This is a genomic window from Flavipsychrobacter sp. (genome assembly GCA_041392855.1).
Taxonomy (GTDB): Bacteria; Bacteroidota; Bacteroidia; order Chitinophagales; family Chitinophagaceae; genus UBA5543.
The window spans coordinates 823,701-881,371 of record JAWKLD010000001.1 but is presented as its reverse complement, the minus strand read 5'-3'; the positions used below and the strand labels follow the sequence as shown (position 1 = coordinate 881,371).

Here is a 57,671-nt window from a genome sequence, read left to right as displayed (position 1 = left end):
GGAATCCCATTCTTCCTTTTGCGCTTGCTGCTACAGATTCTTTAAACTTCAACCAATCTGAATTGAAATATTTCTTCTCTTTGGTCTCTGTAAAACTCAATGTAAAATCTTGCTCCCATATCACAATTTTAGTTTGTGCCCTTAGCACTCCTGGATTGAAGTTATAGTTCACCGTTGTCTTACGCTCTACAAATCGAGGTAGTATATACTGAATAGCAGCAAAACCAAGCACTACGATTATAGCGATCCAGATCAAACCTTTAAAAAAAGAAGAAAGTCGTTTCATGTTCAATACTTATTGTAAAAGTATCAATTTGTTTAACTATTAAAAGCAAGTATATGTTAAGAATCTATAGCGATCACAACATCATATTTTGTGCTGCTATATAACCACTACTCCACGCATGTTGAAAGTTAAAACCGCCCGTAATACCATCTACATTTAGTAACTCACCTGCAAAATATAGACCTTTTGTTTTTTTACTCTCCATCGTTTGCGCATCAACCTCTGATAATTTTATACCACCGCAGGTAACAAACTCCTCTTTAAAAGTGGTTTTACCCTTTATATGATATTCGTCCCTTATAAGCATATTGAGCAACTTGTTCTGACTAGCGGCAGACAGATCGCCCCATTTAGTATTATCAGCAACTCCTGCTTCAGTTGTAAAATATTCCCATAGCCTTTTAGGCAATTGAAACGGATTCTTACCCTTTACTAGCTGCTTCCCTTGCACTTGTCGCATGTCTACAAATTGAGCTTTGAGCTCCTCCTCCGTTACATTATCAAGCCAGTTGATCAAGATATTAAAATCATAATCTTTTTCGCTTAGTTCCTTTGCTGCCCAAGCCGATGTTCTTAATACAACAGGTCCGCTCATTCCCCAGTGAGTTATCAATAATGGCCCTAACTGTGCAGACTTACTACCTTTTATTTTAAGTGTTACTTCAGGTACAGCCACACCCATCAGCTTGGTTATAGGATGTTTAGGCATATTGAAAGTAAACAATGAAGGAACAGGATTTTCTATTGTATGCCCCAGCTCCTTTATCCAATTATACTGCTCTACTTTTGGGAAACCTCCGCATGCTATCAGCACCTTATCTGCTCTACTAGTACTGCCATCTGCAAAATGTAGCTTAAAGCCCACATCTAATGGTTCTATCTTTTTTATCGCCTTATGGTAGGCTATATGAACTTTGTTCTTAAACAAAGCTTTTGTCAAACAGTCTATAATAGTTTGCGAGCTATCTGTAGTAGGAAACATTCTACCATCCTCTTCCGTCTTGAGTACGACTCCCCTTTCTTCAAACCATTTGATCGTGTTTTGGGGAGGAAACTGATACAAAGACTTTTTTAAAAACTGTTTGCCTCTAGGATATTTTGTTATCAACTCAGGCACATCAAAACAAGCATGTGTTACATTGCATCTACCACCACCAGATACTTTTACTTTCTGTAAAAGCTTACCAGTTTTTTCATATAGGGTAACTGTATCTCCACTATTGACAGAAATATTAGCAGCAGCAAAACAACCTGCTGCCCCACCACCAATGATAGCTATATCCATTACTACTAGTTAGTGCTTTTTTGATTGTGCGTCGACAACGGCAAGAGCTACCATATTCACAATTTGCCTTACACTACTACCTAGTTGTAATACATGTACAGGCTTATTCAATCCTAACAGTATAGGCCCTACAGCTTCTGCTCCTCCTACTTCCATCAATAAATGATAAGCAATATTACCTGCTGCAAGATTAGGGAATATCAAAGTATTTGGAGACTCATCTACAAGGTCAGAAAAAGGATAACTCTCTTTCAATAACTCTTGATTGAAAGCAACACCTACTTGCATTTCACCATCAATTATTAGGTCAGGGTGTGATTTCTTGATACGACTGACTACATTCCTTACTGTTATCGCTTCTGGCGATGCACTACTACCAAAATTAGAATAGGACAGCATTGCGATACGTGGCTTGATATTAAAATGTCCAACCGCTCTTGCCGTTTGCAATGTTATATCTACCAGTTCATCCTCTGTCGGGTTGAAGTTCACCGTTGTATCTGCAAAGAAAAGAGGCCCTTTCTTGGTCAGCATCACATACATACCGGCCACTTTGTTAGACTTATCGTCCATACCTATTATCTCCAACGCCGGGCGTAGTGTGTTAGGATACTGTCTTGTAAGACCTGATATTAAAGCATCTGCTGCTCCCGTCTCTACCATCATACATCCATAATATGGGCGTTGACGCATCATCTTCTTTGCTTCATATAAATTATATCCTCTGCGATGTCTTTTCTCAAAAAACATCTCTCCATACTCTATTCGTTTATCCAACTCCTCATCACTTCTAGGATCAATGATCTCTACATTATCTAACTGTAAACCATTTTCATTTATCAGCTTATTGATCCTATCTTTTCTCCCTAATAGTATAGGTATCGCTATTCCATCATCCTTTACTATCTGTGCAGCTTTAAGCACTTTCAAATTCTCTGCTTCGGCAAATACTACACGCTTAGGGTTTTGCTTCGCTTTGTTTATAATAAAACGTAAGATATTATCATCAGCCCCCAAACGTTTATGTAACTCATTCTCGTAGGCATCCCAATCAGTAATAGGAGATTTTGCCACACCACTTTCTATTGCCGCTTTGGCTACTGCTGGTGCAACTGTAGTGAGCAAACGAGGATCCATTGGTTTGGGAATAATATATGTAGGATCGAAGAATAGGCTCTTCTCATTGTAAGCAACATTCACAATATCAGGAACAGGTTGTTTGGCCAACTCTGCTAGCGCTTTGACGGCTGCCAGCTTCATTTCTTCGTTAATAGTAGTAGCCCTTACATCTAATGCACCGCGAAAAATATACGGGAAGCCTAATACGTTATTTACCTGATTAGGGTAATCGCTACGTCCTGTTGCCATGATCACATCTGGTCTAGCCTCTATGGCATCGTCATAGGCTATTTCTGGGTCAGGGTTAGCTAAGGCAAAAACAATCGGGTCTTTCGCCATACCCTTTACCATATCTTTATTTACTACTCCTCCTTTAGACAGTCCTATAAACACATCAGCACCTTTCATACAATCTGCCAGACTGATATCCTTAGCATCTTGAGCAAATTGACTTTTGTACTCGTCTAAATTATCCCTATCCTTTGTTATCAAGCCTTTACTATCATACATATAGATATTCTCGACTTTAGCACCCAGAGCCAAATATATCTTACAACATGAGATAGCAGACGCACCAGCGCCACTAACAACAATTTTCACCTCACCAATATTCTTTTTCACCAACTCTAATGCGTTAAGCAGAGCGGCGCCTGATATTATCGCCGTACCATGCTGGTCATCGTGCATGATAGGTATATTCAACTCCTCCTTGAGTCGTTTCTCAATTTCAAAACACTCTGGCGCTTTTATATCCTCCAAGTTTACGCCACCAAACGTTGGTTCCATCGCTTTTACCACATTGATGAACTCATCAACCTTGGTGACATTCAATTCAATATCAAAAACATCTATATCTGCGAATATTTTGAAAAGCACCCCCTTACCTTCCATAACGGGCTTCGACGCCTCGGGACCTATATCTCCTAAGCCCAATACTGCCGTACCATTACTTATTACAGCAACAAGATTACCCTTAGCGGTATATCTGTATACGTCATCTACATTTTTGGCTATTTCATTACAAGGCTCTGCTACACCCGGAGAATAAGCTAAGGCTAGATCCCTTTGTGTTTTTGTCTCTTTGGTAGAAACAACCTCTATTTTACCTTTTCTACCTTTTTCGTGATATTCTAATGCGTCTTCTTTTCTGATCTTACCTGGCATGTCTTGTATTTTGTAGCATGTAAGTTACTAAATCCACAGACTAGACGCATTTCTATAAAGATTTTTTACAAAACTGATAACGCCACATTTGTATCAGATAGTGTTCGTTGTATTTGCATAAAATGACGTTGCTGATGAGCAATGAGAAAACGGAAGGTGTCACCTAGTTTTAATTTGATAAAAGGACTAATACTAATAGGCGTTTTTAGCTTACCTATGTTTACCTCCTTAGCTTGCTCCAACAAGAATAATAACTCTTGCTCCCCCTTGATAAAATCTTCAAGTACTTTCTCGGCATTCAGATCGGAAGAAGGGCTATAGTCTTTAGGCGCTTTCATATTCTTCTGCTTTTTCCCATATTTTTTAGGATTCATGAGCTTAGTGAAATAATCGCCCATTATACCTGGCTTGAAAGTAACTGAAAAAGGAGCACTGCCCTTCATTGATTTTTTCATTTCAGGAAGGTAGTATCTATTGTAGGCATTCAAATGCTCTAATATTTGTGCTACGCTCCATTTATCCATACCCGGAGTTTCGTTCAGTTCATATGGTGTGCATACTTTTAAGCCTTCTGCACTTTTTATAAGACCATTGACATCTTGACCGAGTTCGGTTAATAATGATATACTATCGAATGTCTGCATTATTCTATTGTTTTAGCAAAAGTAGGTGCTCCTATAATAAGAAACCTTTGTCTAGACCAAGATTATACAGCAGCAATATGCTATAACTTAACAGACCCCAACAATTTACTAAATGTAGAGGCATCAACACCAATATAACTTGCCAGATATTTATGCGGTATCAGGTTGAGCACCTGCGGACTTCTTTGTAGCAATGTTTTAAACTTCTCTTCAGCCCCCATGAGCAATAACTCCTTATACCTTACTAAGGTACCTGACAAAGCTTGTGTTGTAGTCACTTGTACCCAATGATCAAATTCAGGATATTTGACCATCATTTCCTTAAAATCATGATGATACATGCGAAGAAACTTACTTTTAGTTAAAGTCTCATAACCATAAATGGCTGGTTTCTGTAAAAGAAAACTATCTAAGACCCCACCGAAAGATGGCGCGTAAGTAAATATCAAAGTAGCATCCTTATTGTTATGTTGGGCATATATGCGTTGCACCCCTTCTATCACCAAGTAGGCATACTTCTCTGTCTCTCCTACAATGGTCAATTGTTGCTTTCTACCCACTTCATAGTATTTCCAATAAGGTTGTAGCTCCTTCCACAAAGCATCACTTAAAGGAACAAACCTATTCAACTCCTGTTTTAGTAGCTCTAAATGGTTCACAATGATTAAAATACGCTGAAAAATGCAAGATTTATGCACAGCTTGTTTACAATTTTAATTTTGGCATGATATTTAGTGATTTATTTAATATAAAGCCACGAATTATGAAATATCAAGTAAAACTAAACAGTATAGAAGATGCTGATGAATATTTCTTAGTAGCTAAAGACAGACTACTAGACGTGAATGAGTGGAACAGTATACTAACCGACAACTACAATACCTTTGCGCTAACCAATGCACAAGGACAAAAATTGCACCGCGATGCCCATTGCGGAGACATGATAAAAGCAAGTATTGAGTTGAACAATACAAGAAAAGACAGATGGTTGCATATTGACAAAATTCAATATGATAGCTACCCTGATATTAATGCAGAAGAAATATCAATGAATCTACAACTGAGTTATTCCCCGTCTGGTAATGGTGTAGATCTATCGAAATATAAGGAAGAAGACCGCTACCTTACTGTTGTTATTAACAGAACACAAGCATTGGTCACAATAAAAAACACAGCAACAGCAAAGGATACATTATTTGATATACCCACTAAAAACATTGACCAACTGCTAAAAGGCATCTTAACGATCAGTGAATATTCAGCTTAATATTACCTTCTTGTTATCCAGCTATCAATTAATACCATAGGAAACACTTTTCTACTCAAGTTATTAATCGGACATTTGCGACCACATTTGACCGATGAAGACGGAACGTTTTATTTTACTATTACTTGCCGCAGTAAATTTTACTCATATCATGGACTTCATGATAATGATGCCTCTTAGCAATGTACTTATCCCCTATTTTGATATCTCTACACAACAGTTTTCTTTTTTAGTTGCAGCTTACTCCGTTAGTGCAGCAGTATCTGGCCTAACAGCAGCTTTCTTTGTAGATGGTTTTGATAGAAAAAAGGTACTTATCGTTGGCTATACAGGTTTTATAGTAGGCACCAGCCTCTGCGCTGTTGCTCCTACCTATTACTTACTACTATCTTCAAGAATTGTTGCCGGTTTGTTTGGCGGGCTTATTGGAGCACAAATATTATCCATAGCGTCGGATCTTGTACCTTACGAAAGAAGAGCGCACGCTATTGGTGTTATCATTACAGCGTTTTCTATTTCCTCTGCCTTTGGTGTACCCTTTGGACTAAAGATGTCTGATCTTTTCTCTTGGCATGCACCTTTTATTATAGTAGCAGCTATGGCAATCATCCTGCTTCCTCTATTAATAAAATATGTGCCTAACATGACGGGACATATAAACCCTAAGGATCTCAATAACAAACCAAAGCTTTTTGATGTTTTCAGAGCTATTTTAACCGATAGAAATCAGGTAATAGCATTATTGGTAACAGCTACATTGATGGGGCAATTTATCATTATTCCATTCCTTACTTCTTATATGGTATTTAATGTAGGCTTTACAAATGCACAGATACCCTATATATATTTAGTAGGTGGTATATCTACAATGATGCTTTCCTCTCCTATTGGCAGGCTTGCAGACAGGAAAGGCAAGTTCAAAGTATTCACAGTAATGGCATTGGCCTGTGTAGTACCAATTGCATTAATAACCAACATGCCGCGCACACCTTTTTACTTTGTACTTGTAGTAACAGGCATTTGGTTTGTACTATCTACAGGGCGTGCCATAGCGGCTCAGGCTATGGTTACAGAAGTAGTTCCACCAAAAACAAGGGGCAGTTTTATGAGTATTAATGCAGCAGTACAACAACTGGCTGTAGGAATCTACTCTGCCCTGGCAGGTTTTATCGTTTATAACGATAGTGCTAACAAAATATACAACTATAGCATAACAGGTGTTATAGCTATTGGTATTATATTCATTTGCTTTACGCTTGCCTATTACTTGAACAAGGCTATTAATAAAAAGTTGAAAGCGGCGGCTAACTCTTAACTATTTTTTGGTGATAATAAGTATCATTATTATCATCTATCAATTGGATATTGTATGTTCCGCTACTAAGGTGAGTCACTCCTATTTCATTTCTGCCAGGTGACAGTACACGTTTTAAAACCTCACTGCCTGTTATCTTATCAGAGATCCTTGCTAAGAGTTTCTTATCTGTTCTGTTCGTTATAAATATTTTCTTGTTCATAGTTGCTATATCATTTATCAAGTGGTGCTACTTATAAATGTACATTAGAATGTATTTCTAAGATATCCCCAAAAATTGGTATTTCCATATCCGTACCTGTACGGATATTACACTTAGCATCTCGCCATTTTGCGTTTCTTTCCTATTACTCCTTTAGCTTGCATTTTTTCAATATACTCATCTGCCAACGGCACTTTACAGGAAGTGCCATTCATCTCTACTTTTACTTTTCCGATTTTTTTAGCAGCCTTTAATGCTTCATCGGTAAGGCTTTGCACATAACCACCAACAGATATTATAAAGCTATTCATAGCATAGCTTACTCTATTTTGCCCATTATGTACTTCTTTTTCCGCCTTCTTTAGTAGTTGCTTTATTATTTTGAGGTCTATTTCTTCATCCTGTTTTATAGATAACACGCTACTCATGGTAGCCCAGCCTGTCGCTACTAGCTTCTCATCCTTTGCTTCTATCCATTCTAAAGCCAATTCCCACCCATATCTACTTTCAGCAGCTATCCATGGCACAGCATATTCGCTTAGCATATGCCAATTGGCTTTTTTCGCCCATTTTTTCAATTGAGCTTTGGTTATTTTTTCTTCATCGGCTATTAAGCTAGCCAGATACATTGCATCTGATATTCCTGTATCAAATAGGGCTATTGACAACTCATGATCCTTCTTTATTTTCTTCTGGATCTTTTTTAGGTCCCCGACCTTAACACCATACATTGGCTCTTGAGCACCATGGTTCTTAAACACCTTTTTAGTGGCATCATTTCCATATTTTTTTAGCTCATCTACTATATTTTCTACAGTCATTATTAATATCTTTATATGTATAGTATCTTATACTTCTCAATTTAAGATACTCTCACGACGTTATCAAAATTTAGTTTATGGTAAAAAAAGCTTTTCTTTTAGCAGCTTTGTATTTTGGAGCAACACATGCTTTTGCGCAAAAGTCTGAGGATAGATCTGTACAACTTACAGCAACAGTACAGAACAGCCCAGCCAAAGTAACGCTTTCTTGGACCTTGCATCCTAATGCTACCGGTTATACTATTTTCAAGAAAGCAAAGAATGGCATTGCGTGGTCCTCTATAGGAAACGTAGGCAGTAGTATTAACCAATATGTTGATAACAATGTAACTGTTGATTCTGCTTATGAATACAGAGTGTTAAAGACAGCCAATAGTCCATCTCCTAACGGCGAAGGATATATCTATGTTGGCATTAATGCCAAACCCATACACAACAGAGGTACGATCTTATTACTTGTTGACAATAACTTTTCTACCACTTGCCAAACAGAGCTAACAACATTAATGGAAGATATCAGTAGTGATGGGTGGGCTGTATTGAGAAAAGATTATGACAGAACAGCTACAGATGTCACCATAAAAAACTATATCAAAACTACTTACCAGAGCAACTCTTCGCTAAGTGCGGTATACATTATAGGTCACTTAAAAGTACCCTATAGTGGAAATTTAGTACCGGATGGGCATGACCCCGACCATAGAGGCGCCTGGCCTGCAGATATTTACTATGCCGACATGGATGGTAACTGGACTGATAATAGCATTAATAATACCAGTGCCAACAGAGCTGCTAATAAAAATATCCCAGGAGATGGCAAATGGGACCAAAGTGGCCTACCAAGCAATACCGAACTACAAATTAGTAGAATTGACTTCTATGACATGCCACTATTTGGTAAAACGGAGACCGAATTAATGAAAAGCTACCTTAATAGGGCACACCAATACAAACAGGGCAATATTACAGTGACTAAAAGAGCGTTAATAGATGACAATTTTGCTTCTTACGACGAAGCTTTTGCAGCTAACGGATGGAGAAATTTTTTTCCCTTAGTAGGCTCAACTAATGTAAAAAAGGTAGATTTTGTTGGGACTTTAAAATCTAGTTTCTATCAATGGGCATACGGCTGTGGTGCAGGCTCATACAAAAAGGCATCTGGCATAGGGTGGACAGATAGCTTTGCCAACAATAACACCAATGCCATTTTCACCATGATGTTTGGTAGTTATTTCGGAGATTGGGATAATCAAAATAACTTCTTAAGAGCTCCTTTATGCTCCAGCACTCCCGCACTCACTAGTTGCTGGGCTGGTAGACCTAACTGGTTTTTCCACCATATGGCTCTTGGCGAGCATATTGGTTACTCTAGCTTTATTTCTCAAAATAATGGTGGTATTTATTCGCCTACAGGCTTTTTTAACACAGGTGTTCACGTAGCCCTACTTGGCGACTTGACGCTCAGGACCGATTATATGAAACCTGCAAGCAATCTACAGGTGAATAACGTTGCTGGAAAAGGAGCAGTACTCAGCTGGACGGCTACTACCGAACCTAATACTATTGGTTACTATGTCTACTCCTCCACCTCAAAATATGGCACTTATAATTTAGAGTCGCCACTAGTAACAGGTACCAGTTTTACTGACTCTGTAGGTATTAACGGACCCAATTGGTATATGGTAAAAGCGGTAAAAGTAGAGCAAACTCCTTCTGGCAGTTACAATAATTTAAGCCTGGGAATCAAGGATTCTAATAGTATTATTTACCCTAACCTAAATATCAATAGTCTTTCTATTACCAACAACCTTACCCTTTACCCTAATCCTGCTAAAAATGAGCTTAATATTTCATTTGCCTCAAACCAAACTGAAAAAGCCAACTTAACTATTTTAAACATTATAGGTCATAAAATGGCAAAATTTGAGCAAGTAACAATAGACAAAAACACACCTTATAGAATAGATATAAGTCAATACCCACGAGGTATATATTTACTACAACTAGAGACTCCTAATGAATCTCTTACTAGAAAATGGATAAAAGCTAATTAAGCTAATATTTATAGATAATATGAAGAGTTTTTTTGTATTTTTATTCACCAAATTATACAGCTATACAATTGATTAATATGAAAAAAGCATTGATAATATCTTCTATTATTGCAATTACAGCAACAACTTTTACTTCATGTAAGAAAAACTACGAGTGTGAGTGTGAAAAAAGTAAGGACGTAGTTGAAATGTATACTGTTAATGCATCTAACATAATAGATGCTCAAAAGAATTGTGATAAGCATGGCTTAGAAGGCGAATGCGAGATCAAATAAGCTTTAAACTAAACGACTAAAAAGCAGTATGGAAAATCCATACTGCTTTTTTTATGGAGTCATATAATGAAAATGGTAGAAACAAAAAAAGCGCATAGTTAAACTAACTATGCGCTTTAAAATATTTACTAGACTTAGGTTTTATCTGAGCATTGTTACGTTACCTTGGTAGTTTTCTCTAGTACCATTTCCAAATGTTACGTTTATCAAATAAACATATACACCTTGAGGTTGTAACTCACCATTCACTTTACCATCCCATCCTCTACCATCTGTAGCATCAGTTTCGAATATAATCTCACCCCAACGGTTGAATATCTTCATATCAAACTTACTCACATTACTTGATAGTAATTGACGAGGCAAGAAATAGTCATTCTGACCATCACCATTAGGGGTGAAGATGTTTGGTATGTTTACAAAACAGTTTTTCTTAACCTCAACAGAGTCCGTAGTCTTACAACCCTTGATATCTACAGTAAGTGCATATACACCAGGAGTACGAATCAATGCATTTGGAGTAGCATCTTTTGTAGGTGTGTTCCAAGAGAATTTAGCATCCGGATTGCTCACGTTAAATCTATCTGTGATATTAACCGGAATTCCGTTAGGACAAATAGAGGTATCTTTTCCTAGGTCAACCACAGGATAAGGGTTAACATCGATAGGTATTGTTTTAGACACTGTAGGACAAATACGGTAAGTAGCTTCTAACTGAACATTATAAGAAGTTTTAGGCTTTTCATATACGTGACGTACATTTAGTACACTTGGCAAAACAACGCCATCATCGAATGTCCATGTAAAACCTGTATTACCTTGCGGAGAATAAGTACCACTGAAGTCAATAGCATCTCCTACACAGATATTAGTTAATGAAGCTGTAAAGTCAACTGAACCTGTTGAGTCTACTACAATTGTACGTCTAGCAGTATCCTTACATCCAAGATAATCTTCTAAGAATAGAGATACGGTATAAGTACCAGGCTTGATGTAAGTATATACATCATCAAATGTTTTTCCGGTATCTCCATTGCTATAATCCCATGTATATATAGGCACAGTACCAGGAGTAACAACCGAGGTATTAGTTAACGTTATTAATGTACCCTGACAGATACTATCATCATCAACAGTAAAACCTGCAGTGATCGGGTGAACTAATTGTACAGTTTGAGTTGCAGTATCAGAACATTCACCATTCGAAGCTATAAGTGTGATAGTGAATGTACCTTGAGACGTGTAAACGTGTGTTGGACTTCTTTGAGTAGAAGAATTACCATCACCAAAAGTCCAGTTATTTATTCTAGGTTTACCCGGATCTGTGTTACCAACAGTATTATTAATCAAATTCACAGTATCAGAACCACAACCAAATGTAGAGTCTGCCTTAAAAGCTGCTACAACCGGACTGTTAATACCTGCTGTAAAGTATGTAGTATCTGAAGAACAACCATTAGTAGTTAAAGCAAACATGTACCATTGACCAGCAGCTGCAGGGGTGATCAAATTAAGTGGTAAAAAGTTATCTGTAGTAGATGCAGTTTGACCACTAGGACCACGCCATTCGAATGTACCACCACCAGGTATGTTGGTATTCATTCTTAAAGTATCATTATATCCAGGACATACAGGACCATCTTGAGTTACTGTAGGTTTGTTAGGAATATTATCAATATTTACAGTAAATGATTTAGTATAAACACAAGCACCACGTGTTGCAGTAACAGTGTAAGTACCATTCATTGTCAATTGTGCAGGTGTTCTTACAGGGTTTTGAACATTTGAAGTCCATCCATTAGGGCCTGTCCAGCTGTAGGTTGTATTAGGGAATGTATATGCATTTAGTTTCAAATCACGGAATCTACAAGCAGGAGTATCTGCCCATGCTTCAAAATCCAAATCACAGGTATCACGCTTGAACTGAAAGTCCATTACAACACCATTAGAATTTAGTTTTGTTTGATATATTCTTAAATCACTAATTGTTCCCGGACTATTCTGATAATCAATTTGAGCACCTGCTTGTATACCACTTGTAGGGATAGAGGTACTAGATAATTGACCATTTGTAGTAATAAATGCAGTAGTAGCAGCACCACAAGGACCTACATAGTTGCTTAAGTTAGCAGCAGTTAAGTTGATAGGAGTGCCACCCAAAGAAAACTCGATCGAGTCTGAACTTTGTAACTCATAAAATCTAGCTCTTGCGTGCGTTATTGCAGGTGAAAACTGGTATCTATAACCAGAAGCCCCTGCCGAACCAATATAATATGGTGCTAATCCACAAACAACAGTAGTAGTAGAAGGAGAACCGATTGGAGTTACAGTAACATTAACTCCTCCATAGTTTACGGTACCAGAAGTGTGTGTTACAAATAAGTATTGTGCATTTGCAACAGTGCCAAATGTAACTAAGAGAATCAGTAAGTATAATACTTTTCGCATTATATAGCTTTTTATTAATTAAGACTTAAAATATTCCAGAGCGCGGGTTTCAAAGTAATACCCTCTCCAAAATTAGACGAAAAATTACTCAAATAAGTTGGGTAAAGCAAATTGTTTTTTTACAGTTTGTGGTAATATTGTTCTTATTTTCGGACAAGATAAGACATTATATTAGCAGTAATGAAGTTTTTAATAGTTGGACTAGGAAATATAGGCGCAGAATATGACAGCACAAGGCATAATATCGGGTTCGATGTAGCAGATGCCTTTGTGATAAAACACGAAGGAACTTTTGCTCCTGATAGATATGCAGATGTTGCTAAATGTAAGTGGAAAGGAAGAACATTTGTAGTGGCAAAACCTACTACATACATGAATCTGAGTGGCAAAACAGTAAAATACTGGATGGAAAAAGAAAAAATTGCCTTAGAAAACATCCTAATTATAGTAGACGACCTTGCCCTACCCTTAGGCAAACTCAGAATAAGAGGAAATGGTAGTGATGCAGGACATAACGGGCTAAAACATATACAAGAAACACTACAAACAGCAAAATACCCCCGACTCAGATTTGGCATAGGAGATGATTTTCCTAAAGGCAAACAAGTAGATTTTGTATTAGGAAAATGGACCAATGAAGAACTGGAAGTATTAAAAACTAAAATACCTGATTGTGTTGATGCTATTGAAACATTTGCTACTCAAGGCATTGCAAGGGCTATGAATGCTTACAACAAATAGCTTTTTTATTACACTGAAGATAAGTTTTCAGTTTTTTTCCTTAATATTGCTCCTGCAATATCTACGTCTATGAAATACTAAGCGGGGTTTGGTTGCTCAAAACCAAATCCATAACTCCACGAGGCTTTAAATAATATCCGTCTGCAATACCGCAGACTGTATTTCATTTTATCAATTTTCAATATTTAGAAATGTCTTCACGTAGACCATTGTTGGCTCGTACAACATATATCATTCAATCATTTAAAGAAGCCCTACAGGGCAAAGAAAAAGAATACACTACAGGTAGTATCAACCGCGCCATCTTTATGTTATCAGTACCTATGGTACTGGAAATGGTGATGGAGTCACTATTTGCCGTGGTCGATGTCTTTTTTGTAGGTAAGCTAGGTGTCAATGCAGTGGCTACTGTTGGTTTGACGGAATCCGTTATCACACTAGTATATTCTGTAGCCATAGGCTTAAGCATGGCTGCAACTGCAATGGTGGCACGCCGTATAGGCGAAAAAAAGGCAGACCAAGCATCACATACCGGCATACAAGCCATATATGTAGGTATTGCTTTCAGCGCAGTAATAGGTCTATTCGGCGCCATATTTGCCAAGGACATCCTGAGGCTAATGGGTGCAGATGCCGAACTAATTGCAGAAAACTACATGTACACTCGTATTATGATGGGTAGCAATGTGGTTATCATGCTTTTATTCCTTATCAATGGAGTATTTAGAGGTGCTGGTGATGCCTCTATTGCCATGCGTTCTCTTTGGTTGGCCAACGGTATGAATATTATCCTATGCCCTACTTTGATATATGGTATTGGCCCCATACCTGCGTTAGGATTAACAGGTGCTGCCCTTGCTACTACTATTGGTAGAGGTATTGGAGTTTTATATCAATTGTATCATCTATTCAAGGGCAATGGTATTATTAGAATACTACCAAAGCACTGCCGTATAGATATACCGATCATAAAAAATGTTTTAAAAATATCAGCCGGAGGAACAGCACAGTTCTTGATCAACTCGGCTAGCTGGATATTTTTAGTACGTATTGTCTCAAGATTCGGTAGTGATGCTCTGGCTGGATATACCATAGGGATCAGGGTAATTATCTTCACCTTACTTCCTGCATTTGGTATGGCCAATGCTGCCGCTACTTTGGTAGGGCAAAACTTAGGTGCTAATCAGCCCGATCGTGCAGAAAAATCGGTCTGGAAAGCAGCCAACTACAATATGCTTTTCTTAGGAATTATTGCTGTGGTGTTTTTCACTTTTGCTACTCCTATCATTGAAATATTTACCCATAAAGAACAAGTTGTCAACTATGGCGTACAGTGTTTAAGATACATAAGCCTTGGATATATATTCTATGGCTTGGGTATGGTATTGGTGCAGTCCTTCAATGGAGCAGGTGATACTAAAACACCTACGATCATTAACATTTTTGGCTTTTGGGTATTTCAGATACCTCTGGCTTATGTATTATCCATCACCTTCGACCTTGGCCCTACAGGTGTATTTTTAGCCATTGCCATTGCTGAGAGTGTTATTGCTACCGCGGCAATAGTACTCTTCAAGAAAGGGAAATGGAAAAACACAAAAGTATAATTGATCACTATAGCTACACTTAGTGTAGTATATGTATATTTGTACGGGCTTTCAGGACGCCCGTCCCACAAAAGATGATATCACCTGCTTGTCTAAGTAATAACAACGACATATTCTTTATTAAATTTCAACCAACTAGTGGGAAGTGGTGCTTTAGAAATTTTATATAAGATATGAATCGTTTACAGGAGTTGAAGATCAAAGCTTCACTACTCAGGAAACAACTTAGGTCTCCCGAACAACAACATCAAGAAAAAGCCGCTAAGCGCTTTTTACAACTACCCTTTCATCAGTATAGCATCTTAGAAGATGTTTTGAAAGATGTAGACTTCTATCAATTAAAACATGCCTACTGGGTGCTTGCTATAGAAAACAATCATGAAACTTGGCAGCAGTATAGAGATACTATAATCAAGGAGGATTGTATGTATATAGGCAACAGTTCTGCATTTCTGAATGTTTGGTATGCTAACTACGAAGAGGCTAAACAACATCAAAACGCTCAAGGAGGATACTTGTTGCAATACCGTAAGGACTATTTCATTTGTACAGAAGAGTTAATAAAGGAACTTGACTTAGCCCTATTCAAAAAAGAATGGGAAGAGATCGGCTACGATTGGGCACAACCCAAAAGTAAAGCTGCATGGAATATTATATTCAAAGCGGCTAAGAAAAACTACTTGGCTCGATGTCAAAAAACAGCATCACCAAAAGCAGCCAGTAAAACTAAAAGACCTGACTGGTTGAATATATAATAAACATAAAAAAAGCCCCGAATGATCGGGGCTTTTAGTTATGGTTGTATTTTCTTCATGTAAATGGTATCGCCCGTAAGCCCTTCTGCAGTCACTACAGGATAATATCCATCTCGAGTGATCTCCATTTTCAACACAGGACATTTAGCAGTACTCTTTGAAGAGAAGTAGGTTTCGAAATAGCCGTTGCTGTCTACATACACTACACGCTCATCTTTTATTTTGCCCGCGAGTGCGCCATAGCTACGTATCTTAACACTATCGATGGCCTTGTTAGAGTTGTCGTCTGTGATATAACCATATGCACGGGTATTGCAATTGCTACAAGCAGCAAATACAACACTAGACAATAAAATAACTATTATACTTCTCATCCAAATAAGCTTTACTAGTCCTGTTGATGGAAAGGATAACGATAATCAGTAGGCGGCACTAAAGTTTCCTTTATCGTTCTAGCACTCAACCAACGGTAAAGGTTTAGAGAAGAACCTGCCTTATCGTTAGTACCCGATGCGCGAGCACCACCAAATGGCTGCTGTCCTACTACTGCACCTGTTGGTTTGTCATTGATATAGAAGTTACCTGCTGCATCTACCAGCTTGCGTGTCATCAACTCTGCTGCATATCTGTCTTGAGAGAAGATAGCACCTGTAAGTGCATAAGGAGAGGTCGTATTTACCAGATCCAATGTTTCTTCCCATTTATCAGCTTCGTAAGTATATATAGTCAATACAGGGCCGAATATCTCCTCACACATGGTCACATACTTAGGATCTTTAGCATCAACTATTGTAGGCTCTACAAACCAACCCAACTCCTTATCATATTTACCACCGCAGATAATTTCCGCGTCCTTACTTGCATTCACACCATCAATATACTTAGCAATATTATTGAAAGACTTCTCGTCAATAACAGCATTGATGAAGTTAGTAAAGTCATCTACCTTACCCATCTTCATTGTCTTCACCTCAGCTACTAGCTTTTCTTTGATCTCCTGAGCCAAGTTGCTTGGTAGGTAAGCACGGCTGGCAGCAGAACATTTTTGTCCTTGATACTCGAAAGCGCCTCTTGCCAAACCAGCAACAACAGCATCAACACTTGCTGATGGATGTACCATAACAAAGTCTTTACCACCTGTCTCCCCTACTATTCTTGGGTAAGTTTTGTACTTCGCAATATTGTTACCAATTGTCTTCCACATAGTTTGGAAAACGCCTGTAGAACCTGTAAAGTGTACCCCTGCAAAATCAGCATGACCGAAACAGATATCACCAACAGTTGGTCCGTCAGTATATACTATATTAATAACACCATCAGGCAGACCAGCCTCTCTTAGTATTTCTATAAATACGTTAGCGCTGTATATCTGCGTGTTAGCCGGCTTCCATACTACTACGTTACCACACATAGCAGGCGCTGTAGGTAGGTTACCACCAATAGCTGTGAAGTTGAACGGTGTAACTGCCAATACAAACCCTTCTAACGGACGGTACTCCATACGGTTGTGGATGCCATCTACAGAAAGTGGTTGCTCGTTATATATATTACTTAGGAAATGCACGTTGAAACGTAAGAAATCGATCAACTCACATGCGCTATCTATCTCTGCTTGGAAAGCATTTTTACTCTGCCCCAACATTGTAGCCGCATTCATTTTGTAGCGGTACTTTGTAGCTAGTAGATCGGCTGCCTTCATAAATATTGCTGCACGGTGCTCCCAAGGGGTTGCTGCCCATTTTTTACGAGCTGCCAATGCTGCATCAATAGCCTGCTGTACATGCTCACCAGTACCAGCATGCATATACCCTAACAGGTGTTTGGTTTCATGCGGTGGGCGAATTTCTTTCTTATCACCTGTACGCACCTCTTTACCATTAATAAACATAGGTATGTCTACCTCTTTCGATTTTAGCTCGGCTACTGCATCTTGCAAAGCTGCACGCTCTGGGCTACCCGGAGCATAGCTCAATACCGGTTCGTTCAATGGTTCCTCAAAATGGAAATACGCGTTATGCATTTATATCTATTTATATGAATTAAAAATGTGGGGCAAAAATAACCAATTCAGCTATTTATCAGAGTGATATTTGTTACAATAGTATAATTGTGCATTATCTAAGCACAAAGCAGACAATTTTTCTACTTTTGGTACTTAATAATAATAACAAGAGCAATAGATGGCAAAAAAGGGCAAATTCTTTGTATTCGAAGGGATAGACGGTAGCGGCAAAAGCACACAAATAGAACTATTATCTCAAAAACTACAAGACGAAGGACATAAGGTATATAGCACTTGTGAGCCTACCGATGGTCAAATTGGCAAGTTCATCCGTAGTATATTAAAAGGTGAAAATAAAACCGATGAGCAAACCATAGCTGCACTATTTCTTGCCGACAGGCTGGATCATCTACACAATGAGGAGAACGGCCTACTTAAAAAGATAGAAGAAGGCTATATCATCATCTGCGACAGGTATTATTTCAGCTCCTATGCTTATCATAGCGCACATGTACCGTTAGACTGGGTAATAAAAGCCAACTCTTTGCCTGCCAACCTTTTAAAGCCTGACCTAAACATATTTCTAGACCTAGCCCCTGAAAAAAGCATGGAACGCATCACTAAAGGGCGCGAAAAGCTGGAACTGTTTGAGAATCTGGATAGGCTAACCACTACACGTAAACAATTCTTTCATGCTTTTGAGGTATTGAAAGAAGAAGAAAATGTGGCGGTGATAAATGCAGACAATCCTGTAGACACAATAGCTACAGAGGTATGGCTTGCAGTACAACCATTACTATAAATAGCAAAGCCCTCCCATAGGAAGAGCCTTTACATATTGTTTATATTAGTTTTACTATCTGCTTATCACAAGTTTTTGTGCTTCACTACTACCTGCCTGTACTATATGTATATAATAAGTACCATTGCTTAAGGTTGTTGTATTTACCTCCAGTTGCTTCCCTGTCCACTTATAAGTGACACTAGACATTTGCCTGCCTGTTATGTCATATACATAAATAGCAGCACTTCCAGCAGTCCCCGTTGTTATATACACCCTATCTTGAGCCGGATTGGGATAAAGAACTACCGCTCTATCCTGTTCATATTGAGCAATAGACAAGGTAGATGGGTCTGAGATACGTATACTATCCAACAGTAAATAGCCACCATTATCAACGTAAGCACCGAAAGCAAACCTTATATTGCTATTGCCTGATAGGCTGCTAAGGTCATAAGTTGCTACTTCCCATTTGACATTCTTTTTGTCTAGTGGCGGGAAAAAATCTTCAGTACTAGCTATAATGCTATCTACCCCCCATAAGCCCCAAGTGTTAAGTCTACTCCACCCATTACCAATATTGTAATGCAAATGCAACTGTGGCACAGCAAAGTTTTTACGTACTGTAGCTACTTTAAAGGACAGTACAGGTTTGTTGATCTTTGTCAAATCAATAGCTACGGTCTCTATAGAACCGCTATCCAAACCAAAAGTATCATCCTTATCCACATAAGCACAACCCGTGTTATTAGCCCCCAAGCTATCACTGTGCTTCCATTCCACACCATGTGTAGCATCTATGGTCCAGCTACTAGGCAATGCTGTGTCAAAGTCCTCTACAAATATGGTTTGCGCTGTAGCTACCACAATATTAAGCGTTGCAACAAGTGTTATATATATTATCTTTTTCATGCTTGTATTTTTATTCTACTATAACACTCTATTTATTAATAAAGAACTGCTTAGTAGCCACAACACCTTCTTGTTCTATATATATATAATAAGCACCACTACTTAAAGAAGTAGTATTGACCTCTAATCGCTGCCCTGTTCTCTCATAAGTGACACTAGACATCTGCCTGCCTGTTATGTCATATACATAGGCACTTACCCCTTTATCATTCTGCATATCTATATATATGCTGTTTTGTGCGGGATTAGGATATAATCTATACTGACTAGCATTCTCTATTGTAGCAACTGTTGTAGTAGCCGTATCATCAAAAAAGCGAACATTGTCTATATATAATATATTACCGTTTTGAGATTTGCACTCCAGCGCAAACCTTATTTCTTGATTACTACTTAAAGATGAGATATCTATAGTCTTGGTTAGCCATTCTCTATTAGTAGGCACAAAGGCTACCGATTTATTGGGAGCCGTTCTTAATTTGTTTTCTTTGAAACTATCCAGCACTATCCAAGTACCATTATTACCAACCTGGTACGAGATACGTAGCTCATCCGAAGGCTTACCAGCACGCTGGGTGTAGGCATACTCAAAAGCAAGCGTAGGCTTAGCGGCGGTAGACAAGTTGAGCCAAACTGTACTCAACCCATAAAAACTACCAGATACATTAAGGGAAAAATTATCAAAGAAAGCACTTGAAGTACTATTAAAAGCCCCTACAGCAACACTTCTTTGCCAATCGGTATTCTTATCAGTACCTGTTCTATCCCAGTCTTGAGGAAAAAAGGCATTCCCTTCAAAGTCTTGAGTATAAGGCAAGGCATATATTTTCTTGTCGTGTATCCACAGATCGTCCAGCAATAGCCACCCTCCATTTAGACAATCTGCCTCGAAAGCAAAGCGAATATTGGTATTGCCTGCCACCTTAGCCAGGTCGAAAACCACATCTTGCCATTCCACACAGCCATTATTATTGGGGAAGCAAGGCCCCGTAGTGTTAATGATATTATCCGTATTCCACTCGCCCCAAGAGGATAGTTTCTGCCAAGCGCCACCGGCTACTGAATAATATATATATAGATTGGGCGACATAAAGTTGTTACGAATAGAAGCAACCTTAAAAGATAATGTAGGCTTGGGAACGGTAGTGAGATTAAAACTTGTCGTTATCAACTTACCCTTGGTACCGCCAGAGGAACTAGATTGATCTACCATAGCACAGCCTGAGCCACCAGTGCCTAAACTCCCATTGTGTGCCCATGTAGCCCCTGCCGAAGCATCAATCGTCCACCCCGCGGGAAGTGAGCTATTAAAATTGGTTGAAAAAATAGTTTGCCCGTAACACTGCTCACTCAAGGAAGAACATATAGCTAATAAGCTGAATAGTAATACTTTGCGCATATATAATGATTTAGTAATTGATCAAATAAGCTTGTAAGGGGTATCAACAACTAAGACTTCATCGTTTTGCCATACAAACATAACTTATTGATAAAAAACGCAGTTATACATATGCGGGTATTAATTGTACTTTTGAATATTTATAAGCTCCCGATGGGAGAAAATATCTATTTCAAATAAATTATTGTTTAATTTTTGTTTGATAATAAGAATATGTTTACCTTCGCACTCCATTAAAATTTCTATTAACAGGAGCAAATGCCTACAATACAACAATTAGTACGTAAGGGTCGTAAACAAATCGTTACAAAGTCTAAGTCCCGTGCTTTGGACGCATGTCCACAACGTCGTGGTGTATGTACTCGTGTATACACAACCACTCCGAAGAAACCGAACTCAGCACTACGTAAAGTGGCTAAGGTTCGTTTAACTAACAAGATCGAGGTTATCGCATATATTCCGGGTGAGGGTCACAACTTACAAGAGCACTCTATCGTTTTGATACGTGGTGGTCGTGTTAAAGACTTACCAGGTGTACGTTATCACATCGTTCGTGGTGCTTTAGATACTGCGGGTGTGAAAGATCGTAAACAAAGCCGTTCTAAATACGGTACTAAGAGAGCAAAATAAATTAAATAACAACTAATATAAAAGCCAATCTTTAACGATGAGGAAGGCACAAGCTAAGAAATTACCTTTAGCACCAGATCCAAAATTTAACGACAAGCAAGTAACACGCTTTGTAAACTGCCTAATGCAAGGTGGTAACAAAAGCATCGTTCTTCGTTCTTTCTACGATGCATTAGACAAAGTAGAGAAAATGACTGGCGAGAGTGGATATGAGACTTGGAAGAAGGCGTTAGTAAACGTTACTCCAGCAGTTGAGGTACGTAGCCGTCGTATTGGTGGTGCTACATTCCAAATACCTGCAGAGGTTCGTCCTGACCGTAAAATATCTCTAAGCATGAAATGGTTGATCCGTTTCAGCCGTGAGCGTAATGGTCGTACGATTGCTGATAAATTAGCTAACGAGATCGTAGCAGCTAGTAAAGGTGAAGGTGGTGCAGTGAAGAGAAAAGAAGATACACACCGTATGGCAGACGCGAACAAAGCGTTCTCTCACTTCAGAATCTAAGTACAACAATACTTTATATATCAAAGCCTGCTCTACTCGAGTGGGCTTTTTTGTGTGCTTACTACCCTGCTGTATCGTTTGTATCACTGTATCGTTCGTATCGCTGTATCGTTTGTATCGTTGTATCGTTGTATCGTTGTATCGTTGTATCGTTTGTATCGTTGTATCACTGTATCTTTATAATAAAATTACCTGTAACCCTAAACTGGTTTAAGAATCTCGAGATATAAGTGTTGTGGCGAGATGCTGGAATATATTCAGCATGACTCATATTATATACCCCTGTAACGGATGTAATGATACAAAACCATTCACTCTCCCGTCATTGCGAGCGAAGCGTGGCAATCTCGTAACAATAAGAAAAGAGGGTGTTTTCACGGGGTTGTACTAATGTAAGTGTAATAGTACTTTACAGTACAAATACACCTATGGAAAAGAAGAATTATAATGAGGAGTTTTTAGAATTATTGAAAAAAAATAATAACAGTAATTCTTATTCAAATAGGCAACTAAATAACAATGGAACAAAAATAACGATAAGTGGGATTACAATAGAAGAGCATATTATTATAGATAAATCAATTGGTGATATAGAATTTACAGCTTGTACATTTAAAGATGTGAAATTTCATAATTGTGGTCTAAGCGAAACAAGCTTTACCATATGTAATTTTTATAATTGTGCTTTTTATACATCATACTTTGAATATGTAAACTTTACATCATGTTATATAATTAATACAAGAATTGATAGTTGTCAATTTGATAAATGTACATTCTCTGACACAATTATCACTGAAAGTTATAAATTCAGTAATTCAGAACTTAACAGAATTTATAATGCTATTAATTTTACCAGTTTTAACGAGTGTAACTATTATCAGACTTCAATAATAGATGCTGAAATATTTAACACAAATTTTGTTGGTATTAATAAAGAAGTCCTTCCCGTATTAACAGAATTAACAATTAGAAGGACAAGATTAACTAAAAATGTATTCTCAGATATAGACCTAACAGATTCTGTACTTACTGAATGTGAAATAATAAACACATCATTTATAAATACATTATTAACTCAAAAAACATTAAATAATATAAAACAAACAGAGAATAGTAGTTGCTTCATTGATTTACAAACCATACTTAAAAGCGACATCAACGAAGAAACGTTTAAACTATTCGGCGTACATGGGTTTGACCCAAAAGGTTATATAAAAGACTTAGTAACAGAAATGAAGTTTCAATCAGTATTTATCTCCTATAGCTTTGAAGACAAAGAATTTGCCAGAGCATTGAGCCATATACTTATGACAAGAGGTATTAAGTCCTTCTTCTGGGAGCGTGATGCACCTGGAGGCAGAAGGCTTAAGAAGATAATGTATGAGAATATACATAGCCACGATAGGCTACTATTCATAGCTTCTAAGAACTCTCTTAAATCAGAAGCTTGCCACTACGAGCTCAACGAAGCCAGAGAGAAGCAGAATAAGGAATGGAAGGATATATACTTCCCTATACATATTGATAGCTACTTGTTTGAAGTACACAAAGAAGATATACCACGTAAACACAGAGATGCCTTTTGGGAGAATATAGAAGAGGTTAAGGAGTTTAACTCCAAAGACTTTAGCAGCTTCAAAACCAAAGAAGATTATAAGTCAAAAGAGTTTGAAGAAGCTGTAGTGCAACTAATAAAAGACCTAAAACTGTAACGATACAGCGATACAAACGATACAGTACTATCAAGGCTTGTCATGTCGAACCTTGTGTGAGACATCTCCCTAGCAACTACGGGCAGCTTACCTACCCATTAAGGATATATTTCGCATGGCTCAATATGACATACTACTATTTAGCATCACAAAGACTGCCACGATACAGTGATACAAACGATACAGTACAATCAATGCTTGTCATGTCGAACCTTCTGTGAGACATCTCCCTAGCAACTACGGACAGCTTACCTACCCATTGAGGAGGTATTTCGCATGGCTCAATATGACATACTACTATTTAGCTTCACACAGACAGTAGTGATACAGCGATACAAACGATACAGTACTATCAAGGCTTGTCATGTCAAACCTTGTGTGAGACATCTCCCTAGCAACTACGGGCAGCTCACCTACCCATTAAGGAGATATTTCGCATGGCTCAAAATGACATACTACTATTTAGCTTCACACAGACTGCCACGATACAGCGATACGAACGATACAGTACAATCAATGCTTGGCAGCACAGTAGTACCTAGCCGTATCTATGCGGCAACGAAAATTTGGCTGTACTAAATTTTCGAGTCTTTTCTTTCGTTCTTTCTTTGGACGAGCAAAGAAAGGACAATACTAAACATAGCAGATAGATTTCTTACCATAAAGGGATTCGAAATGACGAACGGTTATTAAACCATAACACACACTTCTTGAGACTGCTTCGTAAGCTCGCAGTGACGAATATCTACTGTAACGAACCAGTAACCTATAACACCACTTCTTTTATATAATAACCAATAAGTACAAGCCCTACTATCACAAATCCAATAGCATACATGCGTAGTTGTGTGCCCGACTTATAAAGCTGGCTGGCCAAGCGTGTATCTCCTTGCTTTTCCTTACTTATTTCGGCAGCTTCATTGTCATAAGCCGAGCCTTGCCTGAATAGAAATATACTAGCCAACAAGGCTACAATACCTAATATGATCAATAGAATGGAACTCATGGCGTATATAGTAGTTTAAATAAATATACGAAAACTACAGCATATGCTTTACCAGTGCAGTTGCCCTTTATAGACAACTACGCCTATTATTGTAAGTATCAGCACAAGTGCCAGCACCCAAATATGCTCTACCGGCACAAAGAAAAAACTAGGCTTAGCCTTAGGGCTTGGCATACCGTGCTGCTCCTCCCACGCCAAGCGCTGACGGCGCCAACGCCTACCCAAAACAGTACAAATAGTTCCACTTATCATTAGCGTAATAACTGCATTATCCGCCCCTTTCAAGTTAAACGCCAAACCATTTACGGCAGCTGTAGCCATCCATACTAAAGGCACTACTACCCCCTTTCCTGAAAATATGAGCATAAATGCTTTTTTCCTCTAAAATAGGAATTGTAGTTAATACCTATCAGTCGCAAGACATCCATGGGCCAACAGTAATTGTAGTAGCTCCTGTAAAATAGAAACGAGGCGCCCATCGCGTTCCTGTTTGCCCTAGCTGTATGCCATCACAGTCCCTACCTGTAGCTTTTACCCATTTCACTCTCATGGTATCTGTCTCCACAGTTGTCCATGAAAAATACCCCAAACATTCTGGTGCTACCCTATCTACACAATACAGATATGTACGCCCCCTTGTAGTTATTTTCACCATACCCGAATCAGCACTTGGTGCTCTTCTGTTGTTTACAACACATTTCTTTATCCCTCTGAATTGGGCAAATATCTGCTCTGCCTTAGTGGTAATATTTCTACCAGGAAGCCTTTTAGAAAATATCGGAGCGTCTAAAAAGCCTGTACCCTCAGGCGTAGGCAGTGGCATATATGGGTAAGCATCCTTCATGCTATCGTTGGGAGATACTTTGCGCAATAGCCTTTCGCCATTGCTCTTTCTTCGCTTATTAGTCGTGTCCACCCATTTTTTTTGATAGTCCTTATTCCATTTATCGAAGTTAAAAGGCAGCCCTGTACTAGCCTTCACCTTGCCTTTATAGGTCATCTTACGATACCTGCCACCATAAGTAGACACCTCAATGCTTGGATTTACAAAAGAGAACCATCGTGTTCTATCACAGCCAGAGTCGGGCTCATACACCGCATACACAAAAGTAGTGCGATAGTTAGGACTATCTATTACAAACGTGCCTCTCAATACCCTACCTTGTATAGCTCTTCTATGGTGTGTACCTGAATCTTTTACTTTTCTAATAAATATACCCGTATCTGGGTCATTAGGCACCCTGATATACATTACCTCATAATTCGGACTATTGTAATCAACTGCTGTATTGTTATATAGCGACGCCGTATCGTTACTTTGATACACTACATTTTCTTCATAGTTAGTAGCAGTATCTGTCGGGTTGCAACTATCGCAAGAAGACATAGCAATAGATAGCAGTAATGGTATGATGAGGAACAATAAATACTTGATAGACCAATGTTTTTTCATGACGTATTGTTTATGGTTGATACACAATATCACAAATCACATTATACAATTACATAATTCATTGAGTTATTTCTGCATAAACTGATTACCCACTATTGTTAGTAAAAACCTTGACGAAAGGGCTGTATTTGCTGTAATTTAGATAATAGAGAAAATATTTTTAAACAAAAGTATAAACATTTGTACAGCTTGTTCAAAAAAGTTGTATGTTTGACCAATAATTACAAAAACTAACACTTAAAATACATTTAGCATGGCAGCAGATGACAAAATGAAAGTATTAAAGCTCGCTCTAGACAAGATCGAGAAGGATTATGGCAAAGGCTCGGTTATGATGCTGGGCGATAAGCAACAGGTAAATATTGAGACAATTAGCACAGGGTCATTAGGGTTGGATGTGGCCTTAGGTGTAGGCGGCTTCCCTAGAGGGCGTATCATAGAGATATATGGACCGGAATCTTCAGGTAAAACAACCATAGCTATACATACCATAGCCGAAGCGCAGAAGAAAGGCGGTATTTGTGCTATTATAGATGCAGAACACGCTTTTGATGCCAGCTATGCACGAAAACTAGGCGTAGATGTAGATAATCTTATCGTATCTCAACCAGACTATGGAGAGCAGGCATTGGAGATCGCAGACCGTCTAATCTCTTCAGGAGCACTAGATGTGGTTGTGGTAGACTCTGTAGCAGCACTAGTACCTAAAGGCGAGTTGGAAGGCGAAATGGGCGACAGCAAAATGGGCTTGCAAGCAAGACTAATGAGCCAGGCGCTACGTAAGCTTACTGCCACTATCAACCGTACAGGCTGTTGCTGTATCTTCATCAACCAACTTCGTGAAAAAATTGGTGTCATGTTCGGTAATCCAGAAACAACTACCGGAGGTAATGCCCTGAAGTTCTACTCTTCAGTACGTTTAGACATCCGCAGAATAGCACAGATTAAAGATGGTGACATTGCCAGCGGTAACCGCACAAGAGTAAAAGTGGTGAAAAATAAAGTAGCTCCTCCATTCCGCATCGTAGAGTTTGATATTATCTATGGTAATGGTATTAGCAAAGTGGGCGAAATTATTGACATGGGTGTAGATCTAGGCATCTTAAACAAGAGCGGTTCTTGGTTTAGCTACGGAGATAGCAAGATAGGACAAGGTCGTGAAGCAGTAAAAACCTTCTTGAAAGACAACCCTGAGGTAATGGAAGAAGTAGAAGCTAAAATACGTGAGCAGCTACAACCTGCCGAGGAAATAGACACAAAAGTAAAGGCCGAAGCATAGGCTAAGCAAAAAATATAGAACGATAAAAAGCTGCACAGTTGTGCAGCTTTTTTTATATAGCACATTCTACCTTACTGTGACATATATATTCATAAAATATAACAGTTTTACTTACAGTTAAAGTGCAATTCAAATGGTGTAAATAAAAATATACCACACCTCCTAACATCATACATACTATTTACGTTACTCCATTTATGGAGTAGAATACTCATAAGTCTATACTAACAGGTAGATGTATTTGGCAGGAAACACTGATATTATTAAAAAATTGGGTTTAGACACTAGAGATACGGAAACAGACTCTGTAGTTTTCTTAATACAAAACTGTATTGAAGGTGACTTAAAAGCTCAACGACTGCTGTACGAGCAATACGCTCCTTTTTTAAAAGGGGTGATCGTAAGGTATATATCTGACACCGAGACCGTAAAAGACCTACTTAACGACATTTTCAGCAAAATATTCATCAAGCTAGATAAATATAAACCCACCGGTGCCTTCAAAGCATGGATACGTACCATAGCTGTGAATACGATCATTGATCATGTTCGTAAAAACATGAAGCATAAGGATACACATTATATAGACTACACAGAACAGGATGTATACGTACCTGATGACATCAACGGCAAAATTGCATATAAAGAGCTATTGCAACTAATACAGGACTTGCCCGATACTCAAAAAACAGTTTTTAATTTATTTGTATTTGAAAACCTAACACATAAAGAAATATCTACGTTACTTACTATAACCGAGAATAATAGTAGGTGGTACTTAAGTGATGCAAGGAAAAGACTTAAAGAAAAACTTGAAAGGCTAATGCCTAAATAAATGAATAACGACAAAAAACATATTGACGACTTTTTCAAAGAAGAGCTAGACAACCACACTGAGCCAATTACCAGTGAGGAATTTAGCCTTTTTGAAGAAACGATAGGCGCTAATAAGAAACGTCGGTTCATCAACCCTAAGTACTTAAAATGGCTGCCTTACTTAGCAGGGCTTTCGGCTGCTGCTGCTGTAGGTTATGTAGCCACACCTCTATTTAGTAATAAGACCGTAATTGACAAACCTGTTGTGACCACTAAAAAAGTGATCTATAAAAAACAAGAACAACAACTAAACAAAATACCTACTAACAGCATAGACAGTTTCTTAACTATACCTACGACATCTATTAACCCTCAACAACAAAATGCACCAATTACGAATAACGCTATACAATTAAACCTAGCAAAGCTTACTACTAATACATCTATAAACCTACTTAGAGCAGAGCTAAAACAAGACAATAAACTGAATAATACAAGTAAAAATGTACAGGGACTTTTAGCCACAAACAGCTATTCACCCAACAGCATCAAAAATCTCATCCCGACCGATGAAAAAGGAAATATTGATATAACCTTCAGTTTAGGCGCAGAAACTAACACCGGATTTACCGGTATCAATACTACGATCGCATCCTTGCAATTAAGATATAGAGTAGCACCAAAACTTTATGTAGGCATTAGTCCAGGCTTTAAGTTTGGCAATATCAATCAGATATCCTTACCTGAACGATTAACTTTTTACAATACACCTTACTATAATGTAGACATCAATCAAAACTCCAATATACCAAACACCTACGACTATCATTATACAGAGATATACGATTCGATAGACGCCAAATATGCTTTAAATAGAAACATGTGGGATATAGAATTACCTATATTTTGGGAATATGCTTTTTCTAAAAAAGTATCGCTTGTTGCCGGTATAAATTTTGTTTACGGCAAACTACCTCAAATCACTAAGAAGGAAACCAGATATACTAAAATATACCAAGACTCTCTTTTAGAAGTACCTTTCATATTCCCTCAAAACAACAATGGAATTGTATTGTTTGAACCAAAATGCAATTGCATATCGGACAATGATGATGATTATAAAAATCCTACTGACTTCAAGTTAAGAACAGGATACACCTTAGGTGTAAACTTTAGGCCTATAGACAAAATGCTGCTCAATATATCTATATACCAAAACTCATCAGACTTAAGTTATATCCCCAACCCCGACATAAGAGACGCCTACAATGCTACGAGACTTCGATTCTCATTAGGTTATAAAATTAATCGTACTCATAAATAAAGGCTATGCAAAAAACACTACGATCAAATTTGTTGCTGTTACTTATAACAACAACACTCTTGTCTTGCGAAAAGGGAACAGATATCATCTGTAAGATCACGAACAACTCGTCAGAAAAAATAACGGTCAAAACATACTCTAACTACTTAGTTCCCAATCAAGTTATTGAAACTATTATTGACAAGCAGGAAACAAAAGATATATATACTAACAGTAGACAAATTGGAGGTTTTCATGAAACAACAACCATTAATAATGTCATTGATTCCATTACTGCAAAAACAGAAACTGGAAAAACATTGATAAAATATTATAACAATGAAGGAGACTGGACCAAGGAGATAGACAAGAAAAAACAGACAATAGTATTTACAGCAATCATCAATGACATTACATTAAAGTAAGCTTTGTTTTCATATAGTGTTAGGTTTTACAGCTTCAAGTATTACTTGAGGCTGTTTTTATATAATGTGGATTGTCATTTTATTGTTATCAAAAAAAACTTTTACTCACGGATGAATAGTAGCAGTCGTTATTAAAAGCATAACAAACAAATTTATAAATGAAAAAAGCGCTACTACTAACGACACTTATCTTATCGGCATTCATTTCAAATGCTTGTATAAAGCACACAGACTTAAAACCTGACTCCACAATTAAAATGGACGGCACAACAATGTTTGGCCAAGGAGGAGGTGTAGACTTTGACAATGATGGAAACATCGACTGTTCCTTTACCTGGTATTGGTTTTCGGGAGGAATGGGTTTTGGTGGTTGGCAAATGACAATTAATGCCAACGACTCTACAACAAAATATATAGTTACAGGTAAAGACACTTTACAATTTGGTGAAAGAATAGTTACCCCATTAAGTCAGGGCAAGAGTATAGATGCAACAGACAATTGGGCATACAGCCAATTTGGATGTGCATTGGCAGACAGCACAAAACTGAACTTTTCAGGATTGGGAGATAAATATATCGGTGTACAATTTACTATAAACAACAAGGTGCATTATGGATGGATATTAGTATCATTTGATAGTTCGGCTACGAATAGACAATTAGACATTAAGTCTTTTGCATACAATACGTCTCCGGGCTTGGGTATAGTAGCCGGCGATACAGGTACAGCTATTGACACCATAGTTGTATTTGGCAAAGGTGGTCAGGACACGTTAATTAATAGTAACACATTACAAATGGAAACGACCATAACACCTACGGCAGCCTATAACAAAGAGCTGGAGTGGAAAGTAGATGACACAACTCTAGCCAGCATATCTGCAACAGGGTTATTAACTGCTAAAAAAGTAGGTAAGGTAAAAGTAACAGTAACGGATAGTTGTTCCGGCAAAACAGATGACACTACTATTACAATCAAGCCACTGCCCGTAGGCATAACAAAAGAAAAAATAATGAGCAGTACAACAATAAAAATATACCCTAACCCCGTTAATGATATATTATACCTAGAGAAAGAATCTGGAATAAATTACAAAACGGCTATACTTCATAGTATAGAAGGCAAACAATTAAAAGCATATACATTCGAACAAGACAATCTGGAAATAAACATGAAAGAATTACCATCGGGTTTATACTTCATGGTATTAGTGAATACTAATACTGATCTCAGAGAGGTTGTCCGAATTACAAAGAGATAACACGCTTGTTAACGAGTTGTTAATGCAGCATTGGATATGCATTACATCTATCCAATGCTGTAATTTTTGTACTACTTCACCCGACCATATACACCCTGCAAATAAAAAATATAAAGCACGCTGTTAAGGGACTAAAAGACTAATCAAGTCATAAAAACAATGTATGAGTCGAAGGAGATTGATCTATAGCTGGTTTATATTAGTTACTGTTTTGCTTTGCAGTGCTATACAATCGAAAGCCACACATATGTATGGCGCCGATCTATTTTATACGCATATAAGCGGAAACAAGTATAAGGTTTCATTGTATATATATGGAGACTGTAGTGGTAATGCATTCCCGAATTTGCCAGGCAATCCGGTAGTAAGAGTATTAAATGGCAATTCACTATTTAGAACGCTAACTCTAAAAGTTGAGGCACCTACAAACGGGCTTGAAGTGACGCCCGTATGCCCAGCAGAAATAGGCAATACTAAATGTAGTTCCCTTTCTAACACAATACCTGGTGTAAAACGCTTTACCTACTCTGATACGGTAACTTTAAATACGACTTCTACCAATTGGCGGTTCAGGTTCACAGGAGCTATGGGTAGTACCTCTGCTGGTCGCAGTAATGGTATCACCAATATTGCCAATGGTACAACCATGAACCTCGAAGCTACATTAAACAATACAAGTGTAGTTAACTCCTCCCCTACCTATACAACAATACCTACCCCGTTTTTTTGTATCAATAAATTTGTCAACTACAATAACGGTGCTATAGATGCTAATGGAGATAGCCTTGTATATAGCCTCGTAGCAGGTCTTAACAATTCAGGAACAGTAAACTATAACACAGGCTATTCTGCCACATCACCTCTTGCTGTAGCAACGGGTAGTTTCTCTTTTAATACAGCTACAGGTCAGTTGGCTTTCTTGCCTAACCTACTGCAAAAGTCATTAGTAGTAATAAGAGTAGACGAATACAGAAATGGTGTATTAATTGGCACCAGTATGCGGGAGATGACCTTTATTATAGCTAACTGTGCTAACAACCCTCCTATAGGATTAATAACCAATAACAATAGAGGTACTATTAGTAATAACGGAACTAAGATAAGTGTGTGTAAACCGATAGATACACTTCGTTTTAACATCAACCCTACAGATCTGGATACAGCTCATAAAATAAGTATATCCTATACGGGCTTGCCAGCAGGTGCAACACTTGCGGTAACAAACAATAACACTACCAGCCCCATTAGCATCTTCACATGGAAAACTACAAATATAGCTCCCGGGTCTTATAACTTTTTTGTAACCTATGTAGATGATGGCTGTCCTATAGTGAGCAAACAAACAATGGCCTACACTATAGATATTCTTCCTGAGCCCAAAGCAGTGGTTACTATTACAAGGAATGCTACTTGCACTAAAAAAGCAGTAATTAATATTACGCCTGCTATTTCGCCATCTAACTGGCAAATACAAGTAAAACAAGGCACTACTGTTTTACATACATTCAATAATGTTACGGGTACACAAATAGATAGTTTAACACCAGGAACCTACAGCATAAGAACAACTAACGCAGACTCTTGTTTTTGGGACACCTCAATAGTCATTACAGCTCCACCACCAGTAGGCATCAATGTAGTAGCTAATGAGATAAAATGTTTTGGAGACACATCAGGTAAACTTACCGTTACAGGTACTGGTGGACAAGGCAGTTTCACCTATGCTATTAATTCGGGCAGCTTTACAAGCAACAACAGCTTCACAGGACTCAATGCAGGCACTTACATTTTAAAAGCTAAAGATACCAACGATTGTATAAAAGACACGTCCGTTAGTTTAGCAAACCCTAACCCATTAATACCAAAGGCTTCTGTGAAAAGTTCTACCTGTAATACACTAGGAGATGGGAGAATTATCATTTCAGTAACAGGGGGCACAAGTCCGTATACATACGCAATGGGTAGTGGCACCCACTCTAGTAATTCTACTTTTAGTCCTTTATCAAGTGGCTCCTATACTTTTAGTATAAAGGATAGCAATAGTTGCTCAGCTGATACTACTATAAGTATAACAGACTCCTTACTAATAACAGCCAGCTACACATTAAACAACGCCTTATGTGCTGATAGTAGTAGTGGTTCAATACTAACTGTTGCATCGGGAGGAAGCTCGCCATATACTTATGCTATTAATAATGGCACTTATGGCAGTAACAACAACTTCACTTCGCTAAATGCAGGCAACTACACGATAAAGATCAAAGATAGTTTTGACTGCAAGAAAGACAGCACGTTAACTATTAGCGAACCTCAACCAGTATCAATAAGTGTTACTTCTACAAACCCATTATGTCATTCCGATTCTAATGGCACGATAACCATTACCGCTACGGGAGGAACAACACCTTACCAATATGCTGTAGGTAATAACTCATTTAGCAACACCAACATATTTAACAACATACCTGCGGGTAATTATGCAGTAAAAATACGAGACACCAATAACTGCTATAAAGACACTACATTAGAAATAAAAGAACCTACCAAAGTAGCACAAACTGTAGCTATAACAGATGTAAAATGCTTTGGCGGCACTTCAGGAATAGTGATCGCAAATGGTAATGGTGGCACATCGCCATATACTTATGCTATCAACTCAGGCTTGTTTACCAGCACTAGTACATTTACCAATCTATCTGCTAATACATATACAATACGCACAAAAGACACCAACGGCTGTATTAAAGACACGCTTATTACTGTGACACAACCCGACAAAATAAAACCTATAGCATCAGTAAAGAACTCTACTTGTGAAACGCTTAATGATGGAAAAGTTATTATTTCTGCTACAGGCGGCATAAGTCCATATACGTTTGCTATTGGTAGCGGTAGTTTTATCACTACATCAACGTTCAACCCTTTAAATACTGGTAGCTATTTATTCAAAATAAAAGATGCTAATGACTGTATTGTTGATACGACAATAGCAATATCTGACTCCATAAAGATAGCAGCGCGTCTTACTTTAACGGATGCACTGTGTAAAGACAGCAGCAGTGGCTCTGTTACTGTAGTAGCTAATAACGGTACTAGCCCTTATCAATATGCTATCAATAGCGGAACATATAGTACAACTAATCCAATTACTAACCTAAAAGCAGGAGCTTATGCCATTAGCATAAAAGATAGCTTTGGCTGTAAGCTTGATACTAACTTCAACATTAGTGAGCCTAATAAGGTGAACATAACAGTAAGCTATAACAATCCTAAATGCTATAATGAGGCCGATGGACTTATAAGCATAGCAGGCACAGGAGGTACAAGCCCTTACCAATATGCACTCAACAACAACACGTACAATAGTAATAACAACTACACCAATCTATCTGCAGGCAACTATACTGTAAAAGTAAAAGACACTAACAACTGTATTGCAGACACAACAGTAAATCTTATCAATCCAGATGCACTTAACTTTACATTTGACCTTACTAATGTAAAATGCTTTGGAGAAAGTTCGGGAGCAGTAACCGTAAATGGTAGTGGTGGCATACCTGCCTATACTTACGCCTATGACGGCAGAGGGTTCCAAACCCAACCAATACTAACCGGTTTGGACGGTGGCAGACATGTTATAAAAATGAGAGACAGCAAAGGATGTCTTAAAGACTCTAGCATATCATTATCAGAACCACCTGCATTATCCATAACAGAAGCACAAATTTTAGATGCTACTTGCGAGGGAATGGAAAACGGAGCTGTAACGTTAAAAGGTAAAGGCGGAACCCAACCTTATACTTATGCTATAGACAACGGCACCTTCGATAACCAAAGTACCAAGTTAGGACTGAAAGAGGGTACCTACACGATCAGTATCAAAGACAACAATAACTGTAGGATAGACTCTACCATACTAATAGAGGGCTACCCTCACATAATATTAAATGACGTAGTAGCTAGCCCTGTCAGTTGTTTTGGTTATACAGATGGCTCACTTGACATAAAAGTAACAGGAGGTACACCAAGCTTTAAATATCAGCTTGATGCTAATCCAATTACGGACGACAAGCTTTTCAACAACTTATCTGCTGGTAGTTATACCATAACTGTAGAAGACAGTTTGGGCTGTAAAAAAGATACTACCCTAGTCATTGAATCGCCTGAAAAACTGAGTATAGAAACCAAAGTGACACCTAACGATTGTGACGGCATAGATAACAGCGGAACGATAACCGCTAAGGTAACAGGCGGTACAGCACCTTATAGATATAGCTGGAGCAATGACTCTTTATTAAAAACGGAAAGGATAACAGGAATCGCTAATGGCAAGTACATTGTTATCGTTACCGACCTTAATGAATGTTCAGAGTCTATAGAAAGCACCATAACCTATGATAACTGTTGCACCATATTTATACCGGATGCCTTTACGCCAAACAACGATGGCAGGAATGACTACGCCAGAATACTTAACAAAGGGGAGTTTACCCTAGAGGTCTTTAGCATCTACAACAGATTTGGAGAGCGCGTGTTTACTACAGATGACATTAATGCAGGCTGGGACGGCATCCATAATGGAGAGAAACAAGACCTGGGTACTTATTTCTATTTCGCTAAAGGACTTTGTGGTAATGAAAGAAAAGTTCCTGTTCTGTATAAGGGGACTATCACTTTGATAAAGTAACCTACTTTTTAAAACGTTTATTTTTTAGGGTCATTATTCTTGTATAAGCATCATCAATTTTCTGACGTGATATTTTATTGTCTAGCACGGCTCGCTTTATGATATCATGTATTTGAGTTGCCGTCACATGAGCGTTATTAGTAGTAGGCACGTTATTACCAAATACTAAAACATCTATACCTGCATTTATCGCCATTACAACAGACGCTTCTAAACCATAGTGATTGCTTATGGCTTGCATTTGCATATCATCAGAGAACAAGACCCCATTAAAGCCAACCTCTACCCTAAGCTTATTTATAGTCTTTTTAGATAAGGTTGCAGGCAATAAGTCTTCAGCCCATTTTTTGTTGACCATATGTCCCACCATAACTGCATCATAATTCACCTTTTCTAATAACAAGCTATAAGGTAATAACTCTTCCTCTCTCCAAGACTTAGTAACATCTACAAGTCCTAAATGCGTATCTCCTGTAGAACTACCATGACCCGGATAATGTTTCAAAACAGCTACAACACCACCCTCTTGGTGTGCCTTTATAGCAGGATAAGCATGTTTAACTACTTGATCATAACTCTTGCCATAGCTCCTTCCATTTTTTACTATTACTCTATTATTGGGGTTTATAGCTAGGTCTACAGTTGGAGCAAAATTTACATTGATACCCAAACTACTTAGAGTACTTGCTAAACGTCTATTAAAAAACAAGGTTGTATCTGCATTATCAATTTTACCTAAATAAGCGGCAGATGGCATACTGGGGAACCCATATTTACTTTTCAGTCGGTGTACTTTTCCTCCTTCTTCATCTATAGCTACGAATAAAGGTATTGTTGCATTTTCCCGTAGTATTCCTGTTAATTGAACAAGCCTATTCTTTGGGTTAGTTCTATCTATATTTTTTTCAAAAAGAATAACACCACCAACAATTCCCTTTTTTACTTCATTGAGTATTGTGCTGTTGTTCATTACAGCTTTACGATCATCCAGCCCTATCATTATCATCTGGCCTATTTTTATAGTCAAGCTATCAGGTACTTGAGTATAGGCGGATACCGTTTTAAGAAGCAGTACAGTAAAAAATAATAAACACTTGGGCATGAATGGGAACATTGAATTTAGGTGTTTAAAATACAGATAAAACATAAGACCAAAAACGAAATGATACTATAAGTAACACATACAAAAAAATAAAGCCACGCATAGTGCGTGGCTTTTCTCTATAATTTATCCCGTTATTCTATTTCTTCTCACTTTCAGGGTAAAGAATAGCAGTAAATGTATTCTTTCCGTCAAACACCTTGTTGGCTACTTTCTTAATATCGTTAGTAGTCAAAGCATCGATCCATTGATCATAATTTAGCATATGATCTTGATCTCTACCTAAGAATAAGATGCTCTGAAGCTTGCCTGCCCAGTAGCTGTTCTTTTCCATATTCTCACGGTGCTTCTCACGCCATTGGTTTTTCACTTTATCCAAATCTTCTGCAGAAGGCCCATTGGCTTTAAGGTCTTTTACCACCTCGTCAGCAGCAGCTATTAGCTTATCTACATTTTCAGGGCCACATGGCAACTGCAATGAGAAAGAGTAATTACCATATGGCTCATCCTCTACGCTAGCTCTGTAACCACCACCGTAGATACCACCAAGTTTTTCACGAAGTTCTTCTATCACTTTAATATTCAATATCTCAGATAAAGCAGATGCTTGTAAAGAGAAGTCTTCGCTAAATTTAGCCTCGCCATGAGTTACAGAAACTATCATGCTCTTAGCATCAGCACCTTTGTAGAACTTAACAGTATGATTGCCAGAAACAGGGCGCACACCATTATCCTTATATTTAGGCATTTGCTTATTAGCAGGTAGTCCGCCAAGGTAGGTCTCTATCAATGGTAGCATTTTTTCGGCATCAACATTACCTACTATGTAGAAGTTCATGCCATCAGCCATACCAAACTCGTTTCTATATATTTCTACAGCACGGTTCATATCCAAGTTTTCAAACTGTTCAGCCTTAGGCAGTGGAGATGGTGCTAATGGATTATGTGCGTACATTTCGCCATACATAGTATCTATGAATGCAAATGTAGGGTTAGCCGACATGAACTTCACTTGCATCATTTGCTTCTTGATATAAGCACCATAAAGTTCTTTATCTATACGTGGTTGTGTCAACTTGATGTACAACAATTGGAACATCTCCTCAACATCTTTAACTGTACTACTAGCAGAGATGGTGTTATGGATTTCTCCTATGCTAACATTTGCTCTTATGTTTTTACCAGCTAACACTTTCTCAATCTGAGTAGGGTTAAACTGTCCGAAGCCCATTGCATCAGTAACCGATGTAGCGTATTTAACATTATTAACGTCAGCAGCACCATAGTTGTTACTACCGCCATTTTTAACACCTCTAAGCACTATCTCATCACTCTTAAAGTCGGTAGACTTAATAGTAACTTTCACACCATTACTTAATGTATAGGTAGTAGCTCCAAGCGCTTTTTCTTCTTTAGTGTTGGTAACCTTACCAGCTCTTGGCTTATTAGCCATTAGGCTTGTTGCAATATTCTCTTCTACATTTTGAGTTACTTTTTGTGCAAGACCTTTTTGTGTCATTGCTAGCAATTCAGCCTCTGTAGGTAGTTTTTCTTTACCAGACTCAGGTCCAGTAATTAGAGAGAAAGTGTTGGTGTTGCTCATCCACTTCTTGATCTCTGCATTCAGTTCTTCAGCCTTAATGCCAGGAAGCAACTCCTTATAATATCTGTATTCATTTTCAATACCAGGTATTGTTTCTCCTTCTAAGAAGTTACGTACATATTCACCTATAAGACGGCTACTCTCTGTAGTATTACGCTCGTTGTACGCTTTCTCCATGAAAGCCATCATATCCTTTTTAGCTAACTCTAGCTCTTTCTCCGTGAAGCCATATTCCACAGCTTTCTTCAATTCTGCTGTGAGTGCCATCATTGCTTTTTCCGGTCCTTCTTCGCCAAACATGGTAAAAGCCATTAAGCTTTCATAACCACGTGCCCAGCCACTAATAGATGCTGCTGCAAATGGGAATGGAGGATTAGCACTTTGAGACAAGTCGCGTAGTCTTTGGTTGATCACCTGTTGCATCAAACCTTGTACCATGTGATCTCTATAGTCGCCTACCACTTTTGATACCTTTTGCTTTACAGAAGGGAACATGATCTGTAGCTGATAGTTGGTCGCTTCTTTATCTGTTAGCACCATTGCCGATGCTTTCTTACGAGGTGTAAGCGGGTTATCAAAACGCTTCTTTTCGTTTTTAGGATTCTCCAGCGTTGCAAAGTGTTTTTTCAAATACTTCATTGCAGTGGCTTCATCTATATCTCCCACTACTGCTACTGCCATTAGATCAGGACGATACCAATCGCGATAGAAACGACGGATAGTCTCATATTTGAATGTCTTTAGGATGTCGTCTTTACCAATAGGCAAACGCTCTGCGTAACGGCTACCCGCCATCAACTCAGGAAGGTATTTACGCATCATACGCATTTGAGCACCTTTAGCCAAGCGGCTTTCTTCCAGTACTACTCCACGCTCGTCGTCAATGTCTTTATCTGTCAATAATGCATTGTGTGCCCAGTCTTCTATTATCTGGAAACCTTTATCCAAGTTACCTTCTTTATCAGTAGGTATAGGTAGGATGTATACTGTTTCATCAAAACTAGTATAGGCATTCAAGTCTGCACCAAACTCTACACCAATTGATTGTAGATAACTAACTAATTCATTTTTAGGGAAGTTTTTAGAACCATTGAAGTTCATATGCTCCATGAAGTGAGCCAAACCTTGCTGATCATCATCTTCTAAGATAGAACCTGCATTAATTACCAATCTCAATTCTACCTTGTTTTCAGGTTTTTTATTGGTTTTGATGTAATAAGTAAGTCCGTTATCAAACTTACCTTTTTTAACCTTTGGATCGATGGGTAAGGGTGTGTTCAAGTCCTGCGCAGAGGCCATACCGGCAAAGGATACCAGTAGTAGCATAGCAGCGATCACCCTCTTAAAAAAGTGTGCTGTAAAATGTTGCATAAGATTGGATTTAATAAGTTGGCAAAGTAATAAAATTGTAACTAGATAGTGTGATATCAGTTTATAAAATATGTTAAAAATAACGTATAAGTCATATATCACTAACAATCAATATGTCGTATCATTTAAGTTACTTTTTATTAACACTATGCAATGAGGCAAATGAAAAACTTATCTTAGCACTCAAGTTGAGTTATATAATATACTTATGGCACTAATAAAATCTATCTCTGGAATAAGAGGTACTATTGGCGGAAAACAAGGTGAAGGTTTATCACCTATTGATACGGTAAAATTTACAACAGCCTATGCAGCTTGGGTAAAGGCTCAAAATAGCGACAATAATAAAATTGTAATAGGGCGAGATGGTCGTATCTCCGGCCAGATGGTAAGAGACCTGGTAGCAGCAACACTACAAGGCTGCGGTTTTGATGTCGTAGACCTTGGACTAAGCACTACCCCAACTGTAGAGATGGCGGTGACTATGGAAAAGGCAGCTGGAGGTATCATACTTACTGCCAGCCATAACCCCAAAGAGTGGAATGCCTTAAAATTACTAAACAGCAAGGGAGAGTTTTTAAGTGCTGAAGATGGGCAATGGATACTGGACTATGCCGAGAAAGGAGAGCATGAATATGCTACTGTAAACAATATAGGTAAGCTAACAACAGATGATAGCTATATACAAAAACATATAGATATCATACTAGAGCATCCTTTAGTAGATGTAGCTGCCATAAAAGAAAAGAAATTCAGCATAGTGGTAGATGCGGTCAACTCTACAGGAGCTATATCTGTAGCACCTTTATTAGAGGCTCTTGGCGTGCACGACATCATTGTTATCAATGAAGAGGTAACAGGACATTTTGCACACAACCCTGAGCCACTACCTGAAAACCTGACTGAGCTATGTAATACAGTAGAGAAAAAGAATGCACATCTCGGCATTGCTGTAGACCCCGATGTAGACAGGCTTTGTTTTGTATGCGAAGATGGTAGCTTATTTGGCGAGGAGTATACACTGGTAGCCGTGGCTGACTATGTACTGTCTCACAAGAAAGGGAATACGGTTTCCAATATGTCCTCTACACGTGCATTGAGAGATGTGACAGAAAAGCATGGAGGTGTATATACCCCAAGCGCTGTAGGAGAGGTAAACGTGGTGAAGAAAATGAAAGCTATGGACGCGGTTATAGGTGGCGAAGGCAATGGAGGTATTATTGTGCCCGAATTACACTATGGTCGTGATGCGCTGATAGGTATAGGCTTGTTCTTGACCCACTTGGCTAAGTTTGGCAAGAGCATTAAAGCACTGCGCAACACCTACCCTAGCTATTATATATCAAAAAATAAGATAGAGCTAAGCGATGATATAGACCTAGCCAGCATATTTGAAAAGATAAAAGACAAATACAAGAACCAACCTATCAACACAGAAGATGGTGTTAAGATAGAATTTGATAAAGACTGGGTACATCTTCGTCCATCTAATACGGAACCTATTATCCGTATCTATGCAGAGAGCGGTTCTGAAACTACTTCCAACAATATAGCTAAACGCATCATGGAAGACATAAGAGAAATGATGTAAATATACTTTCCAACTATTTGAATAGTAGTAAGATATACGATATAGTAGTAGTAGGCAGCGGCTTAGGCGGCTTGCTTACTGCTGTTATATTAGCCAAAGAGGGCAAAAGTGTTTGTGTACTGGAACAAGACAAACAGATAGGTGGCTGCTTGCAAACCTTCTCTTTTGAGAAAAAAGTGTTTGATAGCTGTGTACACTATATTGGCGGTCTTGGCGAAGGACACACACTGAACAAACTGTTTTCCTATGCAGGTATAATGGATAAGCTAACGCTCAAAGCATATAATGAAAATGCTTTTGATAAAATAGCTTTTGGAGAAGAAGAGATAGAATACCCCCACGCACAAGGACAAAAGAACTTCATTGAACAACTACTCCACTATTTCCCTGAGGAAGAAAAAGCCTTACAAGAGTACATCAGTACAGTTACCAAAGTGGGCGACCATTTTCCGCTATATAGATTGAGGCTGGGCAATGCCAGCGAAAAAGATGTAGTAAGCAATTGGGAGCTACAAGCGACAATAAATCGAATTACCAACAATACCAGACTACAAAACGTACTTACTGGTAATAGTCTGCTCTATGCAGGCGTTAAAGGCAGAACGCCATTTTACTTACATGCGCTTGTTACAGAGAGTTATATACACAGTAGCCATAAGGTGCTACCCGGTAGTTCTCAAATTTCTAAATTTCTTTGGCAAGAACTACAAGCACATGGTGGAACCATCTACAGAAATACCACAGTAACTAAACTGGTGGAAGAAAACGGACTACTAAGCTATGCGGAAACTAATGATGGGGAACGATTCTACGGGCATCAATTTATAGCTAACGTTCACCCTAAGATAGTATTGGATATACTAGATAGTAAAATAATACGACCAGCATACAGAAAACGTATTAACAATATTGAGCAAACGGTCTCCTCTTATATGCTCAACCTTGTAGTGCAACCTAAGACCGTAAAAATGCGACATTATAACCTCTATTGGAATGCAACAGACAATGCTATGGATGCTGTAGACTACAAGGAATGGCCTAGCAACTATGCTGTATTCTTTACCGAAGACAAAGAGAACGAAGGCTATGCAGAGAGTGTATCCATACTCAGCTACATGAACTACAATGAGGTGAAAGCATGGGAAGCAACAACCAATAGAACGGGAGCGGAGATGAACAGAGGTGGTGATTATGACGAGTTCAAAGCAATAAAAAACGAGCAACTACTCGACAAAGTATTGCAACGCATACCTGAACTAAAAGGTAACATCCTAGCAAGTAAGGCAGCTACACCACTTACCTATCGCGACTATACGGGAGCACCCGAAGGTGGACTATACGGCAACCTAAAAGATGTTAACAAACCTGCCGAAACCACCATAGCTACAAGAACTAAGATTCCTAACTTATTGCTTACTGGACAAAATGTAAATCTGCATGGAGTACTGGGTGTAAGCATTACAGCTGTAGCCACTAGTGCAGAACTGGTGGGTATGGAACATTTACTCAAAAAGATAAACGCCGTATAAGATGGTGGAAATAGTACGCATACAACCGGAACACAATCAAAGCTTATACAACATTATTCGTAATAGCCTACTGGAGTTTGATATTGACTTAAATGGTACTGTGTATGTAGATCCCTACTTAGACAATATGCACGGTCATTTCAATGTGCCACACAAAGTGTATTATGTTGCCGTTGAAGACGGTAAGGTTTTAGGAGGCTCGGGCATTGCACCGCTAGACGATACCAACACAGAAGTATGTGAGCTACAAAGAATGTTCTTAACCAAAGAAGCCAGAGGAAAAGGTGTAGGCAAACAACTAATGGAGACCTGCTTGAAAGAAGCTAAGAAACGAGGCTTTAAGCAATGCTACTTGGAAACCTTTGAAGAGATGCAACAAGCTATAAAGCTATATGAACGTACAGGTTTCAGGCATATAGACCATGCTATGGGTAATACAGGACATTTTGCTTGCCAAACCAGAATGGTGATAGACCTATAAAAAAGAGGATGCTACTGCTTAGCATCCTCTTGAAGTATCAATTTAAGTAAACCTTATTACCAGCCTAATAAATAACCAAATATCAATGGTGCAACGATGGTAGCATCACTCTCCACGATATATTTAGGTGTATTGATATCTAACTTACCCCAAGTAATTTTTTCATTTGGCACTGCCCCACTGTACGAACCATAAGAAGTAGTACTATCGCTTATTTGGCAGAAGTAAGACCAGAAAGGCACATCTGTCCACTCCAAGTCTTGATACATCATAGGCACCACACATATTGGGAAGTCACCTGCTATACCACCACCTATCTGGAAGAAACCAACGCCCTTACCACCACTGTTAGCACGGTACCACTCAGTCAACCACATCATGTATTCTATACCGCTCTTCATGGTAGAAGCCTGTAGATCACCTTTAATGCAATAAGATGCAAAGATGTTACCCATAGTACTATCTTCCCATCCTGGTACTATAATTGGAATATTCTTTTCTGCAGCTGCTAGCATCCAGCTATTCTTAGGGTCTATCTCATAGTGTTCTTTCATAGCACCGCTAAGCAATAGTTTATACATATACTCGTGAGGAAAATAACGCTCACCAGCAGCTTCAGCATCTTTCCAAATTTTATAGATATGCTTTTGTATTCTTCTAAAAGCCTCTTCTTCAGGGATACAAGTATCCGTAACACGGTTAAAGCCATTCTCTAACAAATCCCACTCGTCTTGAGGACTTAGATCACGATAGTGAGGCACACGCTTATAGTGCGTATGTGCTACTAAGTTCATGATATCTTCTTCCAAGTTTGCCCCTGTACAGCTTATGATTGCAATTTTATCTTGGCGGATCATCTCTGCAAGAGATATACCTAGTTCTGCCGTACTCATAGCACCTGCAAGAGACACTAACATTTTACCACCTTCTAACAGGTGTGTTTCATATCCTTTAGCAGCGTCCACCAATGCAGCTGCATTGAAGTGGCGATAATGATGCTCTATAAACTGTGAAATTGGTCCTTTACTCATTATATGAAAGTATTGAAAGATTTAAAAAGAATAAGAGACGCTCTAATGAGCGCCTCTGTAAAAATAATATGTATTTATAAAAATCTTAAGCAGTTTCTGTAGTCTCTGCTACGATCTCTTTGATACGCTCTGTAGTGAAAGACTTAGGACGCTCAATAGACAGCCCTAAAGCTCTGTCCCAACATAGGCTAGCTAATACACCAAGTGCACGAGACACACCAAATAATACAGTGTAGAACTCCTCTTCAACCAAGCCATAGTGCTTTAACAATGCACCTGAATGCGCATCAACGTTTGGCCATGGGTTTTTGATCTTACCTGTAGCAGCTAAGATGTCTGGTGCTACTTCATACATTTTCCAAACATTCTTCACCATTGGTGCATCCGGACAATGTGTTTCAGCAAACACTTTTTGTGCAGTAAAACGAGGGTCAGTCTTACGCAAAACTGCGTGACCATATCCTGGTACTACTTTTCCTGAAGCTAGTGTTTTATGTATGTATTCAGCTATTTGCTCTTTAGTAGGTTCTTGAGTATTCAACTCTTCACACATTTCCTCTATCCAGCGGATAACCTCTTGATTAGCCAATCCGTGCAAAGGACCTGCAAGACCAGTCATACCAGCAGTGAATGCTAAGTAAGGGTCGCTCAATGCAGAACCAACTAAATGTGTAGTATGTGCAGATACGTTACCTCCCTCATGGTCAGCATGTATCGTCATGTATAAACGCATCAAAGCCCAGAAGCTCTTATCTTCAAAACCTAGCATGTGTGCAAAGTTTGCTGCCCAGTCAAGGTTTGCATCTGGTTCAATATGCTCACTACCATGGTATTTACGGCGGTAAATATGTGCTGCAATACGAGGCAAACGAGCTATAAGTGTGATGGTATCTTCGTAGGTATACTCCCAATAGTCTTTCTTGCTGATACCTTCTTTGTAGGCTTTCGCAAATTTTGACTCTGTTTGCAAGGCCATGATACCTGCACAGAACTGTGTCATTGGGTGAGCACTTACAGGTAACGCGTCAATTACGTCAAATACGTGTTTAGGAACAATAGCACGACGAGCAAAAACATTAGATAAATGCTCTACTTCTTCTTCCTTCGGCAATTCGCCTACCAACATCAAATAGAACAACCCCTCCGGCAATGGCTCAATACCACCTTCTGCCTTAGGTAAAAGCTCTCTCAACTCAGGGATAGAGTAACCACGGAAACGTATACCTTCCTCAGCATCTAGTAATGAAGTCTCTGTTACCAAACCAGGCACGCCACGCATACCTGCGTATACTTGCTTGATGGTAATCTCACCTAACTTCTTATCACCATGCTCTTGTAATAAACTCTTGATTTCCTGTCCTAGTACGTCTGCTTTCTCTTTGAAGCGTTCTTTGATGTAACCCATATGTTATGAAAAATTATAATATTGAGGCGTCTGAGAGTATGCTCTTCTCAAAATCGAGCACGAAGATAAGAAATAACAAGCATATTTGTGAAGGCAATTTGTTATAGTTATATTAAGGCGCTATAAACAGATTTTATAACACCTACCCCCTATTTTATAGCAATAGAATACTAGTAATAGGTAACAAAAAGGAAAGGGGCGCTCAAATAAACTTTACGTGGCGCTCCATTTACAGTTAACATAGCTTTTTTAGGGTCAGGCATTTGAGCTGCACGTCTTATAGCCTTTATTTGCAAAGCTACATCCACTTCAGGGCTTCTCGAGTTTATTTCTACAACATACCCCTCTTCATCTATCGCTAGTTCTATTATTACCTTGCCTTCAGTTTTCTTAACCCTTGCATTTTCAAGCTCTACTTCATTAATAATAATGTCTTCGCCATATTCAATGGGCAACATATAGATTGCATCCATCCCATTATACTCGTCTACTTCTATACTACACTCTTCTAGCACACCCAGGCCATTAAAGCACTCTTTATGATCTAAATTGCCATTTTTGTATACCAAATGTGTTGATAACGTGCCATCGTCATAATATCTTTTCAAGTCTCCTACCAAAAGACCGTTTTCATATTCCTCTTCCATCATCAATTCACCATTTTTATAGTAGTCTTTCCATACGCCATGCTTCTTGTTATTTTTATAACTTTCTGTACGCACTAGTGCTCCTACTTCGTTATAAAACTTCCAAATACTATCCCGCTTGCCCAGTTTATAAAACATTACATCTTCGACACTGCCTGCATCATCATCATAATAAGATACCCATGTACCATCTTTTTGTCCATAACTAAATAAGCCTTCTCTTTTTTTACGACCACCTCGATAGTAATATGTAAAAAAGCCAGAACGGAAGATATTAGCCTCTGGCTTGTCCAGCAAATTCAGGTCTCCAACGTAATAGGTGCCTGACATCTGTAAATCTCCCGACCTATAGTAATCTCTAACTACAAAGGGTTCATTGCTATTTTTCTTGTTCCTGACAACTCTATAGTACTCCAGATCAATTGCATCTGGCGCTACAGATCTCCATCTTTTATCAAAAAAGAAGGTATCAGCTTTATACGCTTGAGCAATCTTGAATGTAACCGGCACAGCATAACTAACTGCAACAGGGATACCATTTTTGTAACCTGGTTCCCAAGAAGGCATTTTTCGCACTACTCTCTTAGCCTCTTTTTGCAAGTCAATACTAGCATCTTTGCTTTGAGATCTTACTTTAGTTATATCACCATCTTCATCTACAACAAATGAAACAATGACCCTACCACTGATATTATTTTTTTTTGCCGATTCAGGGTAAACAAGATTTTCATTCAAATAATTGGCCATTGCATAATTGGCTCTAGGCATACTATCTACATAGCTGTACACAATTGTATCACACTCAATACTGTTATTTTTTGCACTAAAGCAGTTTGTTGTCAACAACACATTTCTATCAAACTCCTTTTTCTTTTTTACTTGGCTCTTGTAGTTATAATATTCCCAAACACCATCTTTTTCTCCTTTTTTATACTTACCCGTCATTATCAACAGTCCGTCAATATTGTAAAAAGAAAAATTTCCATTACGATAAGCTGAGGCTAATGTATTTTTTAAGGTCTGACTATTCTCTACATTATATTTCCCTTCACTATACAAAACATTATTATCATAATAATCCTGTACAATAAAAGACCCGCCGATATTTTCGTGAAAAACTCTTTTATAGGATGCAATTTCCGGGTCACACTCCTGCCACCCTTTATCAAAGTAAAAGGTGTCTACTTGTGCCGATGCAACTGTTGACAGGCTCACGAGTAGCAATAATAAATATCTCTTCATTAGATGGAGGGCTTATGCTTATTTCCTTTTCTTACCCTTCTTGTTGCTTTGCAACTTAAAGCTGAGCGGTATGGTGTAGTACACTTTTACAGGCACGCCATTTTGCTTACCCGGTATCCACGCTGGCATATGAGAGATAACTCTTAAGGCTTCTTTTTGCAAAATCTCAGGAACATCAGGGGTAACACATTCCGCGCCCTTTATAGAACCGTCCACATCAACATAGAATTTTATAATAGGGCGTCCTTGTATATTTTCTTCAATTGCCCTTCTTGGGTAGCGAGTGAACTCTCCCAAATATTTATTGATATCATACTCCGGCATTGGCATCTGCTCCACAAGTGTGAATATCGTCGACGTATATTCTTCACCATCGAACACCTCATCACAAGGTGCTTCCGTACCGTCTTTTTTATAGCAGGTATAGTCTACCGCTCCTTTCTTTTTACTTTTTGAAACCAGTTTTAGCTCCCCTGTCTTGTAATACATTTTCTTACCTCCATCTACCCAAACACCTACATCGTAACGCTTTTCTTCCTTTAGCTCCCCTGTGCGGTAAAAGGTTTTACATTCACCATCAAGCAAACCCGCTGTATAGTGTCTGATGATCTCCAGCTCTCCCGTTTCTTCGTAATATCGTTTCCATTCTCCTACCTTGTTATCGCTTTCATACATTCCCTCGGATTCCTTCTTGCCATTTTTCTGATAAAAAGTGAATTTACCAACACTAATATTTTTACCTTCTACATCTCTAAAAGCTTCTACACCAGAAGCTATCATGCTGCCTTCCATTTGCAAGACACCATTGATATAATAGTCCTTTACCTTGTAAGTACGTTCGTCTATCGGGGTTACTAACCTGAAAAACTCTGCTTTGGCTCTTTGTGTAGTAGGTTTCCAGTTCTTATTGTAGAAAAAAGTGTCTGTTTGTCCTGTAGCAGAATAGATATTGCCAAGTACCAACAGTAATAGTATGAGTTTAAAGGATAACTTATTCATACCACAAAGATAGTAGAAGCTATAAAATTTCAGCTACAGCAATTTAGTATATAGCAACTTATGCTGCAGATAGCCCCAGCATGGTAAGTTTTACGTAGTTATTACCAGGCTTTACGATTTGTATCAAACGTTGTCGTTTCAATTCTTTAATGGCAGGAGTTAATTGCGCTACAGATGTTTTTAGTTGACTTGCCAACTCTTCTATCATTATCATTGGGCGGGGATTAGCACTACTGCAAGCACTCATTTCTCTTATTTTCCAGAATACTCGCATCATAGTGTAAGTGGTTTCTTTTGAAGGTACACTATTTTATTTCAGCATATTTATAAATCTTAAGAGCTGCTTTCCTATTTTCGCAGATATATTTAAAACCACTATTATGAAATACATATCCCTATTCTTATTAGCAGCAGTACTTACTATCACTGCTTGCAAAGAACCTTACAACCCCAACTTCACTCAAGGTATTATTACAGACACCAGCTACATCATGACATCTGTATCCAAGATAAACGCTTCGGGCATAGGCAGTGCAGATGCAGGACTATCTTTTGCACACAAAATAAGTAGCAGCCCTAAGAACATCAGCCTCGAAGTTACTGGACTACCAACAGGCGCTACGGCTATCTTCAATCCACCAACGGGTACTACGCCGTTTAGCACTACGCTATCTATTAAAACTAAATTGACCAAAGCGGGTACTTACCCGATAAAAATAAAAAGCTACTCTAGTGGCAACGTAGTAGGACAGGAGCAAAACACCAGCTTGGTAGTAACCCAACCTACTGAAAAAGAATGTAACGACTTCTTCTTTACTGCTATGACAGGCAAACCTATTACTACCAAAAGCACTGTATATGGTACCATATTCGGAGAAACTACCGTTATGCAAAACAGTAAGAGCGAATTGTACTTCAACAAAGTAATGCTAGACTATAGCCCTCATAGTGTGCTAGAAAGAACAAGTAAAGAACCTATCATCTTCACGGTAAACTGCGAAACTGGATTAATAACAATAGCCAAACAGTCTATAGCATATACCTCAATTGCTTGGGGCACAGGCACTACTGAGATATCTGGTACGGGCACAGTAGACTTTACCAAAAACACCTATAGCATTACCTATACTACCAACTATGACACCTATACAATGGAAGGCATTGTAGTATTGTAACAACATGACCATAGCAGAACAAATATACCGAACACTGGCGGGGCACCTTACAGAGAAGCTGATAGGCAAGGGATACTATGTATTGATGCAAGAGGATCTACTCTCTGATGATGATACCCAACTACATATAGTATGGGCTAATGAAGAGGAGAACAAAGCCCTGATGCTGGCGTGGGATGCGGAACTTAATGTTTACGAACTACAGATAAACCGTAGTAGCTATGAGCCAGACCTCAACGATATGGACTGGGAAGAACTAGACGCAGTAAACTATACCAACCAAGAACTGGATGTGAACGATCATGATTTTGCTATTGAGAAACTGGTACATGCCTATGAGCAAGAAATAGAATTAGGGTACTAATACAACCAAATACATAACGCTATTTAAAGCCGAGCATATTACTGTTCGGCTTTTTTTATGTTGTAGTTACGTCTTAAGTCATGCTTTTGTCATTTACACAAAAGGCCATCTGTTTGGGCAGACCAATATCCCGATTCATCCAATTCGCTATAGTACTAAGGATATTTTTTATGGTATTTTATTGTTGCAGCCTGATAACTGCTCACTTATATCCCCTATAAAATGTTTATGTATAGATAGAAAAATTCAGGATATGCAATGCCAACTAAAACATCCCGTATGTGTATTGACGATAAGCGATACCATTAGCAACATGTTGCAAAAAAATGAGTACCGCAATCAGTACTTCAGCATTATATTACTAGACTGCCAAAACACAAGCTTGACCATCAACGATAGAGAGCACATAGTTAACGGCAATACGCTATTTTTCATTGCCCCCTTCCAACCGCTGCATTTTACAGACAAAGTACCGCAAAACGCGACGGTGATACAATTTAACGCAGACCTATTTTGTATAGAGAAGCATGATTCTGAAATAGGTTGCAATGGTATACTGTTCAATAGCATCTTCGACCCACCGATGCTTAGCATCTGTACAGAAGCTTTATCATACTTCAACAATAAGATACAGCAGATGTGTGCTGAAATAGAAGACACCACTATAGGAAGTGTAGACATGCTGGAGAGCCATATAAAACAATTCTTAGTGCATGCAGTAAGAATAAAAAAGTCTTTATCGAACCATGAGATAAGCAATGCCCAATCTATAGAGCAGGACAAGATCATTGAATTAAGACAATTGATCAACACACACTATAAAGAGGAAAGAAAACTAAAGTTCTACGCCGACAAACTATACCTGTCTGAAAGTGGCTTGCACAAACTCATCTCAAAACATACGGGCAAAACCTTCACAGAACTTCTTTACGATAAAATAATCATTAGCGCTAAAAAGCAGCTATTCACTACCAACAACTCGGTAAAAGAAATAAGCTACGACCTAGGTTTTAACGACCCTGCCTACTTCAATAGGTTCTTTAAAAAACAATGTACTATTACTCCGGAGAACTATAGAAAAGTTATACGGAATAGTGCAGCTTAGCTACAGAATAGTGCAACATAACTTGTATTGTCTTCGGCAACTTTGTAGAAACAATATTTACTGTTATGAAAAGAAACATTTTATTATTCTCTGCACTAGCGATATTAGCTACTGCATGTAAAAAAGACAATACGACAACACCAACTACAACTACAACACAAGGCAAAGATCCTAATACTGCAGAAGTGGTTTCGGTAGATAGATTTAGTAGCTCGGCTGGTATGTTGTTCGTAAGAGATGCCAACAACGGTTTACCTGCGGCAAATGCAGCTATCAACTTCGATATGGCTCCGTTCATCACCAAAGGGTTAGGACCAAACGGCATGAAGGTAGAATATTACAACTTCGATGTAATGCCTACTACACCTGCACCTATATATGTGTTATTTAAAGATGGTGCTACTGCTCCTGTAGATGGTCAGCTCAACATCATCAATGTAATACCCGGCGATGCAGGCTACAACGATTTTTGGCAAGTAGTGAAAGTAACTGTGCCTGACAACTATGTTGCCAATAGCGTAACTAGCTATAGCGAGATACTTAACAAAGGCTATACCACTACAACTACAGATATGCTGGTGAATTGCCCTGTCGTACCTAAAGGGTCTACAGCAAGCAAAAAGTTTGGTGGTGGTAGCAGCGCTTTAGTACGCGGTTGGTATAAAGACAAAGTGGTTTACTATTTCAGTTTTGAAGAAAAAGCATTGAAAGGTAATGCAGTGCCATTATCACCTATCTATGTCACTTTCAACATCAACCCTGATATGACAGGTGGTGGACCGGGTTCTGGTTTTGTAACAGAGATGGGAAGTGACCAAACACACAACGTAATTGCAACTGTACCTGCAGATGCTGGTTACTCACCACTATGGAGTGTGAACGTGTATGACAATGCAGACTTTAACAGCGTGAGCAACCTGTCTACAGCGCAGGCACTAACATTGAAAGGAACAGGAGTGGCTACTGTTAATTGCCCTGTAGTATCAGTGCAATAAAGCAGTTTCTTTTCTATCTACATAAAGAGTGGAGCTATTATGGCTCTGCTCTATTTTTTTGTGATAAAGCTTGCACTTTCTTTATCGCCTTCTTCAACGATACATCTATATCTTCGGGCTGCTGCTCTAGGCAGAGCTGCAATTCATTTTTCAGTTCGGGATATTCTTTAGTGACCTGATATAAAACCTCTAGAGAAACGGTCTTAATATGTGTACTCTCTTCAGGCGCTACCAACCATTGAAACATATAGTCAATAGCCAAGCCTTTATCCTCTTCGGGTATGCCCGCTATACGCCAGTATTTCGCAAACTGTTGTTCAAAACCCGGTGCTACGCATGTAGTTCTTATACTAAAGAGGCATGGTAATACATCGAACAACTTTTCTTTATCACATAACCCAACATCACTTAGCAACCATGCCATCCTCATCGCCGTCTTCTCTTCTTCTTGCAGTAGAGGGGTTAGTGCCTTTAGGTTGATGTTATGCTCCACTATATACCTAGCCCAAGCAGTACGTTGTGTACCTGTGCTTGTCTTAAGCTGTGCTTTCAGTTCTTGATATAGTAGTTGTTCTTGGTTCAAGTATTTATTAAAGTTAATAACTACACCGTTATCACCACCTTTCCTTTATAGTTGCCCAAGCCAAAATATTCAAACGCCTCTCGTGTTTTATTGAGCGGGAATAGCTTATCTATTACAGGAACAACCTTACCTAGTGCGTAGAGTTTATTTAACTCTTCCAAGTCTTTAGGGTTGGGCTTGTGTGCCAGTATGGTGAGTTTCTTTTTGCCCAGCATATTCAAGAATGGCGCAACGAACAAGAACTGCAACAGCAGCCTACCCATATTACCACCCACATACACAAAAGTACCTGTAGGGGTCAATGCCCTTCTGTAGTCGTATATAGAGCGATGGGCTACATTGTCCAGTATCAGGTCGTACTGCTTGCCATTGCGGGTATAGTCTTCCTGTGTATGGTCTATCACATAGTCGGCACCCAGCTCCTGTAACATCTTCAGCTTACTACCCTTATCTACACAGGTCACCGTAGCCCCTAGCGATTTGGCATATTGCAAACCCAGTGTACCTACTCCTCCACCTGCACCGTTTATCAGTACCTGATCTCCTGGTTTTATTTGGTGCTTGTCTCGCAGCCCCTGTAGTGCCAGCACACCTGCCTGTGGCAACGATGCTGCTTCTTCAAAGCTCATGCTCGGCAGCTTATGTGCCAGCGTGTCTTCTTTGGTGCATACATACTCTGCAAAACCACCCCATTCGTAACCACTCATATCGCCAAACACCTCATCACCTATCTTGAAGCGAGTTACATTTTTACCCACTGCTACCACCACACCTGCCACATCTGCCCCCAGTATAGTGCGCTTAGGTTTGTTGAACCCTCCTATCAACTTCACCATGAACTGTTTACCTTGTAGCAAGTCCCAATCCCAAGAGTTGATGGATGAGGCATGTACTTTCACATACACTTCATTATCCTTTGGCATGGGTCTGTCTACCTCCGTATAGGTGAGCTCATCGGCTGTTCCATATTTATGATATACTACCGCCTTCATGATACTGCTAAATTATTGATAACAACATTACCCGCCTTCGCCCCTGTGTCTACATATCTATGTGCTTCTGCCGTTTGGGATAGCGGATAGCTTCTATCTATTACTGCTTTAATATGCCCTGCCTCCACTAGTCTTTTCAGTTCTTCCATATCTCTTTGCTTATAGGCTGCCATACCTGTTATTACTTTTTTGGTTTGGTAGTTGATGAGTTTTGCTGCTAGTATGCGAGACAAACCCGGGTTGCCCGCTAAATACCTGCCGTGCGGTAGTAGCATTCGGGTAAGTTTCGATAGTCGCTCCACACATACTATATCAAATATCACATCATAGGCGGCTTTCTCCTTAGTATAGTCTTGCGATACATAGTCTATCACATGGTCGGCACCAATGGCTTTAAGCATCTCCAGCTTACTGCCCCTATCTACCGCCGTCACCTCTGCCCCATAGTATTTGGCCAGCTGCACGGCATAGGTACCTATACTACCTCCTGCACCTATTATCAGCACTTTTTCTCCTTGTTTTATATTGGCTTTTCTTAAAAAATGTAAGGCATTGATACCACCTGTAGGTATGGTTGCTGCATCGACAAAGCTCATATTAGTGGGCTTGTTGATAATTGGGTATTTGACAGGCAGGCATACAAACTGCGCATGTGCCCCTAGTGTGAAGAGTGTAGGTGCTACTACCTCATCGCCCACAGTCCAGTTAGTGACGCGCTCGCCCACAGCCGCCACAGTACCCGCCAGCTCTTGCCCCAGTATACGTCGCTTAGGCCGAAAGATACCGAACATTATGCGCACAGGCAGCCACACAAATGCAGGAAAGCGAAAAGCCCTCAACTCGCAATCGCCCAGTGTAACGGTGGAGGCATGTATCTTTATCAAGACCTCCTCTGCCTTAGGCTCGGGGATGGGTACATCCACATATTGCAACACCTCGGGCGCACCATATTCGCGGTAAACGACAGCTTTCATACGGTGCAAGATTTATAGATACGGTAAAGTAACCAACGGTTAATCGGCGAACTACCCTTTTGCGTAGGTGAATAGCCCACTGCTGTTGCACTGTTTCATGTTTCACTGTTTCAACTCGACAGTTTACTTTTTGCATCACCGCTATTGTGAATACAGGTTGGTACGCTCAAGATATTATGTGAGACTGCTTCGTGCCTCGCAGTGACGTGAGGGTACTGTTGCACTGTTGCATGTTGCATGTTGCACTGTTGCAGTACAACCGTTTACTTTTTGCATCACAGTACGACACAAGTCATTTCGAACCCTTTAGTGGTGAGCAATCTGCCTACAGCATAAATTATAGATGTCTCTCTTCGTTCGACATGACGAACTACTGTTGCACTGTGGCGTGTTGCACTGTTGCACTGTTGCATTACGACTGGTTACTTTTTTCACCTTACTCTAGCAGGAGCTTGCCTGTATATAGATATATATCGTTGCTGACGCGGTAGTAATACAACCCTCGCTGAAGGGTGCTCACATCTAGCTTGTTGGTATATACGCGTTCCTGCACCTTAGTGCCTAGTATATCGTATAGCTGTATGCGATACTCCTCTTGCCTATATAGTGTTGGTAGATGCACTACGCCTGTAGCAGGATTGGGATATAGCTCCAAAGCGCCATTATTCTTTATACTACCTACACTACCTCCAAACTCGTCCAGCTCTACCTTTATCTCATCTATTATCCAGCCATCCAGCGTGTCGGCAGTAGCATCACTCACAAATTTGAATCTTATTTGTATTCCTCTTTTCACACATTGAGGGCCACCAGTACCTGTAGTACGCAAAGGAAAGCCATGAAAGAACTGAAACCTACTCGTTTGCCAGCCATTGCTTGTGCCCGAGAAGGCAGGCGTACCATCTTGTAAGGTATCCTTATCCGTATATATATTTTGGGTGATCACACCTTCTGCTACAGAGTTACTTACATTACAATCTCCTGCTATATTATTCCAGGTCTTGCCCGAGTCGTTGGAGAACTCTATATAGCCTCCATCTTTACCGCTATCGGTCTGGTACTTATGCTTGAAGGTGATTATCGGGTTAAAATAATACCCGTATATACTATCTAGGTTGATAACAAATGCACCATTGGCATTGATGGGATATTTATTGGTACTATCCGTCATAATACCTGCATTGGTATGCCCACCTGCCGCGAAGAATTTTTTCTGCGTAGTGCCTATTTGCCAAAGTGAGTCTTTGGTAGTACGCTGTATATAAAACTTGGAGGTGTCTTTAACTATCGTATCGGTAACCGCAAAATGAAAGACTGTAGAGTCCTTAGGCATTCCATCAAATACTTTAGGGTTTATCTGAGCATTAACGGAAGTAGTAATTACAAAAAGGCCTAACAGTAAGGGTATATATAGTTTCATATGAAAGGTTTTAATATTAATGAAGGTATATATTTTATAACAAGCAGCCAATTATAAAAAGAGAACCTGCCGAGTTGCAACAGTGAAACATGCAATAGTGAAACAATAATTCGTGTCATGTCGAACGAAGAGAGACATCTGTATCTTTATAGAATAGATTCCTCCTCCTCGTACCTCGTTCGTCGAAATGACGAGGTTGTAAAAAAGTAACCAGTCCTAATGCAACAGTGCAACATGCAACAGTGCAACAGTGCAACAGTGCAACAAAAAATCTATTACACTACCATGACCTTCTACTAAAATTCCTGATAGCTAAGGTGGCAATGTCTTTCAGCGCTTTATTCTTAAAAAACTCATGTAGCTACAACAAAAATTACTATAGCAAGAATACATACTTTACGAAACAGCTATCTGAAATTTAATTTTTTCTTAATACTAAAAAAAATATATTCGTATTGCCTATAAACAACACCAAATGTTCACCAAATCACCATTGAACTTTAAGGCATATACTTCTTTTATGCTATTTCTATTCCGGCTGTATAGCTCCGGCTTCGTCTGACGTATTTCATACACGCACCTGAAAATAGATACGATTACCTCCTTTTTTTCAACCTAAAACCATCAAAAATGAAAAGAATAAACCAATACCTATCCAAAGGTATGCTTGGCGCATTATGCGTTTTTGTTAGCTATTCATCAATAGCACAAACTCCCAACCGCTGGAAAACAATTTTCCCTTTTACTGATGATGTAAAGCAATACTCTACAGAGATGTTGTACAATACTACCAACCTCCCTTTTCAACCCACTCCTGATGCCTCTGCTATGGCTGGCACGATATATTATACAAGTGCCGAAACCGATGCACATTATATTTTGATGCATGAACTAGGAGGCAAAC

Annotated in this window: 51 protein-coding genes (2 of these 51 cut by a window edge); 25 read left to right on the top strand and 26 right to left on the bottom strand. The window is 38.9% G+C overall.

All coding sequences use genetic code 11. The features are described 5' to 3' along the window. From R2800_04240 to R2800_04220, 5 genes are all read right to left on the bottom strand, one after another. A protein-coding gene (locus tag R2800_04240) for a hypothetical protein (GenBank protein MEZ5016237.1) crosses the window boundary here: on the bottom strand, window positions 1-286 show its 5' portion. It extends 353 nt beyond the left edge of the window; the window shows 286 of its 639 coding nt (coding positions 1-286); the start codon lies at window positions 284-286; its stop codon lies off the left edge, out of view. 73 nt (window positions 287-359) lie between these two features. Continuing rightward, window positions 360-1,571 (bottom strand): NAD(P)/FAD-dependent oxidoreductase, encoded by a 1,212-nt coding sequence (locus R2800_04235; GenBank protein ID MEZ5016236.1) that lies wholly within the window; start codon window positions 1,569-1,571, stop codon window positions 360-362. Window positions 1,572-1,580: 9 nt separating this feature from the next. Then, entirely contained in the window at window positions 1,581-3,854 is a 2,274-nt protein-coding gene (locus R2800_04230; protein MEZ5016235.1) for an NADP-dependent malic enzyme, read from the bottom strand. A 65-nt stretch (window positions 3,855-3,919) separates the two neighbouring features. Then, complete coding sequence (locus tag R2800_04225) at window positions 3,920-4,498, bottom strand: DinB family protein (protein MEZ5016234.1); 579 nt, start codon at window positions 4,496-4,498, stop codon at window positions 3,920-3,922. Between the two features lie 80 nt (window positions 4,499-4,578). Next, window positions 4,579-5,157, bottom strand: a complete 579-nt coding sequence (locus tag R2800_04220) for a Crp/Fnr family transcriptional regulator (protein MEZ5016233.1) — start codon at window positions 5,155-5,157, stop codon at window positions 4,579-4,581. Window positions 5,158-5,261: 104 nt separating this feature from the next. On the opposite strand from R2800_04220, the gene R2800_04215 reads away from it, so the two are divergent. Continuing rightward, the gene (locus tag R2800_04215; protein MEZ5016232.1) at window positions 5,262-5,765 is read left to right on the top strand and encodes a hypothetical protein; all 504 of its coding nucleotides are present in this window, start codon (window positions 5,262-5,264) and stop codon (window positions 5,763-5,765) included. Between the two features lie 94 nt (window positions 5,766-5,859). Continuing rightward, entirely contained in the window at window positions 5,860-7,080 is a 1,221-nt protein-coding gene (locus tag R2800_04210) for an MFS transporter (GenBank protein MEZ5016231.1), read from the top strand. On the opposite strand, the gene R2800_04205 is transcribed toward R2800_04210, so the two are convergent. Together R2800_04205 and R2800_04200 are read right to left on the bottom strand one after the other, a co-directional pair. Then, window positions 7,070-7,282, bottom strand: coding sequence for a hypothetical protein (locus R2800_04205; GenBank protein ID MEZ5016230.1), 213 nt, complete (start codon window positions 7,280-7,282; stop codon window positions 7,070-7,072). The genes R2800_04210 and R2800_04205 overlap by 11 nt on opposite strands. A gap of 113 nt (window positions 7,283-7,395) precedes the next feature. Next, a complete protein-coding gene (locus R2800_04200) occupies window positions 7,396-8,103 on the bottom strand; it encodes a DNA alkylation repair protein (protein MEZ5016229.1) in 708 nt (235 codons plus the stop codon). A 77-nt stretch (window positions 8,104-8,180) separates the two neighbouring features. Here R2800_04200 and R2800_04195 point away from each other — a divergent pair, with 77 nt between their 5' ends. Beyond that, window positions 8,181-10,157 (top strand): T9SS type A sorting domain-containing protein, encoded by a 1,977-nt coding sequence (locus R2800_04195; protein MEZ5016228.1) that lies wholly within the window; start codon window positions 8,181-8,183, stop codon window positions 10,155-10,157. A 77-nt stretch (window positions 10,158-10,234) separates the two neighbouring features. After that, a complete protein-coding gene (locus R2800_04190) occupies window positions 10,235-10,432 on the top strand; it encodes a hypothetical protein (protein MEZ5016227.1) in 198 nt (65 codons plus the stop codon). Window positions 10,433-10,573: 141 nt separating this feature from the next. On the opposite strand, the gene R2800_04185 is transcribed toward R2800_04190, so the two are convergent. Continuing rightward, window positions 10,574-12,880, bottom strand: coding sequence for a PKD domain-containing protein (locus R2800_04185; GenBank protein ID MEZ5016226.1), 2,307 nt, complete (start codon window positions 12,878-12,880; stop codon window positions 10,574-10,576). 180 nt (window positions 12,881-13,060) lie between these two features. On the opposite strand from R2800_04185, the gene pth reads away from it, so the two are divergent. The 3 genes from pth (at window position 13,061) to R2800_04170 (ending at window position 15,983) form a co-directional block, all read left to right on the top strand. Then, window positions 13,061-13,621: an aminoacyl-tRNA hydrolase gene (pth, locus tag R2800_04180; protein ID MEZ5016225.1), complete on the top strand. Its 561-nt coding sequence runs from the start codon at window positions 13,061-13,063 to the stop codon at window positions 13,619-13,621. A gap of 191 nt (window positions 13,622-13,812) precedes the next feature. Further along, on the top strand, window positions 13,813-15,228 hold the full coding sequence (locus R2800_04175) for an MATE family efflux transporter (protein ID MEZ5016224.1): 1,416 nt from the start codon (window positions 13,813-13,815) through the stop codon (window positions 15,226-15,228). A 173-nt stretch (window positions 15,229-15,401) separates the two neighbouring features. Continuing rightward, complete coding sequence (locus R2800_04170) at window positions 15,402-15,983, top strand: hypothetical protein (GenBank protein MEZ5016223.1); 582 nt, start codon at window positions 15,402-15,404, stop codon at window positions 15,981-15,983. Between the two features lie 38 nt (window positions 15,984-16,021). Here the strand turns inward: R2800_04170 and R2800_04165 are convergent, their stop codons facing one another. Next, a complete protein-coding gene (locus tag R2800_04165) occupies window positions 16,022-16,357 on the bottom strand; it encodes a hypothetical protein (protein MEZ5016222.1) in 336 nt (111 codons plus the stop codon). Between the two features lie 14 nt (window positions 16,358-16,371). Further along, a complete protein-coding gene (pruA, locus tag R2800_04160) occupies window positions 16,372-18,003 on the bottom strand; it encodes an L-glutamate gamma-semialdehyde dehydrogenase (protein MEZ5016221.1) in 1,632 nt (543 codons plus the stop codon). A 160-nt stretch (window positions 18,004-18,163) separates the two neighbouring features. Here pruA and tmk point away from each other — a divergent pair, with 160 nt between their 5' ends. After that, window positions 18,164-18,787: a dTMP kinase gene (gene tmk / locus R2800_04155; protein ID MEZ5016220.1), complete on the top strand. Its 624-nt coding sequence runs from the start codon at window positions 18,164-18,166 to the stop codon at window positions 18,785-18,787. Window positions 18,788-18,841: 54 nt separating this feature from the next. Here tmk and R2800_04150 read toward each other — a convergent pair whose 3' ends face one another. Continuing rightward, window positions 18,842-19,678 (bottom strand): T9SS type A sorting domain-containing protein, encoded by an 837-nt coding sequence (locus R2800_04150; GenBank protein ID MEZ5016219.1) that lies wholly within the window; start codon window positions 19,676-19,678, stop codon window positions 18,842-18,844. A 28-nt stretch (window positions 19,679-19,706) separates the two neighbouring features. Next, window positions 19,707-21,077 (bottom strand): T9SS type A sorting domain-containing protein, encoded by a 1,371-nt coding sequence (locus tag R2800_04145; GenBank protein MEZ5016218.1) that lies wholly within the window; start codon window positions 21,075-21,077, stop codon window positions 19,707-19,709. A gap of 258 nt (window positions 21,078-21,335) precedes the next feature. Here R2800_04145 and rpsL point away from each other — a divergent pair, with 258 nt between their 5' ends. The 3 genes from rpsL (at window position 21,336) to R2800_04130 (ending at window position 23,927) form a co-directional block, all read left to right on the top strand. Next, window positions 21,336-21,707, top strand: coding sequence for a 30S ribosomal protein S12 (gene rpsL / locus R2800_04140; protein MEZ5016217.1), 372 nt, complete (start codon window positions 21,336-21,338; stop codon window positions 21,705-21,707). Window positions 21,708-21,744: 37 nt separating this feature from the next. Next, entirely contained in the window at window positions 21,745-22,212 is a 468-nt protein-coding gene (gene rpsG / locus R2800_04135; GenBank protein ID MEZ5016216.1) for a 30S ribosomal protein S7, read from the top strand. 428 nt (window positions 22,213-22,640) lie between these two features. Further along, window positions 22,641-23,927, top strand: coding sequence for a toll/interleukin-1 receptor domain-containing protein (locus R2800_04130; GenBank protein ID MEZ5016215.1), 1,287 nt, complete (start codon window positions 22,641-22,643; stop codon window positions 23,925-23,927). Window positions 23,928-24,693: 766 nt separating this feature from the next. Here the strand turns inward: R2800_04130 and R2800_04125 are convergent. From R2800_04125 to R2800_04115, 3 genes are read right to left on the bottom strand one after another with little or no spacing between them, the layout of a single operon-like run. After that, the gene (locus R2800_04125) at window positions 24,694-24,933 is read right to left on the bottom strand and encodes a hypothetical protein (protein ID MEZ5016214.1); all 240 of its coding nucleotides are present in this window, start codon (window positions 24,931-24,933) and stop codon (window positions 24,694-24,696) included. Window positions 24,934-24,981: 48 nt separating this feature from the next. Next, window positions 24,982-25,299, bottom strand: a complete 318-nt coding sequence (locus R2800_04120) for a hypothetical protein (protein ID MEZ5016213.1) — start codon at window positions 25,297-25,299, stop codon at window positions 24,982-24,984. Window positions 25,300-25,342: 43 nt separating this feature from the next. Further along, a complete protein-coding gene (locus R2800_04115) occupies window positions 25,343-26,386 on the bottom strand; it encodes a hypothetical protein (protein MEZ5016212.1) in 1,044 nt (347 codons plus the stop codon). Window positions 26,387-26,639: 253 nt separating this feature from the next. Between R2800_04115 and recA the strand changes: the two genes are divergently transcribed. From recA to R2800_04085, 6 genes are all read left to right on the top strand, one after another. Continuing rightward, entirely contained in the window at window positions 26,640-27,665 is a 1,026-nt protein-coding gene (recA, locus tag R2800_04110; protein MEZ5016211.1) for a recombinase RecA, read from the top strand. A 241-nt stretch (window positions 27,666-27,906) separates the two neighbouring features. Next, window positions 27,907-28,500, top strand: coding sequence for an RNA polymerase sigma factor (locus tag R2800_04105; protein ID MEZ5016210.1), 594 nt, complete (start codon window positions 27,907-27,909; stop codon window positions 28,498-28,500). Next, window positions 28,501-29,805, top strand: coding sequence for a hypothetical protein (locus R2800_04100; protein MEZ5016209.1), 1,305 nt, complete (start codon window positions 28,501-28,503; stop codon window positions 29,803-29,805). It begins immediately after the preceding gene. Window positions 29,806-29,810: 5 nt separating this feature from the next. Continuing rightward, on the top strand, window positions 29,811-30,209 hold the full coding sequence (locus R2800_04095; GenBank protein ID MEZ5016208.1) for a hypothetical protein: 399 nt from the start codon (window positions 29,811-29,813) through the stop codon (window positions 30,207-30,209). Window positions 30,210-30,367: 158 nt separating this feature from the next. After that, the gene (locus R2800_04090) at window positions 30,368-31,471 is read left to right on the top strand and encodes an Ig-like domain-containing protein (GenBank protein ID MEZ5016207.1); all 1,104 of its coding nucleotides are present in this window, start codon (window positions 30,368-30,370) and stop codon (window positions 31,469-31,471) included. Between the two features lie 163 nt (window positions 31,472-31,634). Further along, on the top strand, window positions 31,635-36,158 hold the full coding sequence (locus R2800_04085) for a gliding motility-associated C-terminal domain-containing protein (protein MEZ5016206.1): 4,524 nt from the start codon (window positions 31,635-31,637) through the stop codon (window positions 36,156-36,158). A gap of 1 nt (window position 36,159) precedes the next feature. On the opposite strand, the gene R2800_04080 is transcribed toward R2800_04085, so the two are convergent. Together R2800_04080 and R2800_04075 are read right to left on the bottom strand one after the other, a co-directional pair. Next, window positions 36,160-37,260, bottom strand: a complete 1,101-nt coding sequence (locus R2800_04080) for a glycoside hydrolase family 3 N-terminal domain-containing protein (protein MEZ5016205.1) — start codon at window positions 37,258-37,260, stop codon at window positions 36,160-36,162. A gap of 139 nt (window positions 37,261-37,399) precedes the next feature. Then, window positions 37,400-40,234 (bottom strand): insulinase family protein, encoded by a 2,835-nt coding sequence (locus R2800_04075; GenBank protein ID MEZ5016204.1) that lies wholly within the window; start codon window positions 40,232-40,234, stop codon window positions 37,400-37,402. A gap of 208 nt (window positions 40,235-40,442) precedes the next feature. Between R2800_04075 and glmM the strand changes: the two genes are divergently transcribed. From glmM to R2800_04060, 3 genes are read left to right on the top strand one after another with little or no spacing between them, the layout of a single operon-like run. Then, complete coding sequence (gene glmM / locus R2800_04070) at window positions 40,443-41,825, top strand: phosphoglucosamine mutase (protein ID MEZ5016203.1); 1,383 nt, start codon at window positions 40,443-40,445, stop codon at window positions 41,823-41,825. 17 nt (window positions 41,826-41,842) lie between these two features. Further along, entirely contained in the window at window positions 41,843-43,354 is a 1,512-nt protein-coding gene (locus R2800_04065; protein MEZ5016202.1) for an NAD(P)/FAD-dependent oxidoreductase, read from the top strand. A 1-nt stretch (window position 43,355) separates the two neighbouring features. After that, window positions 43,356-43,835: a GNAT family N-acetyltransferase gene (locus R2800_04060; GenBank protein MEZ5016201.1), complete on the top strand. Its 480-nt coding sequence runs from the start codon at window positions 43,356-43,358 to the stop codon at window positions 43,833-43,835. Between the two features lie 56 nt (window positions 43,836-43,891). Here R2800_04060 and R2800_04055 read toward each other — a convergent pair whose 3' ends face one another. The 5 genes from R2800_04055 to R2800_04035 all read right to left on the bottom strand — a co-directional run bounded on the left by R2800_04055 (window position 43,892) and on the right by R2800_04035 (window position 49,436). Further along, the gene (locus tag R2800_04055; GenBank protein MEZ5016200.1) at window positions 43,892-44,866 is read right to left on the bottom strand and encodes a deoxyhypusine synthase family protein; all 975 of its coding nucleotides are present in this window, start codon (window positions 44,864-44,866) and stop codon (window positions 43,892-43,894) included. An 85-nt stretch (window positions 44,867-44,951) separates the two neighbouring features. Beyond that, window positions 44,952-46,271 carry a citrate (Si)-synthase, eukaryotic gene (locus R2800_04050; protein ID MEZ5016199.1) on the bottom strand — a complete coding sequence of 440 codons (1,320 nt, stop codon included), beginning with the start codon at window positions 46,269-46,271 and terminating at the stop codon, window positions 44,952-44,954. 170 nt (window positions 46,272-46,441) lie between these two features. Then, on the bottom strand, window positions 46,442-48,160 hold the full coding sequence (locus R2800_04045) for a TonB family protein (protein ID MEZ5016198.1): 1,719 nt from the start codon (window positions 48,158-48,160) through the stop codon (window positions 46,442-46,444). Between the two features lie 18 nt (window positions 48,161-48,178). After that, a complete protein-coding gene (locus R2800_04040) occupies window positions 48,179-49,159 on the bottom strand; it encodes a TonB family protein (protein ID MEZ5016197.1) in 981 nt (326 codons plus the stop codon). Between the two features lie 58 nt (window positions 49,160-49,217). Further along, window positions 49,218-49,436, bottom strand: a complete 219-nt coding sequence (locus tag R2800_04035; GenBank protein MEZ5016196.1) for a hypothetical protein — start codon at window positions 49,434-49,436, stop codon at window positions 49,218-49,220. A gap of 103 nt (window positions 49,437-49,539) precedes the next feature. Here R2800_04035 and R2800_04030 point away from each other — a divergent pair, with 103 nt between their 5' ends. From R2800_04030 to R2800_04015, 4 genes are all read left to right on the top strand, one after another. Continuing rightward, entirely contained in the window at window positions 49,540-50,334 is a 795-nt protein-coding gene (locus tag R2800_04030) for a hypothetical protein (protein ID MEZ5016195.1), read from the top strand. A 4-nt stretch (window positions 50,335-50,338) separates the two neighbouring features. Continuing rightward, the gene (locus R2800_04025; protein MEZ5016194.1) at window positions 50,339-50,698 is read left to right on the top strand and encodes a hypothetical protein; all 360 of its coding nucleotides are present in this window, start codon (window positions 50,339-50,341) and stop codon (window positions 50,696-50,698) included. 253 nt (window positions 50,699-50,951) lie between these two features. Continuing rightward, the gene (locus R2800_04020; GenBank protein MEZ5016193.1) at window positions 50,952-51,803 is read left to right on the top strand and encodes an AraC family transcriptional regulator; all 852 of its coding nucleotides are present in this window, start codon (window positions 50,952-50,954) and stop codon (window positions 51,801-51,803) included. A 65-nt stretch (window positions 51,804-51,868) separates the two neighbouring features. Next, entirely contained in the window at window positions 51,869-52,798 is a 930-nt protein-coding gene (locus R2800_04015) for a hypothetical protein (protein MEZ5016192.1), read from the top strand. 37 nt (window positions 52,799-52,835) lie between these two features. Here the strand turns inward: R2800_04015 and R2800_04010 are convergent, their stop codons facing one another. From R2800_04010 to R2800_03995, 4 genes are all read right to left on the bottom strand, one after another. Then, window positions 52,836-53,381 (bottom strand): hypothetical protein, encoded by a 546-nt coding sequence (locus R2800_04010; protein MEZ5016191.1) that lies wholly within the window; start codon window positions 53,379-53,381, stop codon window positions 52,836-52,838. A 20-nt stretch (window positions 53,382-53,401) separates the two neighbouring features. Next, a complete protein-coding gene (locus R2800_04005) occupies window positions 53,402-54,373 on the bottom strand; it encodes an NAD(P)-dependent alcohol dehydrogenase (GenBank protein MEZ5016190.1) in 972 nt (323 codons plus the stop codon). Next, window positions 54,370-55,347, bottom strand: a complete 978-nt coding sequence (locus tag R2800_04000; protein ID MEZ5016189.1) for an NAD(P)-dependent alcohol dehydrogenase — start codon at window positions 55,345-55,347, stop codon at window positions 54,370-54,372. The genes R2800_04005 and R2800_04000 overlap by 4 nt, the downstream gene beginning before the upstream one ends. A 436-nt stretch (window positions 55,348-55,783) precedes the next feature. Further along, window positions 55,784-56,767, bottom strand: a complete 984-nt coding sequence (locus R2800_03995) for a T9SS type A sorting domain-containing protein (protein ID MEZ5016188.1) — start codon at window positions 56,765-56,767, stop codon at window positions 55,784-55,786. 630 nt (window positions 56,768-57,397) lie between these two features. On the opposite strand from R2800_03995, the gene R2800_03990 reads away from it, so the two are divergent. After that, window positions 57,398-57,671, top strand: the start of a protein-coding gene (locus R2800_03990) for a T9SS type A sorting domain-containing protein (GenBank protein MEZ5016187.1). Its footprint extends 1,976 nt past the window's final position; the window shows 274 of its 2,250 coding nt (coding positions 1-274); its start codon is at window positions 57,398-57,400; its stop codon lies off the right edge, out of view.

Excerpts from the sequence above, each read along its gene's own strand:
- R2800_04235 (MEZ5016236.1), bottom strand. The coding sequence starts at position 1,571 with ATGGATATAGCTATCATTGGTGGTGGGGCAGCAGGTTGTTTTGCTGCT.
- R2800_04230 (MEZ5016235.1), bottom strand. The coding sequence starts at position 3,854 with ATGCCAGGTAAGATCAGAAAAGAAGACGCATTAGAATATCACGAAAAA.
- R2800_04225 (MEZ5016234.1), bottom strand. The coding sequence starts at position 4,498 with ATGCAGACATTCGATAGTATATCATTATTAACCGAACTCGGTCAAGAT.
- R2800_04215 (MEZ5016232.1), top strand. The coding sequence starts at position 5,262 with ATGAAATATCAAGTAAAACTAAACAGTATAGAAGATGCTGATGAATAT.
- R2800_04210 (MEZ5016231.1), top strand. The coding sequence starts at position 5,860 with ATGAAGACGGAACGTTTTATTTTACTATTACTTGCCGCAGTAAATTTT.
- R2800_04205 (MEZ5016230.1), bottom strand. The coding sequence starts at position 7,282 with ATGAACAAGAAAATATTTATAACGAACAGAACAGATAAGAAACTCTTA.
- R2800_04200 (MEZ5016229.1), bottom strand. The coding sequence starts at position 8,103 with ATGACTGTAGAAAATATAGTAGATGAGCTAAAAAAATATGGAAATGAT.
- R2800_04195 (MEZ5016228.1), top strand. The coding sequence starts at position 8,181 with ATGGTAAAAAAAGCTTTTCTTTTAGCAGCTTTGTATTTTGGAGCAACA.
- R2800_04190 (MEZ5016227.1), top strand. The coding sequence starts at position 10,235 with ATGAAAAAAGCATTGATAATATCTTCTATTATTGCAATTACAGCAACA.
- R2800_04185 (MEZ5016226.1), bottom strand. The coding sequence starts at position 12,880 with ATGCGAAAAGTATTATACTTACTGATTCTCTTAGTTACATTTGGCACT.
- pth (MEZ5016225.1), top strand. The coding sequence starts at position 13,061 with ATGAAGTTTTTAATAGTTGGACTAGGAAATATAGGCGCAGAATATGAC.
- R2800_04175 (MEZ5016224.1), top strand. The coding sequence starts at position 13,813 with ATGTCTTCACGTAGACCATTGTTGGCTCGTACAACATATATCATTCAA.
- R2800_04170 (MEZ5016223.1), top strand. The coding sequence starts at position 15,402 with ATGAATCGTTTACAGGAGTTGAAGATCAAAGCTTCACTACTCAGGAAA.
- R2800_04165 (MEZ5016222.1), bottom strand. The coding sequence starts at position 16,357 with ATGAGAAGTATAATAGTTATTTTATTGTCTAGTGTTGTATTTGCTGCT.
- pruA (MEZ5016221.1), bottom strand. The coding sequence starts at position 18,003 with ATGCATAACGCGTATTTCCATTTTGAGGAACCATTGAACGAACCGGTA.
- tmk (MEZ5016220.1), top strand. The coding sequence starts at position 18,164 with ATGGCAAAAAAGGGCAAATTCTTTGTATTCGAAGGGATAGACGGTAGC.
- R2800_04150 (MEZ5016219.1), bottom strand. The coding sequence starts at position 19,678 with ATGAAAAAGATAATATATATAACACTTGTTGCAACGCTTAATATTGTG.
- R2800_04145 (MEZ5016218.1), bottom strand. The coding sequence starts at position 21,077 with ATGCGCAAAGTATTACTATTCAGCTTATTAGCTATATGTTCTTCCTTG.
- rpsL (MEZ5016217.1), top strand. The coding sequence starts at position 21,336 with ATGCCTACAATACAACAATTAGTACGTAAGGGTCGTAAACAAATCGTT.
- rpsG (MEZ5016216.1), top strand. The coding sequence starts at position 21,745 with ATGAGGAAGGCACAAGCTAAGAAATTACCTTTAGCACCAGATCCAAAA.
- R2800_04130 (MEZ5016215.1), top strand. The coding sequence starts at position 22,641 with ATGGAAAAGAAGAATTATAATGAGGAGTTTTTAGAATTATTGAAAAAA.
- R2800_04125 (MEZ5016214.1), bottom strand. The coding sequence starts at position 24,933 with ATGAGTTCCATTCTATTGATCATATTAGGTATTGTAGCCTTGTTGGCT.
- R2800_04120 (MEZ5016213.1), bottom strand. The coding sequence starts at position 25,299 with ATGCTCATATTTTCAGGAAAGGGGGTAGTAGTGCCTTTAGTATGGATG.
- R2800_04115 (MEZ5016212.1), bottom strand. The coding sequence starts at position 26,386 with ATGAAAAAACATTGGTCTATCAAGTATTTATTGTTCCTCATCATACCA.
- recA (MEZ5016211.1), top strand. The coding sequence starts at position 26,640 with ATGGCAGCAGATGACAAAATGAAAGTATTAAAGCTCGCTCTAGACAAG.
- R2800_04100 (MEZ5016209.1), top strand. The coding sequence starts at position 28,501 with ATGAATAACGACAAAAAACATATTGACGACTTTTTCAAAGAAGAGCTA.
- R2800_04095 (MEZ5016208.1), top strand. The coding sequence starts at position 29,811 with ATGCAAAAAACACTACGATCAAATTTGTTGCTGTTACTTATAACAACA.
- R2800_04090 (MEZ5016207.1), top strand. The coding sequence starts at position 30,368 with ATGAAAAAAGCGCTACTACTAACGACACTTATCTTATCGGCATTCATT.
- R2800_04085 (MEZ5016206.1), top strand. The coding sequence starts at position 31,635 with ATGAGTCGAAGGAGATTGATCTATAGCTGGTTTATATTAGTTACTGTT.
- R2800_04080 (MEZ5016205.1), bottom strand. The coding sequence starts at position 37,260 with ATGCCCAAGTGTTTATTATTTTTTACTGTACTGCTTCTTAAAACGGTA.
- R2800_04075 (MEZ5016204.1), bottom strand. The coding sequence starts at position 40,234 with ATGCAACATTTTACAGCACACTTTTTTAAGAGGGTGATCGCTGCTATG.
- glmM (MEZ5016203.1), top strand. The coding sequence starts at position 40,443 with ATGGCACTAATAAAATCTATCTCTGGAATAAGAGGTACTATTGGCGGA.
- R2800_04060 (MEZ5016201.1), top strand. The coding sequence starts at position 43,356 with ATGGTGGAAATAGTACGCATACAACCGGAACACAATCAAAGCTTATAC.
- R2800_04055 (MEZ5016200.1), bottom strand. The coding sequence starts at position 44,866 with ATGAGTAAAGGACCAATTTCACAGTTTATAGAGCATCATTATCGCCAC.
- R2800_04050 (MEZ5016199.1), bottom strand. The coding sequence starts at position 46,271 with ATGGGTTACATCAAAGAACGCTTCAAAGAGAAAGCAGACGTACTAGGA.
- R2800_04045 (MEZ5016198.1), bottom strand. The coding sequence starts at position 48,160 with ATGAAGAGATATTTATTATTGCTACTCGTGAGCCTGTCAACAGTTGCA.
- R2800_04040 (MEZ5016197.1), bottom strand. The coding sequence starts at position 49,159 with ATGAATAAGTTATCCTTTAAACTCATACTATTACTGTTGGTACTTGGC.
- R2800_04035 (MEZ5016196.1), bottom strand. The coding sequence starts at position 49,436 with ATGATGCGAGTATTCTGGAAAATAAGAGAAATGAGTGCTTGCAGTAGT.
- R2800_04030 (MEZ5016195.1), top strand. The coding sequence starts at position 49,540 with ATGAAATACATATCCCTATTCTTATTAGCAGCAGTACTTACTATCACT.
- R2800_04025 (MEZ5016194.1), top strand. The coding sequence starts at position 50,339 with ATGACCATAGCAGAACAAATATACCGAACACTGGCGGGGCACCTTACA.
- R2800_04020 (MEZ5016193.1), top strand. The coding sequence starts at position 50,952 with ATGCAATGCCAACTAAAACATCCCGTATGTGTATTGACGATAAGCGAT.
- R2800_04015 (MEZ5016192.1), top strand. The coding sequence starts at position 51,869 with ATGAAAAGAAACATTTTATTATTCTCTGCACTAGCGATATTAGCTACT.
- R2800_04005 (MEZ5016190.1), bottom strand. The coding sequence starts at position 54,373 with ATGAAGGCGGTAGTATATCATAAATATGGAACAGCCGATGAGCTCACC.
- R2800_04000 (MEZ5016189.1), bottom strand. The coding sequence starts at position 55,347 with ATGAAAGCTGTCGTTTACCGCGAATATGGTGCGCCCGAGGTGTTGCAA.
- R2800_03995 (MEZ5016188.1), bottom strand. The coding sequence starts at position 56,767 with ATGAAACTATATATACCCTTACTGTTAGGCCTTTTTGTAATTACTACT.